Annotated in this window: 53 protein-coding genes and 1 tRNA gene (1 of these 54 running past the window's edge); 33 read left to right on the top strand and 21 right to left on the bottom strand. The window is 56.6% G+C overall.

Features of this window, described 5'->3' with window-relative positions:
• From RDV48_22145 to queD, 6 genes are all read left to right on the top strand, one after another.
• A protein-coding gene (locus RDV48_22145) for a hypothetical protein (GenBank protein ID MDQ7825517.1) crosses the window boundary here: on the top strand, positions 1–270 show its 3' portion. It extends 225 nt beyond the left edge of the window; the window shows 270 of its 495 coding nt (coding positions 226–495); its start codon lies beyond the left edge, outside the window; its stop codon occupies positions 268–270.
• Between the two features lies 1 nt (position 271).
• Positions 272–721, top strand: a complete 450-nt coding sequence (locus tag RDV48_22140) for an FHA domain-containing protein (protein MDQ7825516.1) — start codon at positions 272–274, stop codon at positions 719–721.
• 3 nt (positions 722–724) lie between these two features.
• On the top strand, positions 725–2,038 hold the full coding sequence (locus RDV48_22135; protein ID MDQ7825515.1) for an FtsW/RodA/SpoVE family cell cycle protein: 1,314 nt from the start codon (positions 725–727) through the stop codon (positions 2,036–2,038).
• Complete coding sequence (locus RDV48_22130; GenBank protein MDQ7825514.1) at positions 2,035–3,444, top strand: penicillin-binding protein 2; 1,410 nt, start codon at positions 2,035–2,037, stop codon at positions 3,442–3,444. The genes RDV48_22135 and RDV48_22130 overlap by 4 nt, the downstream gene beginning before the upstream one ends.
• Before the next feature lie 111 nt (positions 3,445–3,555).
• Positions 3,556–5,736 (top strand): Stk1 family PASTA domain-containing Ser/Thr kinase, encoded by a 2,181-nt coding sequence (gene pknB, locus RDV48_22125; GenBank protein MDQ7825513.1) that lies wholly within the window; start codon positions 3,556–3,558, stop codon positions 5,734–5,736.
• A 15-nt stretch (positions 5,737–5,751) separates the two neighbouring features.
• Complete coding sequence (gene queD / locus RDV48_22120; protein ID MDQ7825512.1) at positions 5,752–6,159, top strand: 6-carboxytetrahydropterin synthase QueD; 408 nt, start codon at positions 5,752–5,754, stop codon at positions 6,157–6,159.
• On the opposite strand, the gene RDV48_22115 is transcribed toward queD, so the two are convergent.
• On the bottom strand, positions 6,152–6,769 hold the full coding sequence (locus RDV48_22115) for a hypothetical protein (protein MDQ7825511.1): 618 nt from the start codon (positions 6,767–6,769) through the stop codon (positions 6,152–6,154). The two genes, queD and RDV48_22115, sit on opposite strands and share 8 nt — an antisense overlap.
• Before the next feature lie 263 nt (positions 6,770–7,032).
• Here RDV48_22115 and RDV48_22110 point away from each other — a divergent pair, with 263 nt between their 5' ends.
• Positions 7,033–7,998 (top strand): PASTA domain-containing protein, encoded by a 966-nt coding sequence (locus tag RDV48_22110; GenBank protein MDQ7825510.1) that lies wholly within the window; start codon positions 7,033–7,035, stop codon positions 7,996–7,998.
• Positions 7,998–8,678 carry a ribulose-phosphate 3-epimerase gene (gene rpe, locus RDV48_22105; GenBank protein ID MDQ7825509.1) on the top strand — a complete coding sequence of 227 codons (681 nt, stop codon included), beginning with the start codon at positions 7,998–8,000 and terminating at the stop codon, positions 8,676–8,678. The genes RDV48_22110 and rpe overlap by 1 nt, the downstream gene beginning before the upstream one ends.
• Here rpe and RDV48_22100 read toward each other — a convergent pair.
• The gene (locus RDV48_22100; GenBank protein MDQ7825508.1) at positions 8,659–9,945 is read right to left on the bottom strand and encodes a tetratricopeptide repeat protein; all 1,287 of its coding nucleotides are present in this window, start codon (positions 9,943–9,945) and stop codon (positions 8,659–8,661) included. The two genes, rpe and RDV48_22100, sit on opposite strands and share 20 nt — an antisense overlap.
• Positions 9,946–10,101: 156 nt before the next feature.
• On the opposite strand from RDV48_22100, the gene RDV48_22095 reads away from it, so the two are divergent.
• The 3 genes from RDV48_22095 to RDV48_22085 all read left to right on the top strand — a co-directional run bounded on the left by RDV48_22095 (position 10,102) and on the right by RDV48_22085 (position 15,408).
• On the top strand, positions 10,102–11,145 hold the full coding sequence (locus RDV48_22095) for a hypothetical protein (GenBank protein ID MDQ7825507.1): 1,044 nt from the start codon (positions 10,102–10,104) through the stop codon (positions 11,143–11,145).
• A 3-nt stretch (positions 11,146–11,148) separates the two neighbouring features.
• On the top strand, positions 11,149–13,890 hold the full coding sequence (locus RDV48_22090) for a hypothetical protein (GenBank protein ID MDQ7825506.1): 2,742 nt from the start codon (positions 11,149–11,151) through the stop codon (positions 13,888–13,890).
• 78 nt (positions 13,891–13,968) lie between these two features.
• Entirely contained in the window at positions 13,969–15,408 is a 1,440-nt protein-coding gene (locus tag RDV48_22085; GenBank protein MDQ7825505.1) for a zinc ribbon domain-containing protein, read from the top strand.
• 25 nt (positions 15,409–15,433) lie between these two features.
• On the opposite strand, the gene RDV48_22080 is transcribed toward RDV48_22085, so the two are convergent.
• Positions 15,434–15,919, bottom strand: coding sequence for a zinc ribbon domain-containing protein (locus tag RDV48_22080; protein MDQ7825504.1), 486 nt, complete (start codon positions 15,917–15,919; stop codon positions 15,434–15,436).
• Positions 15,920–16,096: 177 nt separating this feature from the next.
• Here RDV48_22080 and RDV48_22075 point away from each other — a divergent pair, with 177 nt between their 5' ends.
• The 4 genes from RDV48_22075 to serC all read left to right on the top strand — a co-directional run bounded on the left by RDV48_22075 (position 16,097) and on the right by serC (position 20,612).
• Positions 16,097–17,038, top strand: coding sequence for a hypothetical protein (locus RDV48_22075; GenBank protein ID MDQ7825503.1), 942 nt, complete (start codon positions 16,097–16,099; stop codon positions 17,036–17,038).
• A 287-nt stretch (positions 17,039–17,325) separates the two neighbouring features.
• Positions 17,326–19,221 (top strand): clostripain-related cysteine peptidase, encoded by a 1,896-nt coding sequence (locus RDV48_22070; protein MDQ7825502.1) that lies wholly within the window; start codon positions 17,326–17,328, stop codon positions 19,219–19,221.
• 51 nt (positions 19,222–19,272) lie between these two features.
• A complete protein-coding gene (locus tag RDV48_22065; protein MDQ7825501.1) occupies positions 19,273–19,410 on the top strand; it encodes a hypothetical protein in 138 nt (45 codons plus the stop codon).
• Between the two features lie 104 nt (positions 19,411–19,514).
• The gene (serC, locus tag RDV48_22060) at positions 19,515–20,612 is read left to right on the top strand and encodes a 3-phosphoserine/phosphohydroxythreonine transaminase (GenBank protein MDQ7825500.1); all 1,098 of its coding nucleotides are present in this window, start codon (positions 19,515–19,517) and stop codon (positions 20,610–20,612) included.
• A 188-nt stretch (positions 20,613–20,800) separates the two neighbouring features.
• Here the strand turns inward: serC and RDV48_22055 are convergent, their stop codons facing one another.
• Positions 20,801–20,968 carry a hypothetical protein gene (locus RDV48_22055; GenBank protein MDQ7825499.1) on the bottom strand — a complete coding sequence of 56 codons (168 nt, stop codon included), beginning with the start codon at positions 20,966–20,968 and terminating at the stop codon, positions 20,801–20,803.
• A 531-nt stretch (positions 20,969–21,499) separates the two neighbouring features.
• Between RDV48_22055 and RDV48_22050 the strand changes: the two genes are divergently transcribed.
• The 4 genes from RDV48_22050 to RDV48_22035 all read left to right on the top strand — a co-directional run bounded on the left by RDV48_22050 (position 21,500) and on the right by RDV48_22035 (position 28,325).
• Positions 21,500–23,962, top strand: coding sequence for an HNH endonuclease signature motif containing protein (locus RDV48_22050; GenBank protein ID MDQ7825498.1), 2,463 nt, complete (start codon positions 21,500–21,502; stop codon positions 23,960–23,962).
• Positions 23,963–24,107: 145 nt separating this feature from the next.
• On the top strand, positions 24,108–24,500 hold the full coding sequence (locus RDV48_22045; protein ID MDQ7825497.1) for a nuclear transport factor 2 family protein: 393 nt from the start codon (positions 24,108–24,110) through the stop codon (positions 24,498–24,500).
• A 175-nt stretch (positions 24,501–24,675) separates the two neighbouring features.
• Positions 24,676–25,512 (top strand): FAD binding domain-containing protein, encoded by an 837-nt coding sequence (locus RDV48_22040; protein ID MDQ7825496.1) that lies wholly within the window; start codon positions 24,676–24,678, stop codon positions 25,510–25,512.
• Positions 25,512–28,325 carry a molybdopterin-dependent oxidoreductase gene (locus RDV48_22035; protein ID MDQ7825495.1) on the top strand — a complete coding sequence of 938 codons (2,814 nt, stop codon included), beginning with the start codon at positions 25,512–25,514 and terminating at the stop codon, positions 28,323–28,325. The genes RDV48_22040 and RDV48_22035 overlap by 1 nt, the downstream gene beginning before the upstream one ends.
• A 75-nt stretch (positions 28,326–28,400) precedes the next feature.
• Here RDV48_22035 and RDV48_22030 read toward each other — a convergent pair whose 3' ends face one another.
• A complete protein-coding gene (locus RDV48_22030) occupies positions 28,401–29,297 on the bottom strand; it encodes a hypothetical protein (GenBank protein ID MDQ7825494.1) in 897 nt (298 codons plus the stop codon).
• Between the two features lie 188 nt (positions 29,298–29,485).
• Here RDV48_22030 and RDV48_22025 point away from each other — a divergent pair, with 188 nt between their 5' ends.
• A complete protein-coding gene (locus tag RDV48_22025) occupies positions 29,486–29,884 on the top strand; it encodes a hypothetical protein (GenBank protein MDQ7825493.1) in 399 nt (132 codons plus the stop codon).
• Positions 29,881–30,105 carry a hypothetical protein gene (locus RDV48_22020; protein MDQ7825492.1) on the top strand — a complete coding sequence of 75 codons (225 nt, stop codon included), beginning with the start codon at positions 29,881–29,883 and terminating at the stop codon, positions 30,103–30,105. The genes RDV48_22025 and RDV48_22020 overlap by 4 nt, the downstream gene beginning before the upstream one ends.
• Here RDV48_22020 and RDV48_22015 read toward each other — a convergent pair.
• The 7 genes from RDV48_22015 to RDV48_21985 all read right to left on the bottom strand — a co-directional run bounded on the left by RDV48_22015 (position 30,062) and on the right by RDV48_21985 (position 36,982).
• On the bottom strand, positions 30,062–30,244 hold the full coding sequence (locus tag RDV48_22015) for a hypothetical protein (GenBank protein MDQ7825491.1): 183 nt from the start codon (positions 30,242–30,244) through the stop codon (positions 30,062–30,064). The two genes, RDV48_22020 and RDV48_22015, sit on opposite strands and share 44 nt — an antisense overlap.
• 100 nt (positions 30,245–30,344) lie before the next feature.
• Positions 30,345–31,043, bottom strand: a complete 699-nt coding sequence (bshB1, locus tag RDV48_22010; protein MDQ7825490.1) for a bacillithiol biosynthesis deacetylase BshB1 — start codon at positions 31,041–31,043, stop codon at positions 30,345–30,347.
• Positions 31,033–32,157: an N-acetyl-alpha-D-glucosaminyl L-malate synthase BshA gene (gene bshA, locus RDV48_22005; protein ID MDQ7825489.1), complete on the bottom strand. Its 1,125-nt coding sequence runs from the start codon at positions 32,155–32,157 to the stop codon at positions 31,033–31,035. Before bshA ends, bshB1 begins: the two co-directional genes overlap by 11 nt.
• A gap of 1 nt (position 32,158) precedes the next feature.
• Positions 32,159–33,781: a bacillithiol biosynthesis cysteine-adding enzyme BshC gene (gene bshC / locus RDV48_22000; GenBank protein MDQ7825488.1), complete on the bottom strand. Its 1,623-nt coding sequence runs from the start codon at positions 33,779–33,781 to the stop codon at positions 32,159–32,161.
• 5 nt (positions 33,782–33,786) lie between these two features.
• Positions 33,787–34,794 (bottom strand): hypothetical protein, encoded by a 1,008-nt coding sequence (locus RDV48_21995; GenBank protein MDQ7825487.1) that lies wholly within the window; start codon positions 34,792–34,794, stop codon positions 33,787–33,789.
• 65 nt (positions 34,795–34,859) lie between these two features.
• Positions 34,860–35,711, bottom strand: coding sequence for a 3-hydroxyacyl-CoA dehydrogenase NAD-binding domain-containing protein (locus RDV48_21990; protein MDQ7825486.1), 852 nt, complete (start codon positions 35,709–35,711; stop codon positions 34,860–34,862).
• Positions 35,712–35,728: 17 nt separating this feature from the next.
• The gene (locus tag RDV48_21985) at positions 35,729–36,982 is read right to left on the bottom strand and encodes an acetyl-CoA C-acetyltransferase (protein MDQ7825485.1); all 1,254 of its coding nucleotides are present in this window, start codon (positions 36,980–36,982) and stop codon (positions 35,729–35,731) included.
• 166 nt (positions 36,983–37,148) lie between these two features.
• Here RDV48_21985 and RDV48_21980 point away from each other — a divergent pair, with 166 nt between their 5' ends.
• Both RDV48_21980 and RDV48_21975 read left to right on the top strand, forming a co-directional pair.
• Positions 37,149–37,817: a hypothetical protein gene (locus RDV48_21980; GenBank protein MDQ7825484.1), complete on the top strand. Its 669-nt coding sequence runs from the start codon at positions 37,149–37,151 to the stop codon at positions 37,815–37,817.
• Between the two features lie 76 nt (positions 37,818–37,893).
• Positions 37,894–39,084 (top strand): acetyl-CoA C-acetyltransferase, encoded by a 1,191-nt coding sequence (locus RDV48_21975; protein ID MDQ7825483.1) that lies wholly within the window; start codon positions 37,894–37,896, stop codon positions 39,082–39,084.
• Positions 39,085–39,103: 19 nt separating this feature from the next.
• Here the strand turns inward: RDV48_21975 and RDV48_21970 are convergent, their stop codons facing one another.
• Positions 39,104–39,778 (bottom strand): hypothetical protein, encoded by a 675-nt coding sequence (locus RDV48_21970; protein MDQ7825482.1) that lies wholly within the window; start codon positions 39,776–39,778, stop codon positions 39,104–39,106.
• A gap of 152 nt (positions 39,779–39,930) precedes the next feature.
• Here RDV48_21970 and RDV48_21965 point away from each other — a divergent pair, with 152 nt between their 5' ends.
• Together RDV48_21965 and RDV48_21960 are read left to right on the top strand one after the other, a co-directional pair.
• Entirely contained in the window at positions 39,931–40,482 is a 552-nt protein-coding gene (locus tag RDV48_21965; GenBank protein ID MDQ7825481.1) for a YcxB family protein, read from the top strand.
• 91 nt (positions 40,483–40,573) lie between these two features.
• Positions 40,574–41,560, top strand: a complete 987-nt coding sequence (locus tag RDV48_21960) for a GNAT family N-acetyltransferase (protein ID MDQ7825480.1) — start codon at positions 40,574–40,576, stop codon at positions 41,558–41,560.
• Between the two features lie 78 nt (positions 41,561–41,638).
• Here RDV48_21960 and RDV48_21955 read toward each other — a convergent pair.
• A tRNA-Gln gene (locus tag RDV48_21955) sits at positions 41,639–41,709 on the bottom strand.
• A gap of 35 nt (positions 41,710–41,744) precedes the next feature.
• Positions 41,745–42,443 carry a 7-cyano-7-deazaguanine synthase QueC gene (gene queC, locus RDV48_21950; protein MDQ7825479.1) on the bottom strand — a complete coding sequence of 233 codons (699 nt, stop codon included), beginning with the start codon at positions 42,441–42,443 and terminating at the stop codon, positions 41,745–41,747.
• An 82-nt stretch (positions 42,444–42,525) separates the two neighbouring features.
• Here queC and RDV48_21945 point away from each other — a divergent pair, with 82 nt between their 5' ends.
• Positions 42,526–42,753, top strand: coding sequence for a hypothetical protein (locus RDV48_21945; GenBank protein MDQ7825478.1), 228 nt, complete (start codon positions 42,526–42,528; stop codon positions 42,751–42,753).
• Positions 42,754–42,828: 75 nt separating this feature from the next.
• Here the strand turns inward: RDV48_21945 and RDV48_21940 are convergent, their stop codons facing one another.
• Both RDV48_21940 and RDV48_21935 read right to left on the bottom strand, forming a co-directional pair.
• The gene (locus RDV48_21940) at positions 42,829–43,878 is read right to left on the bottom strand and encodes a PP2C family protein-serine/threonine phosphatase (GenBank protein ID MDQ7825477.1); all 1,050 of its coding nucleotides are present in this window, start codon (positions 43,876–43,878) and stop codon (positions 42,829–42,831) included.
• Entirely contained in the window at positions 43,875–44,303 is a 429-nt protein-coding gene (locus RDV48_21935) for a response regulator (GenBank protein MDQ7825476.1), read from the bottom strand. The genes RDV48_21940 and RDV48_21935 overlap by 4 nt, the downstream gene beginning before the upstream one ends.
• A gap of 228 nt (positions 44,304–44,531) precedes the next feature.
• Between RDV48_21935 and RDV48_21930 the strand changes: the two genes are divergently transcribed.
• Positions 44,532–47,021: a hypothetical protein gene (locus RDV48_21930; GenBank protein ID MDQ7825475.1), complete on the top strand. Its 2,490-nt coding sequence runs from the start codon at positions 44,532–44,534 to the stop codon at positions 47,019–47,021.
• A 21-nt stretch (positions 47,022–47,042) separates the two neighbouring features.
• The gene (locus tag RDV48_21925) at positions 47,043–49,196 is read left to right on the top strand and encodes a glycosyltransferase (GenBank protein ID MDQ7825474.1); all 2,154 of its coding nucleotides are present in this window, start codon (positions 47,043–47,045) and stop codon (positions 49,194–49,196) included.
• Here the strand turns inward: RDV48_21925 and RDV48_21920 are convergent.
• From RDV48_21920 to RDV48_21910, 3 genes are all read right to left on the bottom strand, one after another.
• Positions 49,184–49,951 (bottom strand): hypothetical protein, encoded by a 768-nt coding sequence (locus tag RDV48_21920; protein MDQ7825473.1) that lies wholly within the window; start codon positions 49,949–49,951, stop codon positions 49,184–49,186. The genes RDV48_21925 and RDV48_21920 overlap by 13 nt on opposite strands.
• Positions 49,952–50,025: 74 nt before the next feature.
• Entirely contained in the window at positions 50,026–50,181 is a 156-nt protein-coding gene (locus RDV48_21915; protein MDQ7825472.1) for a hypothetical protein, read from the bottom strand.
• The gene (locus tag RDV48_21910; protein ID MDQ7825471.1) at positions 50,150–50,344 is read right to left on the bottom strand and encodes a hypothetical protein; all 195 of its coding nucleotides are present in this window, start codon (positions 50,342–50,344) and stop codon (positions 50,150–50,152) included. Before RDV48_21910 ends, RDV48_21915 begins: the two co-directional genes overlap by 32 nt.
• Positions 50,345–50,579: 235 nt before the next feature.
• On the opposite strand from RDV48_21910, the gene RDV48_21905 reads away from it, so the two are divergent.
• The 3 genes from RDV48_21905 to RDV48_21895 all read left to right on the top strand — a co-directional run bounded on the left by RDV48_21905 (position 50,580) and on the right by RDV48_21895 (position 53,862).
• On the top strand, positions 50,580–51,707 hold the full coding sequence (locus RDV48_21905; protein MDQ7825470.1) for a HEAT repeat domain-containing protein: 1,128 nt from the start codon (positions 50,580–50,582) through the stop codon (positions 51,705–51,707).
• A 181-nt stretch (positions 51,708–51,888) separates the two neighbouring features.
• Positions 51,889–52,194: an RNA-binding protein gene (locus tag RDV48_21900; protein ID MDQ7825469.1), complete on the top strand. Its 306-nt coding sequence runs from the start codon at positions 51,889–51,891 to the stop codon at positions 52,192–52,194.
• 135 nt (positions 52,195–52,329) lie between these two features.
• Entirely contained in the window at positions 52,330–53,862 is a 1,533-nt protein-coding gene (locus tag RDV48_21895; protein MDQ7825468.1) for a B12-binding domain-containing radical SAM protein, read from the top strand.
• An 18-nt stretch (positions 53,863–53,880) separates the two neighbouring features.
• Here RDV48_21895 and RDV48_21890 read toward each other — a convergent pair whose 3' ends face one another.
• Positions 53,881–55,212 (bottom strand): hypothetical protein, encoded by a 1,332-nt coding sequence (locus RDV48_21890; GenBank protein ID MDQ7825467.1) that lies wholly within the window; start codon positions 55,210–55,212, stop codon positions 53,881–53,883.
• Between the two features lie 407 nt (positions 55,213–55,619).
• Here RDV48_21890 and RDV48_21885 point away from each other — a divergent pair, with 407 nt between their 5' ends.
• Together RDV48_21885 and RDV48_21880 are read left to right on the top strand one after the other, a co-directional pair.
• A complete protein-coding gene (locus RDV48_21885; protein MDQ7825466.1) occupies positions 55,620–55,952 on the top strand; it encodes a nucleotidyltransferase domain-containing protein in 333 nt (110 codons plus the stop codon).
• 122 nt (positions 55,953–56,074) lie between these two features.
• On the top strand, positions 56,075–56,681 hold a 607-nt coding region (locus tag RDV48_21880; GenBank protein MDQ7825465.1), incomplete at its 3' end, for a hypothetical protein.

The following is a 56,681-nucleotide window of genomic DNA, read 5'->3' as shown; positions in this document are numbered from 1 at the left end:
CTCTCCCCCGAGGCCCAGAAAGAAGCGGCAGCCAAGATCGGCAGCACCGTGCAGGATATCCAGAAGATGGCAGCAAAAGACTTTTTCAGCGTCGTGATGGAGAAATCAGACGAGTCCAGGAAGATCCCGCATAAAATCGACCCGGATCGGATAGTCGTCGAGCAGGAGAGCATAAAGGGCAACACCGCAAGGATAAGACTGAAAGGCCAGGCCGGTGAATTCAATTTCGTCAAGGAGGCCGGAGCCTGGAAAATAGAGCTGGGACCCTGACATGCCCGTTGATAACGCGCTTTTCATCGCTAAATTCGCCTTCCTGGGCCTTCTGTATCTTTTCCTGCTCCAGGTACTGCTGGTGATCCATTCCGATCTCCGCGAAATGAGGAAGGCGAAGAGAAACATCCCCTCATCCAGCACGCCCCATCTGGAAATCCTCTCGGGAAGGGACATGCTGGATGAGCACCATGACGCCCCTCTTGTTCCCCTAAGCTCATCGCTTTCCCTGGGAAGGGATCCCTCGAACGACATCCCTGTCTCTGATGCCATGGTCTCCTCCTTTCACTGCAGGATATCCAGGGAAGAGCAGGGCTACCGCATCCAGGACCTGGGGAGCACCAACGGCACGTGGGTGAATGACACCAGAATTGAGAGCCCCCTCTCCCTCAGGAAGGGTGATACAATCCGTCTTGGCGCCGTCACCTTCAGGTTTGCAGGCGAGGGATAAGCGATGGCGGGAAAAAGGCTGGCCATAAGAAAAACCGAACGCATCCTCCTCATTTTTCTCTTTTTTATCTATCTTGCCGGGATGGTCATCGTGCACTACTCAAGGCATGAGCGCTTTGACAGTGCGGTGCTGCTGATGTGCCTTCCCCTTGTCCTTTCCATGGCAGCGGTGCATATAGTGCTCTCGCTCACGGGAAGCCGGGCCGACGAGCTGGTTTTCCCTCTCGTGTGCTTTCTCTGCATGACAGGCCATATCGAGATTTACCGGCTTGAGCCGTCGATGGCGTTAAAACAGGCCATCTTCCTGGTCATCGGTTTTCTCCTTTTTATAGGCTGGTACACAAAAGGGCTTGACTACCGCGCCTGGGAGGATTACAAGTACCTGGTCCTTCTTGCCGGCATCGCCATCCAGCTCGCCGTCATGGTGCTGGGCATCGAGATAAACGGCGCCAAGCTCTGGTTCACCTTCGGCGACTTCAACTTCCAGCCCGTGGAAGTCGTGAAGATCCTTGCCGTCATCTTTCTGGCTTCATACCTCAAGCAGAAGAAGGAGTTCATAATCAGCGCGCCGAGGAGGTGGTTCGACATGCTCTCCTTCAAATATCTCGTTCCCCTCCTTTTGATCTGGGGATGCTGCGAGCTTATCCTGGTGGTACAGAAAGACCTGGGCATGGCCCTTCTTCTTTTCGGAACCTTCATGTGCATCTTTTACGTGGCCACCCAGCGGACAGGCATGATTTTCATCGGGTTTCTGCTGTTCTTTGCCGGTTCCTGGGTCGTCATGCACCGCTTCCCCCATGTGCACGTAAGGTTCAGCGCCTGGCTTGATCCATGGCAGGACCCGGCAGGAAGCGGCTACCAGACGATCCAGGCCCTCTTTGCGCTGGCGAGCGGAGGCTTCACGGGAACAGGCCTTGGCATGGGAACCCCCGGCCTCATCCCCGCCGTTCACACCGACTACGTCTTTGCCGCCATAGGTGAGGAGCTGGGATTTCTGGGGGCCCTGGCAGTCATCGTGGCATACCTGCTCCTCGTGGAGCGCATATTCAGGATATCTATGGCGGCCTTTGATGAGTTCGGTATCCTTCTCTGTACGGGCCTCGGCTCCCTCCTTGCCTGCCAGATCCTCATCATCGTGGGAGGCTCCACGAAATTCATTCCCATGACGGGGATTACCCTCCCCTTCATCTCCTATGGAGGAAGCTCGGTCCTCGCCAATTTTTTCCTTATCGCCCTGGTGTTCCAGGTCTCCCACCTGGCCTCAAAAAAGCGCAGGCGGATGATGCTGTCGGAAGAAGGCCAGGGGGGCACTCCATGAAGAAAAGAATAGAAAAGCTTGCCTTCATTTTCTCCCTTTTCTTTGCCACTCTTGCCGTGTACCTCTCCTTTCTGCAGGTCATTGATACAGAGAGATACCGGCACAACAGGAAAAACCCGAGGATGCTCCCGCGGCTTGAGTACAGGGGGCGTATCCTTGACCGCAGGGGTGAGACCCTTGCGAAAACCGTCACCAGCGGAGGGCGCTCAGCGAGAGACTACCCCCAGGGGAGCCTCTTTTCGCCCCTCATCGGCTATGCCCACCACCGCCTCGGCACCGAGGGAATTGAAAAGTCCGCAGACTTCACCCTTGCGGGGAAAAGGCTCCCCCAGACCATCTATGAGGCCTTTGCCTTCATTAACGGCAGAAAGCTTGCAGGCCAGGACATCTATCTCACCCTTGACAGCCGCATGCAGAAATCGGCAAGGGCGGCACTGGAAGGTCACAGGGGAGCAGTGGTGATCCTCAATCCCGCCACGGGAGAGCTGTACGCCCTCGTGAGCCTCCCTTCCTATGACCCCGCCAGGATAGAAATCCTCTGGGAGCGCCTCAAGAAGGATCCCGGCGCGCCGCTTGTGAACAGGGCAATTGACGGGCAGTACCCGCCGGGGTCAACCTTCAAGGTATTCACCCTCGTCTCTGCCCTGGAGCTTGGCTATGTCACCCCCGATGACACCTACGAATGCACCGGAACCTATGAGCTCGGCTCTTACAAGATTCATGAGGCTGAAGGGGGAAGCCATGGAAAGGTGAATCTCGAGAATGCCCTTGTGCATTCCTGCAATATAGCCTTCGCTCAGATGGGCCTCAAGCTAGACGCCTACAACTTCTGTGAGTGCGCGAAAAACTTCAGGCTTCTTGAACCGTTTAGCATCGGCGGCGACATCCCCGTGAAGCCCGCCCATTTCCCTGATCCCTCGTCCCTCTCCGAGGGGGGTCTTGCCCAGAGTGCCTTCGGCCAGGGGGAAATCACCCTTTCGCCTCTCCACCTGGCCATTATTGTCTCCGCAGTGGCCCATGAGGGAAAAATAATGAAGCCCTACCTCATCAAGGGGATCAAATCACGGAACGAGGAAAATATCTACACGGCTCACCCCCAGGTGTGGTGCGCCCCCATCTCGAAGGAGACCGCCGACAGGGTGAAGGCAATGATGGTGCAGGCAGTCTCCCGCGGCACGGGAACCCGTGCCCAGGTTCCCGGCGTCACCGTGGCAGGGAAGACGGGCACCGCTGAAAATCCTCATGGGGAGACCCACGCGTGGTTTGTCGGCTTCGCCCCCGCAGAGGCACCGAAACTCCTTGTGGCGGCCATAGTGGAAAATGGTGGCTACGGGGGCAGGGTAGCAGCGCCCATCGTGGGAAGAATCCTCGAGGAATGCCTCCCGCTCCTCGGTGAAAAGCCATAGCCTCCTGCCTCCCACACCACCCCCGGGACCTCCCGGGGAAGAAAAAAGGAATAGACCCACCCAGGGAGAAAATATTCATCTTTCAGATCCATTACGGCAAAGGCATTGACTATGGTCGGAAAAATTCTGAAAGAGCGCTACAAGATACTTGAGAAAATAGGATCAGGCGGGATGGCCGATGTGTACAAGGCCGAGGATCAGCGCCTTGGCCGCATAGTCGCCCTCAAGATATTAAAGGCCGACTATGCCTCAGACAGGGAGTTCATCCACAGATTCTACCGCGAGGCCTGCTCTGCCGCGAAGCTTTCCCACCCCAACATCGTCAATGTTTTTGATATCGAGGATGATGAGGGGTACCGCTTCATCGTGATGGAATATGTGGAGGGGCAGGACCTGAAGTCCTGGATGAAAAAGCTGAAAAAGCCCCTCAACGAGGAATCTCTTGTGCCCATCGTGCTTGATATCCTCAAGGCCCTCTCATTTGCCCACGAGAAGGGCATCATTCACCGCGATCTCAAGCCTCACAACATCCTTATCACCAGGGGCAGCACTGTGAAGGTGGCCGATTTCGGCATTGCAAGGGCACTGTTTTCCGACACCATCACGCAGACAGGGAGCATGCTGGGCTCGGTCCACTATTTTTCACCGGAGCAGGCCCAGGGAAAGCCTATCTCGGCACCCTCGGACCTTTACTCACTGGGGGTGCTGATGTTTGAGGCATCAACGGGCAGGCTCCCCTTCGACGCCGACAACCCTGTTTCAGTGGCCCTCAAGCATGTGCAGGAGGCGCCCCCCCTTCCCTCGTCACTCAATCCCTCCATTGCTCCCCGCCTGGAAAGAATCATCATGAAGGCCCTTCAGAAGGACCCGCACCTCCGCTACCAGAATGCGGCGGAGATGGCAGAAGACCTGGAAAGGCAGGCAGCACCTGCGGCATCTGCAACGAAGGCACCTCACCCGCCCCCGCCGCCTCCCCCGCCGCCGCCGCCTGAGCCGACGCTTCTCATGCCGCCTTCAAAGACACGGCAGGAGCTCGAGGAAGTATCCCATCACCTGCGGAGCAGACGAGAGGACCTCGGAACGGACGAGCTCGGAGAGCCGAAAGATACGGCCTGGCAGGCCACCTTCAGGACTATGCGCGTGCTTATCTTTGTGCTGATAGCGCTGTCCCTTGTCACCTGGGCAGTGGTAATCGGATCAAAGCACCTCCAGGAGATAGAGACACCTGACATCGTGGGAAAGCTCTACAACGAGGCACAGGCGATTGTGGAAGCCAGGGGCCTTACCCTTATGATCCAGAGCGAGGAGTTCAGCGAGAAACCCGAGAGGACTATCCTGGACCAGAAGCCCAGGCCAGGTGAGAAAATCAGGCCCGGCAGGACTATTTACGTCCAGGTGAGCAAAGGCTCCCCCACGGCGGAAATGCCCGATCTCGTGGGAGTGTCCCTGGACCGCTCAAAGCAGATCCTCCGCGACAGAGGCCTCACCAATATAAAAATCATTCAGGAATTCAGCGACAAGGTCGCCGAGAATGTCATTATCGCCCAGGAGCCGGCGCCTCAGAACATAGTCTCGCCGTCGAGCAAGGTGATCCTTACGGTGAGCCGGGGGCCTGAAAAGGAAAAAGTGCCTGATCTCACGGGAAAAACCAAGGAGGAGGCGCAGAAAATCCTCTCAAAGATCCAGGTGAAGCTCGTGGTGGATTCCCTTGAGCCCAACGCCCAGATTCCGGCGCAATGCATCATCCGCCAGGATCCCTCGCCGGGAACCCTGCTGGTGAAGGACTCCACGGTGAAAGTGGTTGTCAGCAAAGGCATGGAGGGGCTCACCTCGCCGAACCTCGTGGGCAAGACAATCCAGGAAGCCCAGGAGATAGCGGAGCCTCTGGGGATAAGCCTCAAAATAGAAGGTGACGAAAAGGGCCTTTCAGCGCAGATCACCTCCCAGGAGCCCCCTGCCGGTGAGCCCATAGAGAACAAGATAATCACCGTGAGGGCCGAAAGCCTTACCCTGGCCCCTGACTGCATCGGGAAAAAGCTTTCCGATGCGAGGGCGCTTCTTGGGGAAAAGGGCTTCCAGGTGGGGGAAGTCATCTCCAGGGAGACATCGGAGGCGCCGCCCGACACGGTGATTGAGCAGGATCCCCAGGCAGGTCTTGAAGTCTCCCAGGGCACCAAGGTGAAGCTCGTGGTGGCAAAGGCTCTCACCGCACCTCAGAGCACTCCTCCTCTCACGGCTACGCCGGCGCCCTCTCCCGAGGGAGCCCCGGCACCATCGCCTACCGTAAAGTAAGGGAGCACCATGCCGATGAGCACTCACGGTACTTATACCCTTGGAATCCGCGGGCATTTTGACGCGGCCCACTTCCTGAGAGGCTATGAAGGGAAATGCGCACAGCTCCACGGCCACCGCTGGGAAGTAGAGGTGCAGATTGAAGGCTCCTCCCTTGATACATGCGGGATGCTCATGGACTTCGGCGCAGTAAAATTCTCTCTTGAGACGCTCCTTGAAGGCATTGACCACGGGCTCCTCAACGACAGGGAGCCCTTTTCGACCCTCAATCCCACTGCAGAGAATATTGCCCGGGAGCTCTACAAGGCCTTGAAAGAAAAAATCCCCGAAGGGATTTCTCTTGTCCATGTGAAAGTCTGGGAGTCGCCCCAGGCCTGGGCGGCCTATAGCGAGGCTCCCCTGCAGAACGGCGCCCTTACATGAGGCTCCTCACATGCCTTATAAGATCGTCCTGCGAGGGATACTTGGGAATAAGCCCCCCCGGCGTCTGAAATGCCTGTATGCCTGGATCCTTGGCAAGGCCCGTCCTCTGGGTCATCATATTGACAAAACCACGCCAGTTCTCGGTAGCAGAGAAAGCCATCTGTGGAATGAGCCCCTTGAAAGCCACATTCTTGTCGCTTACGAAATAGACGGCATTTCCATATATCCAGACCACTATCTGTGCGTTTTCCACCCTCCCTATGGCAAGGCTCTTGATGCCCTTCCAGGGAATCACGGCCGAGGTGCCCTCGCTGGTGGTCCCCGTAAGGTTCCCATCGTCCTGGGTCCCCGCCACTATCTGGAAGGATCGGCCTGAAGGTGCCGCGGCGGGAGCAGGCTTCGGTGGATGCTGTGCTGCAGGCGGAGGCGCAGGTGCCGCTGCTTCCTGCGGAGCGGCGCTTTTTGCGCCCTCGGCTTCCTGCAGATTTTCTTCCGGTTCAGCCCTTGCAGACTCCTCGGCCTTCGGCGCCACCTTGGCCTTCTGTACGGCGGCGCCGGCATCGGCAAACAACTTCTGAAGCTCTGAATCATCAAAACCATATTTTGCCATGGTCAAAACCCCCTTCTGCTGCCATTCTTTTTCTATATTGGCTATCCAGGGTTTTTTTCCTCTGAGATCCCCTTGAGCAGTGCCGCAGATCTTTCATCCGGGAAGGCTCCCCGGAGGGTGGAATGGGTGAGGCGGCAAGAAGGAAAAGCGGCAAGTTTATTGAAACTGTATTAAACCTTCCGAGGCCTTTGGCAGAGGGAGTGAAAAGGGCCATGCGGGGCGGAAAGCCCCGGTGTATCCGGAGAGAACGAGGAGCAGCACCGTTGCAGGACAACATCGTATCATACGCAAAGACGCTCATCATTTCGGCAATCACCGTATTTACCCTCGCTTTCGCCGGGTTCCTTGGATGGACAGTCTACCAGTCATTTTTCAAGATTCCCGACGAGATCACCGTTCCCAATATCGAGGGCAAGAATGTGACGGAAGCAAACACGCTGCTCAGGAAATTCAACCTTATCCTGAAAATCGATGAGGAGCAGTATAAGGAAAACATTCCAAGAGACCAGATCATAAGGCAGAACCCGCCTCCAGGACGCTCCGTGCGCAAAGGGCGCGAAGTGAAAGCCATCGTGAGCATGGGGCCGGAAATGATCTCTGTGCCCGACCTTACGGCCATGAGCCTGAGGGAGGCCACCATCGAGCTCACCAACAAGAGGCTCCTGCTGGGCAAGGTGAAGACCTCGAAGGAGAAAAAGGACGAGCCCGAGCAGGTCCTGGACCAGAACCCCGCTCCCGGAGAAAAAGTACGCAAGGGGGCCTCGGTCCAGATCACCATCAACAAGGGTGTGGCATCGAGGATCTCCACGCCCAACTGGGAGGGCAAGCAGCTTGACCAGGTAAGGGAAGCCGTCACCAAGAGCGAGCTGGTGATGGGGAGGGTGCGCTGGGTCTATCATGACTACATCCCCAAGGGAGAGATCATCAGGCAGACCCCCCAGCCCGGCCAGCTCACCGGCGCCGAGACACCCGTCAGCTTTGACGTGAGCGCCGGCCAGAAGGTCTCAGAAGTCTCGATCAAGCAGGAAAAGGTCACCTATGTCACGCCTGAAACCGGAAACCAGAGGGTTGAGGTGAAATTCGTCCTCAAGGATCAGCGGGGCCTCAATGAATATTACACGGCCGATCACCTATCAGGCGACAAGATCGAGGTGCTGGTCACTACATGGGGCGAAGCAGAGCTCATGATATATGTGGACGGCAAACTCCAGAAAAAAGAGATTCTGTAATGAAGGTACGGTTTTCCGCTTCCATACTGGGTGCCGATTTCAGCCGTCTCGCCGGCGAGGTGCACTCATGCCTTGAGGCCGGCATCGATTCCCTTCATTTTGATATCATGGACGGCCACTTTGTGCCCAACCTCACCTTTGGCCCCCTGGTGCTGCGGGCGCTGCGCCCCCTCACGGACATCCCCTTTTCCGCCCACCTCATGGTGGAGAACCCCGATTTTTACGTGCAGGAATGCGTGGAGGCCGGAGCCTCGACGGTGATTGTCCATGCCGAGGCCACTCCCCATCTCCACAGGAGCCTTCAGCTCATCAGGCACAAGGGCGCCCGCGCCGGTGTCGCCATCAATCCCTCCACACCTCTCGCGTTCCTCCCCTATGTGGCGGACGTCACCGATGAGCTTCTGATAATGACGGTAAACCCCGGCTTTGCAGCGCAGAGCCTCATCAAGAGCGTTATCCCCAAGATAGGGGAAGCATCGAGGCTTGCAAGGGCACTGGGAAAAACGATAAGCATCAGCGTAGACGGCGGCGTGAACGGTGAGACCATCGGGGATATCACACGGGAAGGCGCCGACAGCCTGGTGATGGCATCGGCATTCTTTGGCGTCCAAAACCGCAGGGCCCTCATCGAGGAACTGAGAGGCCTCGTCGCCCCGGTCTCTAATCCTGGCCGGCCCTGAAATCCTTCACTACTTTGAACTGCTGGGAGTAATGCTTGTATTTCTTGGAATTCCCTTCAGCATAGTGGGCTCTGCTCATGTCGCGGAGCAGCGATGAGAGGGAGCGCCTGTCAATGAGGGTGCTGCCGTTTCCCTCCTTCTCCTTGAAGAAGGGGAGCTTTTTCCCGTCGGACTTCCTCCTTGTATAGATTCCCCTCACGGCCTTGTCCACAAGCACATCCTTGAAGGGCGGCGTCTTGTAGCTCCTCACAAACTCGGGGAGGAAAAAGATGCGGTCGTCGGTTTTACCGAAGATGCTGTAGATCTGGAACTTCACCCTGAGGCACTGTTTTTCCTGGCCAAGCTGTGAATAGAGATAGAGGGCCTTGTCGAAATACTTGATGGCTTTGTTGTGGGCGCCGCAGTCCTTGAAGACACAGGCGCGGTAATAGTAATACTTCGCCAGGGCTTGCGTATAATCAATGTCCATTTTCATGTGGAGGGCATTCTGGTAATGATGGAGCGAGTGGGGGATCCTCTTTTCCTGGTGGAGGAGCGCTCCCAGCTTGTACAGTATATCGCTCACCTTGACCCTGTCCTTGCCCTTCTGGTAGCCCTCCAGGGCCTTCTGGTAATAGAGCTTTGAGAGAAGGGCCTCCTTCCTGGTCTCGTAGATATTGGCAAGCTCCAGGTTGACATGGGCCTCAAGGGTCTGGAACTGCTCCCCCTCGTCAACTTCAAGGGCCTGGAGGCAATATGAAAGCGACGAGTCAAGATCGCCCCGGTCGTAATAAATATAAGCGATGTTGAAGAGCGAGGCGGCATAATTGTAATTATGGCCAAGACGCTTGTATATCTCGCTTGCCGTCAGGAATTTTTCCAGAGCCTCATCGATGGCGCCCTGCTTCTCAAAGACAATCCCCATCTCCATGAGGACCTCCGCCTCGATATCCTCGCGGTGCATGTCCTTGGCAAGGGTGATGAGCTCCTCGTAAAGGGAGAAAGTTTTCTCTATGTCACCGCGCTCCTCGGCGAACTTGGCCTTTTTCTTGAAAAGCTGGTAGATGAAAAAGGGCTCGCGGTAAAAGCGGGAGAACTCCTCGGCAATCTTGACGAGCTCCTCGGCCTTGTCATGATTTTTCTCGGCAACATGAAGATCGAGGTGGATAAAGATGAGCTCGGAGAGCTGCTCAGGCGCGCTCGTGCCGAACTGTTCAAGAACCTTCAGGCGCTCCTGCTCGTTATCAAGCGAGTTGGCAAGCCTCGCGAATATCTTTTCCGCCTCCATGAACCCTCCGCCGCTTCCTTCCGGAGATGGTGTTCCCTTTGAAAGAGAAACTATCATTACTATTATAACAGATTTTTGGAAAAAATTACACTTCTCCGCGAAACTCCTTGGGACACTTTTTTCTTGGAGCTTTCCAGGGAGAGAGGGAGGACTTTTATGGGCTCAGGGGTATGGCATGGCATTGACATGAAAAGGATTTGCCCCACGATGCCTGGAAGTCTCCATTCAGAATTCACCATCATTTCCAAGGGGGAGTGCTTCTTGCGGGTTCGGGTCCTCGGTGACTTTGACACCACTCTGCTCAGCGGCAAGGAGTATGATCTCGAGCCGCTCCCTGACTGTTTCGATGATTCGGGGAGAGTGCCCGTGCTTCAGGTCACCCGTGAGCAGAAATCGGCGGACAGGACACCGGTATTCGTCGTGACAGCACGTGACCTCAAGGCACCGGGACTCAGGAGGCTCTTCGGCTTCTCGGACTCCCGCCGCCAGACGGCTGTCGTCTCCACCTACCACCTGCACGGTGATAAGAAGGAGCTTATCCATGACCGCCTTGAGAAAGTGATGGCCCATGAGGGCGGGCACCTCAGGGGCCTCCGTCATTGCACCACTCCTGGCTGCCTGATGTATCCCGCGCAAAGCATGGAAGATCTTGATGGCCGATCCACTGCCCTTTGCCCCCGCTGCTTGACCCCACGCCCGAAATATCTGCGCGGGGCACTTTTTTTGCTCATGGTGAGCGCGCTCCTTATCATGGCCCTTGACTCCCTTGGCGCAGCGCTCAGGCAGAAGAACATTCCCTTTTCCTGGCAGCCCATGAACGGTAAGGCGGCAATCTTCTTCAAAGATCAGGCCCTTGTCTCTCTCAATGACATCCCCGGGGCTCCTGCTCGAGTCCGCGCGCAGTCCTTCACCAAATCCCTGAACGCCGTTTTCCAGCAGCTCGATCCCGCGCCATTTGCGGTGAGCTCCCCTTCTCCCGGGCGGGCTGCTCTCCTCGCCGGCACCATGCCTCTCATTGAATTTACTGCGGAAGACGCCGGGGGAGGGGATCCCCTGGTGTTCGCCGAGAAAGTGCTCGGCAAGATAGAGCCGGTGATGCGGGGGAAGGGAAATGCCGCTGAGGGCTGCCCGTCTTGCCACGTGCACCGCCTCGCCGAAGTGGAGAGGTGGAGCCGCGAGTGCGGTAAAGGGAGGAGATAGCCGATGCACTGGCTTCTGGTGAAAATTGCAAATTTCCAGGCTGCCCTCAACAGGGCTCTCGAAAAGCTGCCCTTCTGGCCCGACATGGTGCGCATCGCAAAGCTCATATGCGCGCCGGTGGTGAAGCTGTCATCGGCGGTACTGACTGCAGTGCCCTCGCTGCGCAAGCTTGAATGGCTTCTCGAAATTGAGATGCTCCAGCGGCGCCACCCCGTCATGCTCGCCATCTCACTGATCTGTGTGTTCTGGCGCGGGCTTTGTATCACAAGCCTCGGCCACATAGGCACGGATCCCATAATCTATCCGCTCATCGGGGCTGTGTCGGGATTCAATCCATTTCTGGGGATGCTCTGCGGAGTGGCGTACGGCCTAGGTGATCTCATTCAGAAATTCCTCAAGCCTGACATGTACGGCGCGAAAGGGTGGGGAGATCTGAATTACTGGGGCGCCATGGTGGGATACACCGTGTCCTATTCGTCCTTGGTAATCATGGGCGTCCTGCCCGGCATGCTCGCGAGGGTCTTCGGCCTGGGCGTGCAGAAAATCCTTAAAAAACTCATCTTCGACAAGGCGGCAGCCTCTGCTGACGGCGCCGAGCCCCAGGCCGGCGTCACTTACCCTCTGGCAGAGCTCATCGCAAGGATGGCAGGCGCCTATGCGGGCGGTTACGTGGTGATGGACATGATCGCGCCCGTGACGGAGCTCCCCGCCTTTTACCTGAGACCTCATCCAGATGTCTCATGCCATGATCTGGAGGTCAAAACGCACCTTCAGGGCAGGGCAGACATCGGCGCCAAGGGATCGGCTCTCGGTACCATTTTCGGGATCACGCCGCCAGGCGTGCAGCCTCCTGGTGATCAGCCTCCTGGCGATCAGCCTCCCGGCACTGAGCCTCCCGATGAGACGGAAAAGCTTGAAAAAATCAAGAAAATGCAGGATGAGATTGACTATCACAGGAAGGAAGCCGACTACTGGCGCAACAAGCTCAACGAAGCCACCGATCCTAAAGTCCGCGAGGAATTGACGAGGCGCATCCTGGGCCACGAAGATGCCGCTTCACGCTTCAATGATGAGATTACCGCCATCAAGGGCGACGGCATCGTCCATCACACCACCACGGCAATGGATAACCTGAACAGGCAGATCTCGGACCAGCAGAGCAAAGAGATGCAGCAGGACCTCAAGAATAAGGCGGCGGAGAGGGAGCAGGGCTGGAAAAACAAGGACAAGCTTGACTCCCTCATCAGCGATCTGAATACCATAAGGGATGAAAAGCAGAGGGACCGCATGATAGAGGCAGTCAAGAACGCTGCCGCGGCAGATGATAAGGGCATCCCTCAAGGAGATATGGACAAGATTTCAAAATTCGTAAAGCGCCAGATCGACGCCGACGAGGCGCCTCGCAAACTGGCTTCCGAGATTAACAGGATCACGAGAGATGCCATCAGCGAGGGCGCGCGGGAAACTTTAGCCACCGCAACCTTTGGTGTCTCTGAAAAGGTGGCGGGGGCCTGGATAAATGATCAAGGCGCAACCGGAATGGCTAAAGGAGCCGTTGAAGGGGTGGTCGATGTAATCACTTTCGGGGGATATTCGGGCTTTGAAAAGGGAGGCGTGACGGGCGCCGTCAAGGCAATCGCCACCAACGTGCTCCCGATTGACGAAGCGGTGGTCATCAAGGATTTCGCCAAGGGCTGTATCACGGGAAAAGGCGATGTCACCTGGGACCAGGCTGCCGGGGCTTTTGGCTCGGGTATCATCAAGGTCCTGACACTCGGGAAAATACGCGAGGGAATCAGGGAGAAACTGGGACCCACCGAGCCGGGTCTGGGTGAACCCCCTGGCGGCGGCTCGCCGCCGAAAAAGCCTACCTTCGGAGAAACCCGGAAAAAAGCTTACGAAGAAAAGAAATTTGAGGAAAGAGAACAGCGCGAGAGGGCTAAAAAATACAAGGAGCAGCAGGAAGCGGAGCAGAAGGCCCGGGAAGAAGCCCAGGAGAGAGCCGAGCGGAAAGCTCAGGAGAAGGCCGAGCGGAAAGCTCAGGAGAAGGCCGAGCGGGAAGCACGGGAGAAGGCCGAGAGGGAAGCACAGAAAAAGGCCGAGAGGGAGGCACAGGAGAGGGCTGAGCGGGAAGCACAGGAGAAGGCTGAGCGGGAGGCGCGGGATAAAGCTGAGCATGAGAAGCAGGAGACTGGTCAATCAAAGAAGCCTGGCAAATCCGCGCAGGAAGCCTGTGACGATATTTTTTCCGGTAAAGACGAGACCCCCGTTAGCAAGAATGACATTGTCACACAACCTGAGGCGCAGATAAAGTCTTACAAGGAAACTCACGACTATTATGAGAAAAATCCGACAGAAAAAAGTGAAAATTACCATATCAGCATGAGCAATGAGAAAACTCAGGCTATTCAGAGTGGAAAAGGGTGCCAGGCAGGTGAGTCCGGTGCCGTGTACTCAACCAATAAAGGCCAGGGAGCTGCAGGATATACCTATGAAGGAGGGACGAATGTCGCCAGGATTCACGCGTCAAATGTAGTAGAATGCGAGATAAAGGGAAACACCTTTGTTGATAAGAGCGGTAAGCCGATTATTCCGGAAACTCTTAAAGGAAAAGTTGTTGCCACCCCTGGTTCAGGCGCAGAAAAGTGCCTGACTTATGTCAATGAGTCTGGTGCAGTTCAATCCACCATTCCATCTCATGTTTTTGAAGTCTGGAAAGATGGAGCTTGGCAAAAACCGGGCTAAGGCGATCTGCAATGTTCCATAAACAGACCTACAGGCAGCGGATTCAAGCAAAAATCAGAGAGAAAGGGCTGAATACCTATGGAAATAAAAGAAAAAGAGCTTACGCAGCGCTTTTCTTCAATGCTCTCACCTGAGCTCCAGTCAACCGTTGAGAGCCTCTCTGAGGGAAAAGGCCATCAGGCTTCGCTTGAAGAACGGGAAAAGCTGAGAGCCATGGGTATCGTTGACGGGAGCGGCATCCTGGTCCCCCCGTGGAAGAAAGCTCTAGCCGCAGTAAAGCACTCCCCCGTTGAAATCCTTATAATAAGAGGAGTTCTCGATAAATTTTCCGTGTCCCGCTATTACCTGTCCTCGACCGGAGGAGAGCACCTTTTTATCTCTGCTCTTGCCGATACAAAAGAAAACCAGCAGATCGCCTTCCCTTTTTCCTGGGAAGAGCTTGTGGAATTCCTTGACACGGCACTCAATTTCTATGGACCTTCAAAGTCCCTTGAACTGAACATTGAGCTCGATTACGACGAATTTTCAGCCCTGATAGGATTTGTCGATGCATTGAAAGCGCAGAGCATCAGGGCCATGGTGGAGCGGAGGGATTTTACGCCCAAAAGCGCCACAGTGGAAGAAGTTTTTGACATGGTGGGAAAAGGGACCGATTCAAAAGACAACCGCTGGCTTGTCCCGCTCTTGGAGAACATTACGCCCATGCCTCTCGTCAGCGATACCCACCGGCTCAATGCAGCCATGAGCAGAATGGGAGATCTCGGGATTTTTGCCTCTGACCATGGAAACTTTACCCCTTCCGAGAAAGCAAGACCCCTCATCGGCTCTCTCCTCGCGCCCGTCTCATGCTGCGCAGTGTCCTTTACCGGGAGAACACATGAGGCGACGCAGCATATCGATTATCTGTCCGCAATCCGCACCACCTCTCTCTTCTTGCTCCTCAGGTTTCAAAAGCTTGACAGTGAGTGCCCGAAAGTTCTTATCGATTGCGATTACGCCATTTCTTTCATGAATGAGCTGAATCGCCATTATAAGCTTTATCAAGGTCATTTCGACGACTTCACCGCAAAGGCCGCTCTTGCAAAGGCCGCTCCCGCGGAGCCTTCGTGCCTTAAATGCAAGGCCGGAATTCCCGAGGGATCGAAATTCTGCCCCAAGTGCGGGGCCCCTGCCGAAAAGAAAGCGCCGCCGCCGGAGGACATCGCGAAAAAGTGCGCCCAGTGCACTACGGTTCTTGCTCCCGACATGCTGTTCTGCCCATCCTGCGGCACTCCCAGGGAAGCGGGTCCCCCGCCTGCTCCGCCGCCGGTAGTCCCCGCAGATCTGACCTGCAGCCGATGCGGCGCCGTCGCAGGCCCGGGGAAAAAATTCTGCACAAAATGTGGCGCCCCTGTAGCCGGAGGGGCACAGAGCAGCACACCGCCACTCAGGAAAGAAAAGAAATGCGCCAAGTGCGGAAGCACCATCGAGAAAGGGAAGAAATTCTGCACGAAGTGCGGCACTCCCGCGGGGAGCTGACAGAGATGCCCCCCATGGTGGGCATTCACTGGAACAATGAGATGATGAGCATCACCGCCATGACAAGAAGGCCGACGAAAATTGGGAAGGCCTGAAGCAGCGCCAGAATGAACCCTATCCACCCAAGGACTCTCTGAGAGGGGATCTTCCGGGCCCTGTTTCCATACCACAGAGCCGAGCCGATAAACATGAAATCAATACATATCGCAAGGACTCCCATGGGACTCATAATTTTATCTGCCACGAAGGGAGCGCACAGAGCAGGGAACATCATAGCCAGCAGGGAGAGGAGCAGAGAGCGCAGCCCCATGCCTTGCTCATCCTTCCGGGCTGCGAGCGCCTGGGACCGGGCAGTCGGCTGAAAAGATGCCGCCGGTTCCGGCGGTGCCGCTTGCCAGGGCTGCGGAGCCTCAACGGGAGAAGTGTCCGCATTATCAAGAGAGGCGCCGCACTCACCGCAGAACCCGTCATCATCTTTCATTGAGGCGCCGCATTGGCCGCAGAATCCCATGGATATTCACCTCACACTCCAGATTTATTCTCCAGGAATAGGGTAAAGAATATAATCCTTCTTCTTTACTGAATATTAAAAGAAAATTCCTCCATGGGGTCCCATGGAGGAATTTTCTCCTCCCCCCCGAACATGCATGGCATTGCGGAGAGACGGTTCATTGAAGGAGGTTTTTCAATGAATACAGTTTCTCTATTGTTTTTTGACAGGAAAAGCTCGGTGACGCTCGAGAAGTTCTCGGACACCGTCGAGGGCGAGGGGCCCGGCATCGTCTCCTACATCCACTCTGCCGAGGCCGGAACGACAGAGGACACGGAAGTTGCAATACCATCCGATGTGTCATCTCTCTTTTCCCGCGTTGCCTCTGAGGATGGCGCCCTGCCCCCTGAGCCCCCCGTGGTGAATGAAACCCTCGCCGACATGAAGAGCATCTCGTACCGCCTCGGGTGGCTCGACGGCCATGAGGATCTCAGGAAGAAGTTCGTGGACAGCTATAAGATGCGCTTCAGGAACAGGGAAGAAGAGTTAGAGAGAAAGATCCTGAAGCTTGCCACCCTCCTCAACAGGAAAAACAGCCAGATAGCCGATCTTGTCGAGGAGAAGAAGGCCCGCGAAGAAAGCGAAAAAAAGCTTGCAAGCCAGAACATGCAGCTCTGGCAGACCGCGGAAGAGCTCCGCCATGCCCGCGCTGATCTTGTGCAGACAGTCTCAGAGAACACCACACGCCTTCAAAGCGTCCTCGCGGGTATCCGCGAGGAGCAGGATACCCTTATGAGCGCCCTCAAGAAGACGGAGCGAAGAAAAGGCCAGCTCGAGAGGCTCCTTCCCATTATTGCCAGCCGCTATGGGAAGGTTCTCAGCGAAAAGACCGCGCAGATCGCTCAGCTGAAAGGCGAGCGCGCCGAGCTATCCGAAAGCATCAGGAAGATCAGCAGGGAGAACCGCGCCATCGAAGAGGCCTTCAGGACACTCCACGGCGAGCAGAAAGCCATTCTGAATTCTCTGATGGCGAGCAGAAAGAGGGAGGCAATGCTTTCCAGGGAGCTCGCCGCCACGAGGGATGCCCTCTGCGAGGCAGGCCTCCTCATCCCGAAGAAAAAATGGTGGCATTTCTGGTAATATAATTCCGGCATACCTCTTGTAAGAGGCCAGGGGGCATTCTCCTCTTCAGCCAGCATTCATATTTGTTTAAACGGGCGGCAGAGCCCGGACAGATTTACGCTGGCAGGGAGAATGGTCCCTGGTTTTCTCCATGGTTTTTCCAAATATTAACATTTTTTTAATCGATATTCACTGCGGGATCATGTAGAATGAATATGTGCCGGTACGGCACACGCTTTACTATGATTTTCCGGAGCCCGGAACCAGGAAGCCTCAATAAGAGAGAAAACCGCGAGGGAGGAAGCATGAACATCGATAGAATCTCGGCACCACAGAATCAAGGCATACCTCAGCCACCAGAAAAGCCCCCGCAGCAGGAAAGCACTGCCCCGCCGCCCCAGGACCAGGTGTCCCTTGGCAAAGGACCGGAGGCCCCTCCCAAAAAAGAGCTTACCATGCTCTTCTATATGCACGGGCAGTATAAGGATCTCCACAAAACCACCACGTCGGCCTTTTTCCCGATAGAACAGGCAGGCTCCAACGAGAACGTGAACGTCGTGGCGCAGCTCGGAAGGGCTCCCCAGGAGGGAGAGCCTCATCACCTTGACGGCGACTGGAGCGGTGTGCGACGCTACTACGTGACAAAGCATCCCCATGACGACATCAACATGACGCTCCCCCAGTGGCTCGAGGTGAAGGAGAAAATCCCCGACAACCCCGTGGTTCATTATGTTCTCGGCGACATCTACGCCGGCATGGGAGACAAGCAGCAGGCCAAGGCCGAGTATGACAAGGCCAAGGAGCTTGGCATGCTCGCGTACATGGAAAAGAATGACTCTCCTGAATCCAAGAAGATAAGGGAAGAGCTTGACGCCGCCACCAAGCCTTATGAGGACGCTTACCAGGACAAGCAGGTCTTCGGCTCCGCGCCGCTTGAGACCCTCGCCGAAGCCACGAAAATGGGCGATCCCCAGACGCTCAAGGACTTTATCTCCTGGGGAATGAAAAATTACCCCGCAGAACATTACGTGGTAGTCGTCACGGGCCACGGCGGCGCATGGATCGGGGCCCTCGAGATGAATCCCGCCGCCATGAACAAGGCCATCCAGGAAGGCACCGCCGAAGCATCAAAAGCCATGGGCGCGGAGCAGAAAGTGGACGCCCTCCTTTTCAACTCCTGCTATATGGGAAACCTGGAGGCAGCCTATGAGATGAAGGGAGCCGCCGACATCAATATCGCCTCGGAAAACTACTCCCGCGGCAACATGCTCCACGACTGGGATGATCATATCACGCGCGTCCAGGACGAGATAAAGAGCAAGGGGCAGTTCGACGCCAGGGAGTTCGCCAGGGACTTTGTAGAGTATTACCGCAGCGAAGGGAAAGAGGTCAAGGAGAACACCCCGGAGTTTATCCGCTGGAAAGAGTCCTACCTGACCCTCACGGCCATCGACAACAAGAAGCTCGACAACGTCGTGGGTGCCTGGAAAGGCTTCGTCGATGCCTGCAGGAAAAGCAAGGTGCCCGACCATGTCCTTTTCAGCGAGCTTGCCAAGAGCCAGGGCTTCAACTCTTCGGCCTTCAATCCCGCCCAGACTATCTTCGCCTTCTACGACATGATCAAGGACATCGGCGACTCAATGAGGCTCATCGGCAAGAACCCCGCCATCCCGCAGACAGTGAAGGAAGAGGCTGCAAAGGTCTCGCAGGCCGTGAAGGATGCCGTCATTGCAGAGCAGCATGAAGGGAAGGACATGGACAATGCCACGGGGCTCACCATTTGGGCCCCCTCAAATGCCGTCGATATCGCCTATATGGCCGACCGGTACGAGAAGGAGAACGTGCCCACCTTCGCAGCTGACACAGGGTACCTCGCCATGCTCAAGGATGCGGCGAAAAAAGTGGACAAGAAGGTCCTGAAAAGCTTCATGGCTGACACGACTCTTATCAGGAACATCAAGACCGTGCTGGCCGATCCGAAGAGCGGCCTCTCCGACAAGGAAAAGAAGACCCTCGATGAGGCGCGGGAAAAGATTTTCGCCCATGCCATGAAGCTCAAGGACCAGCTCGACCTCACCACGCCAAGGATACAGCCTCTGTGGCTCAACCTGCTCAAGGGCGACATCGATTACAGCCTCTATGGAAAGATCGGAAGGGAGCTTGCCGATGAAGCGGTGCAGAAAGGCACTATGAAAGACTGAAAAGCTTCCTCAAAGTATTGCAGGGGGCCCCGGAAGGGGTTCCCTCTCTTTATGGCAGAAGCAGAAGACCGCAGAAGGGAAATAAAAAGAGTCATAGAAGCATACAAGGAAAGAAATCAGGCTACACCAAGAGCTGACGTTACCATTGCACCGTGCCTCAGCAAGGGAAAAACACCTCCATTCGCGTAGGTAAAACTCTGCATCATAGGCACCTGCCGAAGGCACATGGGGCTTCATATTCTGAATTCTTTGCGCAAATCGCATATATATTATAAAACAGAGGAGGAAAGAACATGTCAAAACGGGTGTACAACTTTAACCCGGGACCGGCCACGCTCCCTTACCCGGTGCTGGAGAAAGCCGCGAAAAGCGTGCTGGAGTTTGAGGACCAGGGGATGTCCATCCTGGAGATGAGCCACCGCAGCAAGCAGTACGAGAAGGTCAACTCCCAGGCCGAGGCTGATATAAAGGCGCTCATGGGCCTCAGCGAAGACTACAGGGTTCTGTTCATGGGCGGCGGCGCAAGCCTCCAGTTCGCCATGATACCCTTGAACCTGCTCCGCGAGGGCATGGTGGCCGATTACATCAACACCGGTGAATGGTCCACCAGGGCCATCAAGGAAGCCCAGAAAATAGGGAAGGTCAACGTGGCGGCCTCTTCGGAGGACAGGAAGTTCACCTACATTCCCAAAACCTTCAACTTCACCAAGGGAGCCACCTATGTCCACATGACGACCAACAACACCATTTACGGCACCCAGTGGCACACCATCCCTGAAGTGGGCGACACGCCCCTCTTCGCCGACATGTCATCAGACATTCTCTCGCAGACGATGGATTTCAACAAGTTCTCCCTCATCTATGCGGGAGCTCAGAAAAATCTCGGCCCCGCAGGTGTCACCATCATCATCCTCAAGAAGAGCCTGCTGGAGAAGTGCTCCGAGAAGATTCCTCTCCTTCTCAGCTACAAGACCCATGAGAAGAACAACTCCCTCTACAACACGCCGCCCGTCTTCAGCGTGTACGTCGTGGGCCTTGTCCTGGAATGGATCAAGGAGCAGGGAGGCCTCAAGAAGATAGAGGAGATCAACAGGAAGAAACAGGAGCTCCTCTACCACACCCTCGACGAGATGAGCGACTTCTACAAGCCCAACGTGGACAAGGACAGCCGCTCCTGGATGAACGTGACCTTCCGCCTCCCCTCGGAGGAGCTCGAGGTAAAGTTTGCCGATGAGGCGAAAAAGACAGGCCTTCACGGCCTCAAGGGCCACCGCTCGGCAGGCGGCATGAGGGCTTCCCTCTACAACGCCCTTCCCCTCGAAGGCGTGGAGAAGCTCACGGAGTTCATGAAGACCTTTGCCAAGACCAACGCCGTGGCCTCCCACAGCTAGGAGAAGATTGCAGAATCTCCTGAGAAATAATAAATCCCCGGGTTCCGCCTGATTGAGAACCCGGGGATTTCATTACTCACCGCTCACCGCTCACCGCTCACCGCGCCCCCTGTCATCAAACCACTGTCTGAGAAGGTTTTTGATTCAAATATATAATCAAATGCTCCTGATTTTGTCAGTACCTCCTTTTACTTGGCCAGGGGGAAATCTTTCTCATATTCCCCCGTAATGAAAAGCACCTTGACAGTCTTCTTTGCATCCTGTGCATTACCGGGAAATTTCATTAAGACCGGGCAGAAGAGAGAGATAAAGAACAGAAATGCGAGAATCCTTATTACATCAAGGGCATGTTTCATATCGTATTCCTCCCTCGCACCATGATTAAGATTACATGGACCGATTTCCAAGATGAATGGCGAGTTTCAGGCAGGAACTCCGGCCGCACTGATATGATAAAAAATGCACCAGGTAGAGCGATTGTGCTCTGGTATCATCTTCCAGGAGATTTTTTTCGATGAGGCATCTTCAACTCCTTACGCGGCGCACCGCCGCTCGAGTCTTTCGCAAGAGGCGGCATCCTTCCGCACAGGATCTGTTTCCCAGGTGTTCTCCTGCAGGTCATACCTGCAAAGCCATATTACAGAAAGAGAAAATTTTTTCCTGAATCGGAAACCCCGCAGCGTTGCTCAAGAGGCAATTTAACGGCCGGGAGAGCCTCTCAATACCACCGTGGTGATTGTCTCTTGCCATCAGGGTCATTTTTGACCTCTTGACCCCTTTCAGGCCCTCTGGATGGCATCCTGCGACGTCCTTTTATCGTTACAGTGAATGGGTTTTTGAGGGGTGACCTGTTTGATCATTTATTTTCGCTATGATACAATATAGATATGGATACGCATGAGACCCACACAATCTCCAATCTTTTCCTCCCTGACGAAGAGGAGCTTCTTCACCTCGGTGATCCTATGTCGTCTCAGGATTACGAGGATATGCTGCTCCTCCCGGATCCTTACGAGATCCCAGGGAAAACTGCCTGCAGGCCCGAGCACCTCGTCAAGATCAAAAGAGGTGGCCTCATCCCCGAAGCGGAAAAACTCACGGAGGATCTCTCATTCGGCTCCATCGACAGGGACGAGCGGGCAGAGCGCATCGATTTTCTGCTCTGCGAGGCAGTCCGCGGCCGCCTGGCACTTGATTTCGTGCTCGGCGGTATTCTCGTTACTCTTAAAACGAAAGGAGTTGATAAACTGGGATACCGCTCCATGGGGACCTTCGCCACGGAGCATCTTTCGTTCTCGGGGCGCACCGCATCAGAGCTGATGCACAATTTCGAGCTTCTCAGGAGCCTGCCTCTCACGCGGGAGGCTTATCTTGAGGGCAGGATTGCAAAGAGCGCCCTGCGCCATCTCTCGAGGGTCATCACGCCTGAGAACGAGTCCTGGTGGCTCTCCATTGCCAGGGATCGCTCCCTGTGCGGCCTTGAGCGGGAAGTGAAAAGGGCCCTCGCAGAAGGGAAGGTCCGTCCGGCGGCCCCTTCCGCCGATGCTTCCGAAGCCGGTGACGAGGGCACGATGCTATATTTCAGCGTGGCGCCCTCCCTTGCCCTCACCTGGGACTTCGCCCTCTCCCTCTTCCGGGACAGGGAGCACTATGACGGGCCCCTTTCAGGCTTCGTCGAGGCCCTCCTTGCCAACTTCCTGGCTTCCGGGGAGGCTGCTCCGGAGCTTCCGGCCCTTGATGCCGAAGGGAGCCGCCCCGTATTCTCCCGGGTACCTCTCCTGCTGAGGCGGAGGGGAAACCGCCGCCTCAGCAGTCCCGATGAAGCCGGCGGAGCGGGCGGCGGGGATCAGACCGGCGCCTCTCCCTGGGAGCTTCCCTGGAGCATCCATTTCCCGTCGTGGCTGGAGGAGGCCCGGCCGGGAAGAGACGCCGGGATCTCCGCCAGGGTGGCTGCGAATCGCCTCATCAGGGCCGCCTCAATCCGCCAGAGGCTCGACGTGGCCGCGGGAATGCTTCTCCGGGCGATGGATGCACGGCAGCTCCAGCGCCTTCTCGGCTATGAATTCATCGAGGACTACGCTGTGGAGCGCTGCGGCTTCTCGATGGCCCAGACCCGCCAGCTCATCAGGCTCGCCGAGGGCTTCCGCCGCCACTCCATCACTGAGAATGCCTTCAAAAAGAGCTTCATCACCGGGGAGCAGGCACGGCTCATTCTTCCCGTAGTGGACTCCAGGAATGAAAAGCAGTGGATTGCCTATGCGGCGAGCGTGCCCACGGTGGACCTCAGGGAAGAGGCGGGGCGCATCGCCAGGATCCTTGAATATGACTGCCTTGCCTCACACAATTATATGATTCTTCCCGGCTTCCGCTATGTCACCGACGAGAGATTCCACGACCTGCCGGAAGAGGTGCAGGACATCATAAGGAGCGGGTCCTGGTACACAGGTCCTTCTCTCAATCCTTCATGGCCACTCATGTCAGACGATGAGGAGCTCGTCGCTTCCCGGGACAGGCGTTTTGAGAAGCCCTGGAAGTATTTCAGCGATGTCGAGGAGATGCTCGCCTCCGAGGCCTCCATGAAAATTGAAAAAGATTCCAGGCTGTGTGCGGGCCTCGGAGACCAGGCAGGGAGCGATCATCGGTATGCGGGGGCATGCAATGGGGAGAAGCAGGCACCCCATGGGCAGGGATGCCAGAATCTCCAGTGTTCCTGTCATCAGTCACTGGAGAAAGCCATGGTAGCCTGCACCATCCCCCGGGGGGAGAGTCCCGAGGAGGTCTTTCTCAGGGACATCCTCTCGAGAGAGAGCCCGGCCACGGCATGGGGCCCCTCCCTGGCAGTGAAGGGCGCCATGACGATCAAGTTCTTCCTCCCCCGGGAGCTCCAGGGGGTCTGGGATCTGGCGGCCCACGCCTTTCTCGCTCGCCTTGCCCGGGTGGAAGGCGCCGAAAGCACCGAAACCGCCCAAAGCCCCATCGGCCCCGAAGAAAGATTCCTTGCCGCGCTCCTCGCCGACTATCTCACCAACGAGGGAACCCTGAAAAAAGCTGCCCATCATCACAAGATTCTCAAGCGGGACCGCTTTCAATGCCAGACCCCGGGATGCCGGTGCAGGCGGGGCCTCAACGTGCATCATATCAGAAGGCGCTCCCAGGGCGGCACCGATGACCCCTGGAACCTGATCGTGCTCTGCGAGGCCTGCCACCTCCACCTCCTCCACGGCCTCAGGACCCTTTCCATCGAAGGCATGGCGCCCTTTGACCTCACCTTCATCTTCGGCTCCACCTCGGAAGGCACCCCTTTTCTGGTCTATGAAAAAGGCATGAAGATCCCGGGAAAACATCTCTGATGAGCGCCCGTGGCCAAGAGGCCGGGAGAATAGCCCCTGGTCTCACGATTGTCGCCATTTTGTAAATATCGGAGTCCGCCCCCATTTTCAAAACGCATCTTTTCCTGTATAATAGAAAATGACCCTAGGAAAAGAGGTGAAGAGAATGCCCCTGAAACAGAAGGAGACCGGCCATGCGAAAACGGCGGAGGAAGTCTTCTCATCGCTCAACGCAAAGGATATCGAGGATATAGTCTCTCTTTTCTCCGAAGAGGCCTCCCTGGACTTTCCAGGCTCCAACGTGCTGGGGGGGTTCTACCTCGGGAGGAAGAAGATAAAGCGCTTTTTCCAGAGGTTCTTCACCCTTGTTCCCGATATAAAATTCAAGATACTCACCACCATTACCTCAGGCTCCACGGTGGTCGTTGAGTGGGTCTCGAGCGGCATCACGAAAAAGGGGCTCCCTTACGACAACAAGGGGGTGTCCTTTTTTGAGCTTCAGAACGGCTCTATCAAAGAGATGAGGAACTACTTCGATACTGAAAAGCTCAGGAACTGAGAATCCGGAACCTTTCACTCCCCCGGAGCACCCCTGAAAAGAGGTGCTTTTCATTTTGGGGCGGAAAAAAGGTATCTAGAGAGCCTTCACCTAATTTATTACCCTGGCAGCCTTGCACGCCGCGGCCTCCCGCAGAAAAGAGCTGCCAGGTACCTGAAAAAGAGAGGAGAACGTCATGGTAAAGAGTTTTTTTGCTCCATCGCAGGTGGAGGAAGCCGTCACCCTCAAGCGTGACAAGGCAAAATCCTTCTTCCTTGCCGGCGGCACCCTTCTGAACGCCGGGAAGAGAACGGGGGAGGTGAATTTCATAAGCCTTCACAAGCTCGCCCTGCATCATATTGAGAAGCGCGAAGGGGCTCTCCACATCGGTGCGATGGCCACCCTTCAGGGGATCGCCGACTCGCCGCTCCCGGCAGAAAACGGCCTGGGAGCCCTCAGCGAGTCGTGCAGGGCCCTCACGAAAAATATCAGGAACATGGCCACGCTGGGCGGCGCCATCGCCTCAAACTATACGCGCTCCGACATCATTCCCGTGCTGCTTGCCGCCGGCGCCCGCCTGGCGGTCGAAGGCACCGATAAAAAATCGCTCTCCCTTGAGGAATATATCCCCCTGAGAGCCTCGGGGAACCAGGCGCTCATAAGAGAGGTGATCATCCCCATCCCCGGGTCATGCGCGACCCTCAGGGCGGCACGTTTTGCAAGGACTTCCCTCGACCTTCCCCTTGTGAAGGTCGCGGCCCTCATAACTCTCGAGAACGGCCATTGCAAAACGGCAAGAATCGCGGCGGGAGGCCTTGCTCCCCAGGCGGCCCGCCTGCCTGAGCTGGAAAAATTCATTGAAGGGAAAAGCTGCGGAGCCCTTGCTCCCGGGGACTCTGAGGCACTGGAAGCCCTCACCGTGAAGACACTCTCGCCAAAAGATGACATGAGGGCGACTGGGGCCTTCAAAAAAGCCCTTATCAAAGCACTGCTTGAAGACATTCTTTACGAATCAGGGAAGGAGGCCCGCTGATGGAAATCACCTTTACCTTGAACGGCACAAAACGGACATTCACCACGGCCCCCGGCGAAAAGGTCGCCGACCTCTTGAGGCGCCACGGCTTCCTCTCCATAAGGACGGACTGCGACGGCCAGGGGACATGCGGCGCCTGCGCCGTCATCCTGAACGGGAAAAAGGTCTGCTCATGCCTCCTCCTCCCCGGCCAGGTCGAAGGGGGGGAAATCCTGACTCTCGAGGGCCTCGCAAAGGGCAGGGAGCTTCACCCCATCCAGAAGGCGTTTCTGGATGCCGGCGCCATACAGTGCGGGCATTGCAGTCCCGGAATGATGCTCTCCGTGTATGAGCTCCTCTCCCATAACGACAATCCTGATGAAGAAGCCATCAAGGACGCCCTTTCGGGGAACCTCTGCCGCTGTACAGGGTACGCCCAGTTCTTCGATGCGATAAAGCGGGTAAAAAACCAATCCGTTGATACACCTTCCTTCAGGGACGATCTCCGCGTCATAGGCAAGTCCCATCACAAGGTGGACGGCCCCCGCCTTGCAAAGGCCGCGCCCTCCTATGTGGAAGACTTTGTCACCGATGATGCCCTTGTGGTGAAGGTCCTCAGGAGCCCTCATGCCCATGCCCGCATAAAAAACATTGACACCTCGGCGGCAGAAGCCCTTCCCGGCGTGCACCTCGTGGTGACCCACAAAAACGGCCCAAAAGTATGGTACAACACGGCAGGACAGGGATACCCCGAGCCATCGCCCTATGACACAAGGCTTGTTGACGAGAAGGTCCGCTACGTGGGAGACAGGGCGGCTCTCATCGCCGCCGAGAGCGAAGCCATTGCCGACGAAGCCATGAAGCTCATCAAGGTTGACTACGAGGTGCTCCCGGCAGTCTTTACCCCCTGGGAGGCCATGAAGGACGGTGCCCCCCTGGTCCACGACAGGGATACGTCTCTTGATCCTCTCCACATCGGCCAGGACCCGAAGAAAAACCTGGCGGCTTATAACGCCGGCGGCATCGGCGACGTGGGAAAGGGATTCCGGGAGGCCGACGTCATCATCGAGCGCGAATACCAGACCTCCCGCGTGCAGTGCACCCCTCTTGAGACCCACCGGTGCTTCGCTTACATAGAAAACGAGCGCCTTGTCATAAGGGCTTCGACGCAGGTGCCGTGGCATCTGCGCCGCATCTGTGCGAAAGTGCTGGGCATCAAGGAGAACCAGATCCATGTCCGCAAGGAGCGCGTGGGCGGCGGCTACGGTGCCAAGCAGGACATCGTCCTCGAGGACATTGTGGCCTGGGTCACATGGCAGACGGGAAAGCCGTCATACATCAAGATGACAAGGGAAGAGGAGTTCGTCACGTCACGGACCCGCCATCCCATGTATTTCAAGATAAAGGCGGGGGCGAAAAAAGACGGCACCCTCACGGCGCTCGACATGACAGAAGTGGCCGACACGGGGGCTTACGGCGTCCACTGCCTCACAGTGCCCATGAACGCCTGCTCCAAGTCGCTTCCCCTGATGAAATGCGATAACATGCACTTTGACGTGAAAGCTTACTATACCAACAACCCCATCGCCGGGGCCTACCAGGGATACGGCGCGCCCCAGGGGAGCTTCGCCCTCCAGATGGCCCTGGCGGAGCTGGCCGACGCCCTTGGAGTGGACCAGGTGGAGTTCCTGAAGAAGAACATGGTGGGAAAAGGCTTCTGCCTTGAAATTCTCAAGTCCCTTGGCGAGGGGCAGGAGGGTATCCCCCAGGTGATAAGCTCCTGCGGCCTCAAGGAGTGCCTCGAGCGGGGCGCCGAGCTGATAGACTGGGGCAGGAAGGTCGAGCAGAGCAAACCCTGGCTCAGGACAGGGAAAGGCACCGTCATCATCCAGCAGGGCTCGGGCCTTCCCGGCATCGACTCCGCCAATGCGACGGTAAAGATGATGGGCGACGGCACCTTCATGATCCTGATGGGCGGCACCGACCTGGGCACAGGCCTCGATACGCTTGCCACCAAGATCTGCGCCGAGACCCTCTGCCTGGACGTGAGCGATTTCTCGCTCCTCGCAGCCGATACCGACACCACGCCTTTTGACGTGGGCGCCTATGCCTCATCGGGGACCTATTTCTCGGGGATGGCTGTCTATAAGGCGGCGCTTGCAATGAAAGAAAAAATCCTTGATGCCGTGGCGCGGCATCTTAACTGTGACAGGGCACCTCTTGGCCTCGCCTACCCGGGAAAAGTGACCGGAGGCCCCAAGGAGATCCCCTTTGCCCAGGTGGCCCATTTTACCCAGGGCGGCTCAGGCGAGGGGCAGCTCATCGCTTCTGCCTCCTTTACCAGCGATGAGGCTCCTATCCCCTACGGCGCCCACTTTGCCCAGGTGACGGTGGACATGCGCACGGGAAAAGTCCATGTTGACCGGTACTTCGCCATCCAGGAATGCGGCACGCCTATCAACCCCGAGCTGGCCCTGGGCCAGGTGTACGGGGGGACCCTTAAATCGATAGGCCACTCGCTCTATGAGGAGATGATCATGGATGAGAAGGGGAAGTGCCTCAACCCGGACTTCCTGGATTACAAGCTGCCGATGATCAGAGACCTGCCCGGCGAGTTCAAGGCGGAGCTCATCCAGGTGGACGACCATCTCGGTCCTTACGGCGGCAAATCCACCTCCGAGATAAGCACTAACGGCGCCGCAGTGGCCCTTGCCGTGGCCATCCATAATGCCGCCGGGGTCTGGATAAGGGACTGGCCCTTCACTGCCGAAAAGATATTCAAGGCCCTCAGGGAGAAGGAATCTCCCGCCGCCAGGGAGGGCGCACGGGCGTAAAGGCCCCCCCCTTTCAAGGTAAAATAAAAGAGAGCCTTGCGGCTCTCTTTTTATTTCCCGGATTTCAGCAGAATGCTAGTCCTGGGCAGGGAGCTTTTTCTTCCCCAGGTAGTGAAGGTATGACTTCGTCGCCTTTGACCAGGTACTCGCTATCCAGGAATATTTTGCGTCATAGACCTCGAGGGCCTGGCAGAGGCCTTCAGAGGTGACATACTTCACGTTCACCTTTTTTGCCTTGGCGGGATCGAGCCCCGAGGGGTAAAAGAGGGTATTTCCTGTAAGAACCACCGTTTTGCAGGTATGCCTGTCCATCTCGATGATGAGGTTGGGGCCGTTCACTGACGGCTTCCCCGCAATGATACGGGCACCGTTGGAGGCCGGGTAGGTATAGACATCGGCAAGCTGCTTTGCCGAGCAGGAGCACTTGGCGCCGCACTTGCAGTTCTCGCAGCAGGTGCACTTTCCATTATTTCCAATAACGCATTTTCCCTTGCAGCCGCACCCGCATGAGCATGAGCCCTCGACGCCGCACATGCAGTTGCCCTTGCAGCCGCACCCGGCCTTGCATTTCCCCTGGCAGTCACCGCCGCATTTGCACTGGGCCGTAGCCGCACCTGACTTGCCCTTCCCCTGGCAGTCGCCGCCGCATTTGCAGTCCCCGCCCGTTGTGCATTTTTCCTTGCAGGGATCCTTGCAGGAGCCCGTGCACTCGCTGCCGCAGGTACAGCCGCCTTTCACGTCCTTGCTGCAACTGCAGCCCTTTCCCTCTTTGCAGGTGCCCTTGCAGGTGTCATTAGCCTTAGTGGCCTTCGCCCCGCAGGGAGTCTGGCAGTCACTGTCGCACTGGTCATCGGCTGCACTTATGCATGTGCATGCTTTTGAGCCTCCGGGACCGGCAAAGATCCCTGAGACGGAAAAGAGCACAAGCGAAACGGCAAGAAGCGAGAGAAGCAACAGATATCCCTTTTTCATATCCTACCTCCGTCCATGAAGATTTTCTTTTCTAAGTATCTTCTCCCAGGCAGCAAAAAAAACCTCCTGGCTCCCCCGCCGCCGCCGGAAGAGTCTTCCGCCATCAGGGAACGCATCAGGAGGGGCTGAAGGAGGAAGGGGAGAAAAAATTGAATGATGAGAGATATCTTTATCGGGAGGGAACGGGAATGGAAGAGAAAAAGGGCATGAAACCGTGGGTCAAGATTCTTCTGATTGTCCTGGGTGTGCTGATCCTGGGCTGCGGCGGCGTCTTTGTGATCGCCTACAAGTGGTTCGGAGGCTTCATGAAGGGTTTCACTGATGAGGGCACAAAGAAGGAGATCACCAGGGCCATCTGTGCCATCGACATTCCCGAAGGCTTCTCCATCAAGGGCGCCTTTGACATTGCAGGTTACAAGGTCTCAATCATAGACCACGGCGGCTCCGGGCAGGAGACCATGCTGATGAGGATCCCTGAAACGACGTGCTCCGACGCGCAACTGAAGAAATCCTTTGACGACGAGAAGTTCACCGATTCCCTCCTCAAGCAGGGGGGGGGGGCCAGAGGCTCCAGATTGAAAAGGTGAAAACGAGGGAGAAGGCAAAGATTAACGGAAAAGACTTCCCCTATGCCCTCTGCGACTTCAAGGACAAGGGGGAGCCCAAGGAGGGCATCGTGGGGCTTTTTACCGACCCTGCCTCCGGCAAGGCCGTGCTCGTCATGGGCTTTAATGCCCCGGGAAAATACGACAACAAGGTGACCCTTACGCTCCTCGGGGGAGCGCCTCAAGAGCCAGAGAAGGAATGACAGGCTTCTCCCGATCCTCGGGGGAAGCCCAGGAGATGATATACCCGTAAGGCGTCCTGGTGACAAGAAGTGGGCTGAGGGCCCGTTCAATAAGCTCCTCAGCGTCATCGTCGGTTTTTTCTTTATACAGATCTTTCATTGGTCCCCCACCTTTTTCTTCTCTGTATCTCTGTCTGTATATAATGATACCGAAAAAAACTGCGATAATCTGTATGATTTGACACATGGCGGGAGGGCGCTTACATCGACGGCACCGTGAGGGTGAGGGGATCGTCCACTTCGACAGCCTCCCTGGTATAGAATGCCTCGGCATACTTTTTCCCTATGAGGCCACCGCAGAAAGCGGCAAAAGTGGTGACCCTCTCATAAATTCCATGAGGCGGCGTTCCCTCAGGGGCGGGAAACTGGGAACGGTGGCACCTGAGAGCGGCCAGCTTGGTCTGGAACTCCCCCGTGATGTCAATGACAAGGCGGGGCTCAACAAATTCCTTGTGGCGCAGTGCATAAAGTATCTTGTGAGGCCTGGCGGGCTCGCCGGGAAGTGGATAATTCCTGAGACCTGAAAAGAAGCAGGCATCATAGACAAGCCTGCTTGCCTGCACGTGATCGGGATGGCGCCCTTCGAAATAGGGAGCAATCACGAGGCGGGGCCTGAGGCGCCTTATGACTGCAATAAGTCTGTTGCGCTCTTCAATGGTGGGCATGATCTCGGTATCGGTGATGGCGAGGTTCTCGCGGTGGTGCACCCCCATGACGCGCCGTGCCTCTTCAGACTCATCTGCCCGCACTTCAGGCGTTCCGCGCGTCCCACGCTCACCGCGGGTAAGGTCCACTATGGCCACCTGATAGCCTTTCTTCACCATCTTCACAAGGGTGCCGCCGCATATGATCTCGGCATCGTCAGGATGGGCGGCAATAGCCACTACGTCATAAGCCATTGATGACACTCCTGTAAAAATTCTCATAGTGAGGGATTATGATCCTCTCATCAAAATGTGAGAGGGCCCGTTCACGGGCTTTCTCCCTGAAGGCCTCCATCTTTGCACTGTCACCAAGCAGGCTGAGGCATGACCTGGCCATGGACTCCACGTCTCCCACGGGATGGAGATAACCGCAAAGGCCATGCTCCACGACCTCCACAAGTCCCCCCGCCGTCGATCCTACGACAGGCACTCCGCAGCTGAGGGCCTCAAGGGCCGCAAGGCCGAAGCTTTCGTTCTCGCTGGGAAAAAGCATCAGATCGGCCGTGGCGATAAGCTCTTCCACGTTGTCCTGCTTCCCGAGGAAGAGGACGCGGTCCCTGATGCCCATATCGCCCACCATCCGGTGAATGGCGGGGCGCTCTTCTCCGTCGCCCACCAGCAGGAGCTTTGCATCCACCTCGGCGGCCACGCGGGCGAAAACCTGCACCACGTCTGCCAGACGCTTCACGGGCCTGAAATTCGAGATATGAATAAGGACCTTCCCTGCAGAGCCGCAGAGAAGCTGCCTGATCTCGCGGGACATCCCCGGTGAAAACCTCCCTGTGTCGATGAAATTATGGATCACCTCGATGGGCTTCCTGATGCCGAAAACCTCTTCCGTGGTCTTCTTGAGGTACGAAGACACCGATGTGATGCCGTCGCTCTCCTCTATGGAGAATTTCGTGATGGGATAATAGGAGGGGTGGCTCCCCACGAGGGTAATGTCGGTGCCGTGGAGAGTCGTGATAAGAGCCGGGCTCCTTTTCCCCATCACGCAGCGGGCAAGAAAGGCTGACGTGGTATGGGGAATGGCATAGTGGAGATGGAGCACGTCAAGGGAGTATTCCATGCAGATCTCGATGATGCGGGAGGCAAGGGAGAGCACATAGGGAGGCGAGGGGAAGGGAGGGTAGTTCTGCGTGTCCACCTCGTGGAAAAAGACGTTCTTGGTGAAGGACTTGAGCCTGAAAGGAAGGGCATAGCTTATGATATGGATCTCATGGCCGCGGAGCGCAAGCCCCCTCGCAAGCTCGCCGGCCACGGCGCCGCTTCCCCCGTAAGTAGGAAAACAGACTATACCGATTTTCATGTCAAAGCTCCATTATCTGGTGATTCCAGGGGGGCAGAACGGCAGGCTCCCGAAAGAGCCTGTCGATGAACCCGCTGCCGTACCTCGCCACAAACTGCACCACATTGAGGGACCGCTCCTGCAGAAATCCTCCCGGGAACATGGAAGCCCTGGTCTTTTCCATATGATCCTGGAGGACCCCATCTTTCCTGGTGACAGCGTCCCTTACCTTTCCCGCAAGGGCCTCCCCCAGGCCCTTCACCTTCCCGGAAAAATGCCTGAAGGCCGGCCTCAGGTTCTCATCGGCAGCGACGGCCTCGCCTTCAAGGCGCCTGATGACGGCCTCGAGCTCCCCGAGTCCCTCCTCCATCTTCCCTCTCAGATCCCCGGGAAAATGAGGGGCCAGGGCCTCAGCAAGGCTTTCTCCCCTTGTGGGAAAGAGCCCCCCGGCCCTGAGGCCGTACTTGTCGATAACTCTCCTTATGCCCCCTTCAACAAGGGTGAGGCTCATCCTTGGAAAGACGAGGGGCTTCGTGATGCCGAACATATCATAGAGGGAGAGAACCTGTGCCCAGTAAGCCACCTCCCCGGGCCCTCCCACATAGGCAACGGTGGGAAAGAGCAGGTCCTCCATGAGCGGCCGCAGCGCCACGCCGGGAGAAAACGAGTCGGGGCTCCTGGCGAGCGTGGCTTCGAGCTCTGCAGGTGACCGCTCACCCTGCCGCTCAAGCGTGAATTGTCCGTCAATGCTTCGTATGGCCTCGCGCCCTGGAGTGTGGTGAAAGAGGTTCACTTTCCCTGCGGCCGAACCTATCTGGGCATGATAGCCAAGGCTGCGGAGCCGCTCACCTGCCCCGGTGATGAGCCGGGACGATTGGGGCGCCGTGGCGAGCTCCCTGGCGAAAAGAGGAGCGGCAAGCTCCTTCAGGCGCCGGTCCGAAGGGGATACCAGGACGAGTCCGTAGCCGCCGAGAAGAGAGAGAAGCCATTCCCCGAAGGCATCGACATAAGGCTTGCCGGGAGAGAAGCACCGGGAGAGCTCCTCAAGGAGCGCTCCCTTAAAGGCGGTCTCAGGCAGGAACGCATCGAGCTCCTCGAGAGGCTTGCGGATCTGCCCGTCAAGCACATGGAGGGAAAGGGGGAGCTTCCCACCCTGCGGGGAAGGCTCATAGGCTATCTGCTGCACCTCCCTTCCCCTTACTGCCCTGAAAGAAGCTGTCTCGCTGAAATCATGGTCATCTGATTCTATCCAGAAAAGGGCTATTGAGGGGGCGGAAAAAGTCTCTGAGAGAGACGAAGCGAGGCGGAGGGCCGTCACGGCCTTGTAGATGGTGTAGAGGGGGCCGCCGAAAAGGCCCAGTTGCTGCCCCGTCAGCACCGCGAAGCAGCGTGAGTCGCCCAGGGCCGCTATCTTTTCACGCGTCGGGGCCCCGGCGCCCCAGCGGGTGTTCTGCGCCAGCAGGATCTCGCAGAGCTCGGGGCGCCGGTAATCTTTTTCTGCCACTTCCCGAATGACGGCTTGAAATGAAGACTCTTCGCGGGGATCGCCCCTGAAGAAAGGGGAAAGCCTCTCGTAGTGCTCCACATAGTCGCAGAAAAGCCTGTTATCGCCCACAACGGCATTGAATGGCACCGTGCTTTCCATTGCCATTATCCTTCCACTGCCCTGACCCCTCCCCCGGCGGGGGAAAAGTCCAGGATGGCCGCACCTGCCTCCTCGAGGGCCTTCATCACGCGGGCACGCCTGGAGGGCGGCGCCAGCGTCACCATGCATCCGCCTCCTCCTGCACCGCAGATCTTCGAGGCCATGGCGCCCTCTCGGGCGGCAGCCTCAACCATGGCATCTATTTTCTTATTAGAAACTCCTTCGGCCAGATGCTTCCTGTTGTCCCACTCCTCGGCAAGTGCGGATGCGAGGGCATCCATATCCTCGTTGATGAGGCTCTCCCTCATTTTCACTGCAGTCCTGCCGATATGCTTCATTTTTTCCCTGGTTCCGCCGGCATTATCGATATAGCCCTTCATCATGTCCCAGTTGGTGGCCCCGGAAAAGTGCGAGATGCCGGTAAAGGAGAGCACAAGGCTTTCCTTGAGGGCTTCAAGAAAAGGAGCCGAGAGGGAGAGGCCCTCGCGCCTTATTGCTCGCTCGTTGAAATGGATTGCGGAGAAGCCTCCATAAAAGGCGGCGTAATAGTCCTGCTTCCCCGTAGGGATGCCGAGGCTCTGGGCCTCCACGTTGGCGCACCAGTCAATAAGGACCGCCGGGTCAAGGCGCTCCCTGGCCGCCCCCTGGAGGGCCCACATGAGGGCGACAAGAAGGCTCGAAGAGGCTCCCAGGCCCGAGCCCTTGGGGGCCATGTTTTTAATGCTGATATGGAGGCCTTCACGGGGTGCACAGAACTTTACGGCTCTCATCACCAGCTCCAGGACCCCTGAGGGAGCAAGCTCCTCAAGGCTCTCCGCCCTGGCTTCCTCCCCAAGGTCAAGGGATTTAATGATAATCTCCCTTCCGCCCACTGTCTCGACCTGGGCCATGCTCACCATGTCGATGGCCATATTCACTGTCATGCCGCCGCCCTCGAAGATATAGAGGGGAAATATGTCAAGGGTACCCCCGGCAAGATCAATCCTTGCAGGGGCGGTGACTGTCACTTTCATGGTTCCTCCATAGCGCTTCCGGATATTCTTCTCTTATTCTGAGCCACGTTATTCCAGCCCTTTTGCTAAGTATACTCGTAGAAGCCTCTCCCCGACTTTTTCCCCAGGAACCCCGCCTTGACCATCTTTACCAGCAGAGGGCAGGGCCGGTACTTTGAGTCACCAAAGCCCTTGTAGAGGGTCTCCATTGCGGCGAGGACCACGTCAAGCCCCACATAGTCGGCGAGGGAAAGAGGCCCCATGGGGTGGTTCATTCCCAGTTTCATCACCATGTCGATTCCTTCTTTCGTGGCCACACCTTCCATAAGGGTGTAAATGGCCTCGTTGATCATGGTGATGATGAGCCTGCTTGAGACAAAGCCGGGATAATCCTCGACGACGACAGGAGTCTTGTCCAGCTTCTCACAGAGCGAGACTATTCTATCCGTTGTCTCCTTAGACGTGGCAGCGCCGTTGATGACCTCGACAAGCTGCATCTGGGGGACAGGGCTCATGAAGTGCATCCCGATGAACCGGGGAGCTCTTCCTGACGAGGCTGCAAGCTCCGTGATGGAGATGGATGTCGTATTCGAGGCAAGGAGTGCATCAGGCTTGAGGCAGGTGTCCAGAGCCTTGAAGACCTCCCTCTTGATGGACTTGTCCTCCGTGACTGCCTCTATGGCCAGATCGGCCCAATGGCCCTCTTTCAGGGCAACCGAGGTGCGTATTCTCCCGAGGGCCTCGTCGGCAGCCACCTGGTCAAGCTTCCCCTTCTCCACGAATTTACCGAGGCTCTTCTTTATGGTTCTCATGCCCTTCTCGAGGAATTCTTCCTTGATGTCCACCATTACCACGTCGAAGCCTTTCATGGCAAAGACCTGGGAGATGCCGCTCCCCATGATCCCCGCCCCTGCGACAGTCACTTTCCTGATTTCCATAGTGCCCTCCTTTCAGCTTAAAGCATCTCCACGAGGACCGCCACGCCGTTTCCCCCGCCGAGGCAGAGAGAGGCGATCCCGTATCTGCCGCCGCGGGCTCTCAGCCCGTGGAGCAGCGTTACCAGTATGCGTGCTCCCGAGGCGCCGATGGGATGCCCCAGGGCTACGGCGCCGCCGTTTATGTTCACTTTCCCTTGATCGATGGCAAGCTCCCTGATGCAGGCGAGGGCCTGTACGGAAAAAGCCTCGTTAATCTCAAAAAGATCTATCTCGCCAAGGGAGGGACCGCCGTTTTTCGCAAGGACCCCCCTGATGGCCGGGATCGGCGTGAGCATTACCCACTCAGGGGCAAGCCCCGAGGTGAAGTAGTTCACTATGCGGGCAATGGGCTTCATCCCGCGGGATGCTGCAGCATCGCCTGCCATGACAAGGAGGGCCGCCGCCCCGTCGTTCACCCCGGGGGAATTTCCCGCGGTCACCGTGCCCTCCTTGAGAAATGCGGGCCTGAGGGAGGCCAGCTTTTCGACAGTCGTGTCGGCCCTCGGCGACTCGTCAACAGAAAAGGCGCTCACTTCGCCCTTCTTGCCCACGAGGGGGACAGCGACAATCTCGTCATTGAACTTTCCTCTATTGATGGCCTCCACAGCTTTCTGATGGCTCCTGAAGGCATATTCATCCTGATCGCCCCGCGAGACATTGAAATGATGGGCCACGATCTCGCCCGTGAAGCCCATGTGAAAGTCGTGATAGGGATCCCAGAGGCCATCAGCTATCATGGAATCGATGATCTGGTCGTGTCCCATCCGTATGCCGCTCCGTGCCTTGGTGATCAGATAGGGCGTCCTGCTCATTGACTCCATGCCGCCTGCCACCACCGCTTCCGCATCGCCGCCTGAGACTGCCTGGGCGGCAAGGACCACCGACTTGAGGCCCGAGGCACAGACCTTGTTGAGAGTCATCGCACCAACTTTCACCGGTAATCCCGCCTTGATGGCGGCCTGCCGCGCGGGGTTCTGCCCCAGGCCGGCGCTTACCACGTTGCCCATGATTACCTCATCGACCTCTTCCGGAGCCAGTCCTGCCCGGCCTACGGCCTCCTTGATGCAGAGAGCGCCCAGCTCGGCAGGGTGGACCTCCCTGAGGGTCCCGGAAAACTTTCCGATGGCCGTTCTTACGGCACTCACTATCACTGCCTCATGGGCAGGCTTCCTCTCTGTCTTCTTCACCTGAGGCTCCAGGTCGGGAATGGAAAAAACGCTCAGATCTGTCATAGGGTGCTCCTTTCTGGGTTCTCGAGGGTACTTCACTCTCCCCTTCCCTTTTCCCTCCCTCGGCACTTCCCGGCAGCGAAAAAGCCGCCCCTCCCGAGAAGGACATTCTCCCCGCGGGGAGAACTCATGGGGAAAGACCAGCAGACTGGCGGCAGGAGCGTGCGCTGTGGCCAAGGCTACCCTGAAAGAATTAAGAACATCGCTTGAGTCACTCGTAAAATTCTCGCAGGAATCACTCTCTCTTGCAGAAGTAGTTGACGAAGTGAGACTCCTCAGCTTTCTTTTGGAAAAAAATGGAAAAATGGCCTCCGCTGCAATGATGAGGGAGCTCACCGCCAATCTCCGGTGTGCTCTGCTGATGCTCGAGAGGCTCGAGGATTTCCTCATAAGCGCCGAAGGCTCGGAAAAAGCGGTATCGGAGAGCTTCAAGGCCCTTGTCTATGCCACCGTGGAGCAGGTTGCGCTGAGGCTGGGGATCTCGGCCTCCTCGGCAAGCTCCTTCACCTTTTTCACCAACGTGGTATCCTTCATCCTTCACAGGGTCTCGGAATATTCCTATGTGAAAGCGGCAAAGAATATCGAGGCTTCACATTTCAGGAAGGCGAAAACCCACCTTTCAAAGGATCTCTGGGAGCTCGCTGTCAGGAACAGCGCCCTTGAAGGCATCTCCATTCATGAAGGAAAACAATACAAGGCGATGATTGCACAGGTCTCAGATGCCATTGACCAGGCCCGCTCCCAGGAAGCCTATATTCAGCTCTATGCCTTTCTCTCCTATATTTATCTCCTCAAGGTGCTAGATCTCATTGATACCTCTTCTCCGGCTTCAGCATGAAAAGGCCGGGACTCACCCTCCCCTGCCGTGAGGTATCCGTCGTATGAATACATAACCGATTGAAAGGAGCATTCTCATGGAAAACGTGGTAATCGCCGGTGCAGCGAGGACTCCCATAGGAGCATTCCAGGGAGGTCTCTCGGAGGTGCCTGCCGTTGAGCTCGCAAGGACAGTAATCGCCGAATCCCTCCGAAGGGCAGGGGTAAAGCCTGAACAGGTCGATGAGGTGATTATGGGATGCATCCTCCAGGCAGGGCAGGGACAGAACCCCGCCCGCCAGGCCTCGCTGATGGCAGGAATCCCTCAGGAGGTGCCCGCCTGGACCCTCAACATGGTCTGTGGATCGGGGCTGCGCTCCGTGGTTGACGCAGCCCGTATCATATCCCTCGGGGAAGCCGACATAATCGTGGCTGGCGGCATGGAGTCCATGTCACAGTCGCCTTATCTGCTCACCAAGGCACGGAACGGCTACAGGATGGGCCACGGTGACCTCTTTGACACCATGATCCATGACGGCCTTTCATGCGCCATCGGCAAAGTGCACATGGGCATCACGGCCGAGAACATCGCGGAAAAATACGGAATCACCAGGGTGGAGCAGGATACCTTGGCCTATGAGAGCCAGATGAAGGCCGCCCGGGCCATCGAGCGGGGGCGCTTTGAAGAAGAGATCGTGCCGGTGAGCATCGCCCAGAAAAAGGGCGATCCCCTCGTGATCAGCAAGGATGAGCATCCCAGGCCTTCAACAACCGTCGAGAGCCTCGCAAAGCTCAAGCCTGCCTTCAAGAAAGACGGCACCGTCACGGCGGGAAACTCATCAGGCGTCAATGACGGCGCCGCCGCCGTCGTGCTCCTCTCGGAGCGGAAGGCCCTGGAGCTCGGCATCACTCCCCTGGCGACAATAAAAGGCTATGCCTATGCCGGCGTTGACCCTGCCCTGATGGGAACAGGACCCATCGACGCCGTAAAGAAGCTCCTCGCGAAGACAGGAAAAACCCTTGAGCAGATCGATCTGATAGAGGCAAACGAAGCATTCGCCGTGCAGTCCATTGCCGTGGCGCGCGAGCTGGGCCTTGACAAAAAGCCCCTCTCTGACCGCGTCAACGTCAACGGGGGCGCTATTGCCCTGGGGCATCCCATCGGCGCTTCAGGGTGCCGCATCCTGGTGACACTCATCTACGAGATGATGCGCCGCAGCGCCCACACCGGCATTGCCACCCTTTGCATCGGCGGAGGCATGGGGATCAGCATGCTCGTGGAGAGATAGCTCCTCAGGGAACATCCTGCTACTCAATGAGGCCCTGGACAGCGTCATACTGGGGGTAGTTCGCTTTCCCGCTCACCCTGACATGGGCCGTGCTGTTGCACCACATGGTATAGACATCAGGAACGGCGGTATAAATATAACAGTATGTCATGGTGCCCGAGGCAGGGCATGTGGGAAGGGTCTTCAGATAGTCGGGGGTGATCTTTGAGATGGTTTTGGGATAACGCCCCTCATTATCGGTGCTGTACATCTCCATCGCCGTGCCCAGGTTCTTGAGGTTGCTTTTGCAGGCCGTGAGGGTCCCGCCGCTGTACCGGTTCGGCATGTTCTCCACCATGTAGATATAGGCGAAGACGAGAAACACGCTGAAGCCGATGACGGCGAGATAGGTTGAAGCCGTTGAGGCATGGGGCTCTTCACTGAGTGACTGCGTGGCAGGGCCGGGACCGGGGGACTGTCCTGCCGGCAAAGGCGGCGACGTCTCAACAAGGACGGCAAATGCGAGGACGCAGAGTATGCTCACCACGAAGAGCATCGCATGGGCGAAAAAGGGAAGAATTGCGGCGAGAAGAAAAGAGACAACAAAAAGGGCGCGGCTCTGCTTCCATGAAAAGTGGATGCGCTTTTCATAGGGAGCCTTGTCGTGAGCATGAGGAGCCCCGGCGGGCTCCGAGCCGCCGCATGGATCTGCCATGGAAGGTTTCCTCCCTGAGAGAGTTTCCCCGCTTGAAAGTCCCTCCATTACTTAGGGAACAGAGAGGGTTTTTCCTCCCTCGTAAGAAGTACCATAGGTGGTGCCCGGGGAACAGGTGCCGGGGGAACGGGAGGGGAGCAAAGAGAGAAAAAATGGATGAGCCCCGTGTAGTTATTGATCTCACGAGAGATGACTTTGTCGCCCTCAACAGGTTTCTTTTCACCAGGCAGGAAAAGCCCCTGGGGAACAGGGGCCTTCTTATAGGGGTAGGCTTTCTCCTGATTGTGATCCTGGCCTTTCTCATCTCGCCGGGATCTGACCTGCGGCTCACTACCGACACCATAATAATAAGCGGCGGGCTCTTTGCCCTGCTGGCCGCATTCTTTCTCGTACCCCGCTTTATCAACCAGATCGGCCTCCTTATCCACCTTTACACCCTCAGGCGGACTCCTGAAGAGAATCTCGAAATCAAGGGCACGCGGCAGTACAAGGTCATGCCCGACTGCCTCTTCGGCACTTCCGACTACGGTGATGCAATGATGAAATGGGAGGACATCGATCTTTTTGAGGTCGATGATCGCTATATTTACCTCCTGGCCTCCAGAGGGGGGGCTCATATCATCCCCCTCCGGTACTTTACCGGAGAAGCACAGCAGCAGGCTTTCATCAGCGCCTGCATGAAAGCCCTGAAGAGAACGGCCTGACTCACCGTTTACATTTTCCTTACAGCTGTTCAGGCTTATGATGATAATGTCAGTTATGCTCTTCTGCATGAAAAGGAGCGTGGAGCATCCTATGGAAGATCTTGGCTTCTCAGTAGCCCTTGCAGGCTACGAGGATATCGGGGCGATCAGGAGGCTTGCCATTGACCATGCCCCCCTGCGGCGATTCTCCAGGAGAAGGCTCTCTGACGGGGAGATGAAGGATATCCGCGCCAGGGATCTCGAAGGGATCGAAGAGCTCCTTAAAAAAGAGAACGCCAGGATATACCGCGCCGCTGACAGAGCGGGAAAACTGGCAGGCTTTATCATCGTGATGCTTGCCTGTGAGCATCAGATGACCGGCGAGTTCCAGGCCGAGATAAACGACCTTTTCGTCATTCCGGAATTCCGGCGCCAAGGTGTGGGCGCGCTTCTCCTCCACAAGGCCGAGCAGTTCACCCGCTCAAAGGGCCTGAAATATGTCTCCGTCGAGGCCATCTCTGAGAACATCCCCGCGGTCTCATTCTTCCAGAAGCATGGATTTGTCGAGGAAATCAAGATCCTGATGATGGACTCCGTCACGCCGCGGGAAGGCTCCTTCGGGGACTATTCCGTGAGGCTCGCCAAGACTTTCGATTTCCCCAGGATAAGGGATCTCGCCCTTGAAACCGTCCTGTTCTCCATCCCGCCCGAGAGGGATATTGACGATGAGATGATAAGAGAGCTCTATATGCTCCGTATGGTGGACAATGTGCAGTCTCGCCTTTCCTGGAACACCTTCTACCTGGTGGCTGAGACGCCATCCGGCGGCTTCGCGGGATTCATTCTCGCCGAGCGCGAGGATGACTTCTTCTGCAACGTGCCCCAGGTGAAAGTGATGAACATTGCCGTCAAAGAAGAATACAGGGGGAAAAAGGTGGCCCAGGCCCTCTTCAATCAACTGCTCATCCATGTGAAGGAAGAGCAGATCCCTTATATGACCGGTGTCATCGCCACCGCCAACAGGCGCTCGTGGCTCTTCTTCGAGAGAATCTGGAAAGCCCTGGAAGAGCGGAAGGTCCTCGCGAAAAAGCTGCCCTGAAAAGAAAGAATAACCGAAAGAGGAGCTGTTCAAGCTGCTGGAGGGCGTGCAGGGGAAATGACCGCCGGAAAATAAAAACTGAGGCGCCTGGATTCGAACCAGGGATAGCGGATCCAAAGTCCGCTGCCTTACCGCTTGGCGACGCCTCATCCTGGAGCAATTATAGAGAATTCCCCTGCCTCTGTCAATATCCTTTTTCTACGTACCTGACAGGGTCACTCAGGCCCGCTCCGGCGAAGCCATTGAGGCGCAGCTGGCAGCTGTCGCAGAAACCGCAGGCCCTCCCTTCCGGGTCGGGGTCATAACAGCTGTGGGTGATGGAATAATCGACACCAAGTGCAATGCCGGTCTGTATGATTTCCTTCTTTGTCATATTCACAAGGGGCGTCCTGATGCGGAATCGCATGGCACCGGTCACGGCAGCTTTCGTCGAGAGGTTGGCCATCCTCTCGAAGGCCTCGATATACTCGGGCCTGCAGTCGGGATAGCCGCTGTAGTCGATGGAGTTTACCCCTATGAAGATATCCTCGGCGCCTATCACCTCGGCCCAGCCAAGGGCAAAGGAGAGAAAGATGGTGTTCCTCGCAGGCACGTAAGTATCAGGGATCGATGAGGTCATTGTCCCGGCATCCCTGTGCTTGGGCACCGGGATGTCGGAGGTGAGGGCTGAGCCGCCGATATCGCGCATATTCACCGTGATGATGAGGTGATGGCGGACCTGGAAATGCAGGGCCACCGCCTTGGCGCGCTCAAGCTCGACGCGGAGGCGTTGCCCATAGTCAAAGCTTATATGGTAAAGCTCAAAGCCCTCGTTTTTTGCTATGGCGGCGCAGGTCGTCGAGTCAAGCCCGCCGCTTGAGAGTATTACTGCCTTTTTCATCAGATTCCCCTTTCTCCCCTCCAGGAGAGGATTTCATACTCCTCCATTGAATCTTCTGAAGCATCACTTAAAAGAGGGAGGCGCCGTGAGACTCCTGGGGATTGCGCTTTCATGTGCAGGCTTTCTCCTCCTCGCCATGTCACTTCTTGCCGATTCCCTCGGAATCGGCGCTGCACCCCTTTTCTTCGGGTGGAAGCAGGTTGCCGGCGTGATATGCGGCACCATCATCTTTCTTCTGGGCTTTATCCTGTCACTTCCCGGCAAGGAAGAACAGGACAGCGATCCGCCCCCCCCTCCTTCCAACGCCCCCTAGGCATGCTCACCGCTTCTACTTATGGGTGGAAGCAGGTTGCCGGCGTGATATGCGGCACCAAGCCCCCTGAAGAGGCTAGCGCTTCTTCATGAGAATGAGCGTCACGTCGTCGCGCTGCGGGATGCTCCCGCTGAGGCCCTTCATCTGGGAGAGGAGGAGCGCCAGGATCTCCTCGGCAGGCTTTTCACGGTGCTCCAGGAGAAGCTTCGAGACTTTATCCCTGTTATAAAGCCCCTCTTTCTCAGGATCCGTCACTTCCCAGAGACCGTCGCTGAAAAAGAGGATCAGGTCCCCCGGGGACATTTTCTGCACTTTCTGCTGATAGGCGGCATGAGGATTGATACCCACGACCATGCCCGGTGTCGTGAGAGAGAGGCTCTCATTCCTTCCCTTCTGGAGGTAGAAGGGCGGGTCGTGCCCCGCGTTGCAGAACCACAGTGATGACTTTACAGGCACGTAGCAGGCGGAAAAAAGCGTCGCGAAGCTCCCGTTCACCCTGAAGTCCTCAACGCTCCCCTCGTTGATGCGCTCGACAATCTTGCGGGGCGAAAGGTTCTGGAGTGCCCCGTTTCTCCACAGCACGCGCAGCGATGTCATGAGGAGCGCGGCAGGCACACCCTTCCCCATCACGTCGCCTATCACGAAGAAAAGCTGTTTCTTGTTATTCAGGTAAAAGTCAAAGTAATCGCCGCCCACCTTCCTGGACATGAGAAAAGTGGCAGCAATCTCGAGGTCGTCCACCTCAGGCATGGAGCGCGGCAGGAGGTTGGCCTGGATCTCCCCCGCAATTTCCATCTCCTGCTGGAAGCTCAGCTGTTTTTTCCACAGCTCCTCTGCTTTGTCGGAAAAGAGTTTTACCGCCCTGCGCGCCACCTGGATATCGTCATGCTCTTTCGCTTCGCCCTTGACAGGTACTTCGTCGGGCTTCTCGGTGCCTGATCTGATATTCTCAAGCTGAAGCTCAAGGAGCTTCATATGCTCAAGCTCCTCTTCGCCAAGGCTCTCGAAGAGAGAGGCAAGCGAGGGATTTCTCAGCTGCTTGGAGGTGGTGGAGAAATGCTGGTGGGCCTCCTCCTCACGCTTGATGGTCTGCTCAAGAATATCGATATCCCTTTTGGAGATCATTCCGCTCCCTCCGGAGGCACGGCACTCTTTTCCATGGATCCCATCAGCAGGCGCTCGATTTCCTCTATGCGGATCGGTTTGGCGATATAGGCATCCATCCCTGCGTCAAGGCAGTTCTGCTTCTCACATGACTCGCTCGAGGCGCTCATGGCGGCAATGAGAACGCGGCGCCTTCCATCCCTCGCTTCGATGGCCCTTATCTCCCTGGCTGTTTCAAAGCCGTCCTTCTCAGGCATGTGAAGATCCATGATGACAACGCTTACCGGGTTGCCGCAGTAAGCCTCGATGCCCTCCTTCCCATCGGCTGCAATCAGCACCTTGTATCCATGCTTTTCCAGGATACGCTGTGCGAGCATCTGGCTGACTTTGTTGTCTTCGCAGACAAGTACGGTGATCCCCTTCAGGGAGCCTCTTTCTTTACCCATGGCATGCCCCTTTCTGCAGTTACCCATGAATTCCTTGCAGTTCCTCTTTTTCCTCCCAAGGCTCACAAGGCATTTGAACTGTTCCTGAGACCGTCAGCGTTCCACGTGAAACATGCCTTCGCTGCCTCGTGCCTGCCGGAGTTCGCTCCAAGTCCCTTTCTGCCCTTTATGAAGGAACCTCGCCCCCCCGATGAGAATTCCCTTGTACATCTTCCTGCAGGACGTGTCATGGCAGAAAAAAAGTATTCAAAACAGGGCGCTCTCTATAAGGCTCAGCAGGCCCAGACGAAAGAGCCGAGCATTCCCGAGACCCAGAATCTGGCCCGGATGCGCAGGAGCACCCAGTACCTTGCGCTCCACCAGACCATAGCCTCGTCACTTACCCCTTTTTCACGCTTCTTCGAGGACAATCAGCAGGAAGAGGGAAGCCCGGAAGCTGGGAAGGACCGGATACCCGAAGCATTCCCCCTCGGCACGCTCGCCGTGGACTACAGCTCCTTTATCAAGATCAAGGAGCTTATCGGCACCCTCACCAGCGAGCCTTTAAGGAAAATATTCGTAGACCACTATAATCGATTCTGCTCATATTTCATCCAGAACATGCCGGTGCACCCTCCTTCGGAGAGGGCATCAGGCGACAGCCAGGTGCCCTTCTCATCAAGAGACGCCCATGGCTTTCATTCCCTGAGCTCTCCCGGCGGGTCACCCCTGCTGCCCGGAGAGGGGCCCGGTACGAGTCAGCCCGCCATGGCGTGGGAAGATCCCCTCAAAGAGGTCTTTCTCTCGCTCTTTTTCAGAATTGCCCCGCCCTGGATTGAAAAGGCAGTCTCTCAGCGACAGGCCTGCGATGCCGCCGAACCATCAGAGGGAAAGACCGTCTTCAGCATCCTTGGAACACCTCCCCTCCACCCCTGGAGCGGCCCCCCGCCGGTCCTGCTCCTCTCTGATTATGATGAAGTCGATGAGCAGAAGGTTGACGACAGCCACTACCGTTTTCGCCTCCAGCCTAGAAAGGAGGGACAGGCCTCCCTCGACGTGCTCTATGACAAGGGAAAAAATTACTTTCATGTGAAAGGAGAGGGCTTTACCCGAACGCTCAGCGACGGCAGGTTCCTCAATCCCCAGGTGCTCGTTGACGAGAAGACAGGGAAAGAGACCAGGGTTTACTGGTCAAGTGATTCTTCAGGGGCGACCACCATGGAGATCCTTGTCCATGACCGCAATGGGCAGACTGCCGCAAAAACCATTGAGAGAACCAGCAGGGCGATGAAAGAGGTGGAAGAGTTCCTTTACGAGGGCGCCACGCTCAGAGAGCTGTCGGTGGAGCTCCACCGCTCCGGGGACATGGACCTGAAGAGGCGCTTTCTCTATTCCTATTCTGAGCAGGGCTCTCTTGAAAAGCTTTCGGAACTGAGCACCGTCGCCCTTCATCACCTCTCTTCGGCAAAAATCCTCGGCCTCCAGGGGCTCAGGGAGCACACCATCCTGGAGCGATACGAAGGGGCTGCAAAGGTCCTTATCGAATCAAAGGCTGAATGGGCCCCTCTCAGTCAGGGGTTTGCCCTGCTGAGAAGAAACAGCAGCTTGAAAATACCCGGCCACGCGGTGATGCATATCAAGGAGATGGAGGGCAGGGAATACCATCTTTCCTCCCAGATCCTGACATCCTCCGGCATGCCGCTTTTCAGGAGCCTCTCGAGCAGGGACCCCCATGTCCTCACCCAGGCCATCCATGACCCCGAGGCCCGCATACAGTGGGAGCAGAGGACTTTTTTCGAAAGCGACAACACGATAACGGGCATCCACAGCAATCTGAGGGCGCCCCTGGATGAATCGCCCTCGTCTCCCCTGGTGCAGAAAGTCACCCACATGCTTCCCGGCATCATTCTTTATGGTTATGACAGTGTCCAGAACGAATTCGGTGAATCAAAGCATGTGATCTACCACTTTGAGAAGCTTGTGGACTACCGGTGGATAAAGCCCAGTGACGTAAAAAAGCTTGAAAACGGCGAGGTGGCCGTTACCTTCACCTATCAGCACCCTCCCGGCTGCGTCATCGAGGAAACCCGGAACTATTCCCCTGCACAGGGCTTCCTGTTCGAGACGGGATACAGCCAGAAAAAGACTTACGCGGAAGAGCACCTCGTGGAAGAGAAGAGCTTGAAAAGAAGCTTTGAAAAACATGAGGAGACGGCCGAGATAGTCCGCAGGAAGATGGAGAGCGAATACAGGGAGACCACGGCCGTCAAGGAGCTCGCAACGGACCGCTTTATCCGCTCAAGAAAGAAATCGGAAAAGATTCCTTCCGACTTTTTCTCCGAGCCGAACCGGTGGCTCGATTTCTTTACGGAAGGGCGCCAGGAGCTCCGCTGCTTTGTAAACACCTATATCCATGAGCGCCTTGCCCACGGCACGACTCCGCCGGACAGGGTCATCATGGTCCGCGAGGAGACCTATGAGTGCGAAAAGCCCGGCGAGCCGAAAAGAGACATACTTAATTTTCTCGCTTTTCTTGACGAAGAGCAGAATACCCACTACAGGATAAGGGCCACGAGCGTCCGCGCCGATATCGAGCGCACCCTTGTCTGGGAGGACGGAGAGCTCACCCAGCAGTTTGAATCCTCCCACAAGGAAGGGAAAAAAGCGGCAGAACCGGCCTTGGGAAAACTCTCCCGCAAGGGAGGCAAGGCCTCACCAGCTCTCACCAGGGAGCGATAAAGGGCAGGATCCGAGCAGGTGATGAAAGAAGGGGAAAAGAGAATCTACATTTCGGCCAACAGCCCGGGAGAAATTTCCGGATGGCTGATGCCTGTCGTGAAAACTATCAAGAAGCTCCTCCCTGAGTACAAGGTGTCGGTAATTGTGCTGCCGTGCACATTCGCCTCGGGAAGGGAAAAGCAGGTCATCAGCAGCATTCCCGAAGTGGACGAGGTGATCCCTGAAAGCCGCTTTATCTCTCTCTTCTTTGACAGAAGCGACAAGACCCACAAGGAGCTCCTCTACCTGGGCGGCGACATTACCTACACCGCGTGGCTTGCCAGGCGCTGGCGCATCTCTGCCTGGGCCTATCTCTGGGGAAACAGGAGCAATGACCGCTGGTACCGCGGCTATTTCGTCAGAACGGAAAACGACAGGGCCGTGCTCGAGGGGCGCGGAATCAAGGCTACCAAGATATTCATCGTAGGCGACCTTCTCAAGGATCACGTAATGGAGGCCTGCGCGGGATGCGAGATCCCTCCTTCCCCCCGTCATCCTGAAACAATCTGCTTCATGCCGGGGAGCCGGCTCAGGGAGGTCCGCTCACTGATGCCCTTCTATCTTGAAATCGCGGCGTTACTGCAGAAGGCCCATGGCGGCCTGAAATTCAAGGCCCTCATCTCTCCTTTCATTGACTGGGATGAGCTGATGAACCTCGGGACCATTGAGCCTCTCAGGGAGCTCGGCGGGCTGAAAGGAACGATTGACGGGGAAAAGAAGCTCTTCTTTCACGATGACGCAACAGCCATTACCCTTGTGCACGAGAACCATCTCCAGGAGATGGCCCGTTCTGACTTCGTAGTGACAATACCCGGCACCAAGACGGGGGAAGCCGGGTGCCTGGGGAAGCCCATGCTGGTCCTCCTTCCCCTCAACAAGCCTGAAGATCTTCCTTACAAGGGGATTGTGGGCCTCCTTGATGCCATCCCCCTCCTTGGCCCGAAGATCAAGGCCTTCGCCCTGAGGAGGATGGCGGAGCAATTCACCGGATGGGTCTCCCTTCCCAACATGCTCGCCTGCCGTGAAGTGGTGCCTGAATATATCGGGGTCATGAAGGCGTCACAGGTGGCGGAAAAAATCGGGGAGCTCTTCAGGGATGAGGAGAGGATAAAAAAGATGAGGAGCGACCTTGAGAGCCTTTATGACCCCTTCGAAGGCACGACAAAGAGAATGATCGGCACCTTTGCGAGGGCGGTGAAGGCGGGCTACGACAGCGAAAAGCCCTATTACAGCATCATCATCTGCACAAAGAACAGGAGGGACATCCTGAAGGCGGCGATTGCAACGCTTGACAGCCAGGACTATCCCCCGAGGGGCTACGAGGTGCTTATCATAGACGACGGCTCTGACGACGGGACCAGAGAAATGGTGGCAGCCCTCTCTACAAAATGCAGGCTCAGGTATTACCCCCGATCCTGGAGCGGGAGGGCCGGGGCCCGGAATTTCGGCATCAGCGAAGCGGCGGGAGAAGTGGTGATCTTTGTCGATGACGACATCCTGGCGCCCCCCTGGTTCATCTCGGAGCATGCCGGCTATCACCGGCGCTATCCCAGGACCATCGTGAGAGGCCCCATCATCAATATCGAGACCCATTCCTTTCCCCGCGACGGGAAGGCAAAGCTCCGGGACTTCTCCCAGGCCTTTTTCTGCACCTGCAACGTATCGGTGGGGCGCCAGGAACTCATCGAGGCAGGGGGATTTGATGAAACTTTCAAGGAATACGGCTTTGAGGACAACGAGGCCGGATGGCGCCTCAGGGAGAGAGGCCTCACGGTACGGTTCAACATGGAGGCCCTGGTTTACCACTACAAACCCAGGAAAAACGAGGAGGATTTCCCTTCAATAGAGAGGACGGCCCGGGAGCTTGCCCGGTCAGCCTTCATTTACTTCAGGAAACACCCCCATCTCCAGGTCCGGCTCGCCACTGGCATTCACCCCCTCTCCTTCGTCACCGGGTGGTGGACCTGCAACAGGTTCCTGAGGGAGTGCCGCGAGAGGGAATGGAAAAGGCGCGTGAAAAACGGCAGCGGAGACCTTACGGACCTGGAGCGGAAGCTCTCGCAATGCTATTACGGTGAGACCCTGAGGGAGGAGATGAAAAAGATCCGCGGGAAACAGGGTCCTCAGGCGATCTGAATGGCCAGGGCGGCCTCCAGCTCCTCACAGATCCCCTCGGGGAGTCCCGGGAGGCGCTCGCGGGAGAAGACCTCGTACTGCTGGAGGGCCTCATTATCCTTGAGTTCGTCACAGAGAGCCGCAACCTGCTCGAGATCTTCCGTCGGCGACAGCTCACAGGCATTGTGATAATAGAGAGCCGCATTGGCGGCGAGCTTTCCGGGTGGGAAGGCCGTGCCGTGGGCCGTCTTTTTAAAAAGATGGGCAAGTGCGAGGCGGGCGGCCTGCAGAAAGGCGATTGCAGCCTTTTCCTCAAGCCTGAACTCCTCGAGGAATCCCTGGTCCTGCATCATGACGAGGCATGTGCCATAGCCTGCCCAGTACGCGGGGATATGCTGGTTCAGATGGAGGAGGAACTGGAACTGCTCGGTGCTCCAGTAAGGGTGATCGAGGTCGCGGTAGAAGATGACGGCGCAGCGGTAAAGATCCTTCTCCATCATTTCAGGTTCTTCCATATGCTCAATGGAGGACTTCAGGCTCTCCCGCAGGCTCCTCCACGATGAAATCTTGAGCATGGCTCCCAGGAGCGCGGCCTCCCTCGGGAGCTTGCCTGCCAGGTCTTCCTCCATGGCGGCAAGGGCCCGCTCCACTTTCTCAAGAAGGTCGCCCTGTATTCTCAGGAACTCCTTCCTGTTGAGGGGAATAAACGCGAAACCGAAATAATCGTCAAGGCTCGCCGGGGCCCTTCCTGCCTGCTCCTTCTCCTGTGCTCCCATGGACTGCCATCCCTCCGTTCATCGCTCCCACAGGCATGCATGAAGATATTTGCCAGGCGGTCCTTTTCCCCTTTTTATGATACCTTCCTTGAGCGGAGCCTCCTTGAGGAGAGCTCCATGAGGTGCTGGCGGACATGAAGCGACGTCTTCATGATATCGTCAAAGTCCGTCCTGCTGAGGACAAGAAGCTCGCCTTCCTCAGTGCCCTCCCTGGCGCTCCACCACCTCATTCCGGCCATAGTTCCTCACCATCATCACCGACACAAGCACATTGAGCTCCCCGGCAGAGAGCATTCCCATCACCGGGATTGATGAGAGGAGGGCATGCATATCCTCCTTGAAGGGGGGCACCCGGATGAACTCCTGCGCCCAGGGGCTCGCCGCAAAGTCCATGGCGGGCCGATTCCATGGGATGCACCTCGATGCCCTCGCGCACCTTTGGATGGTAGAGGCCCGGTGCGCACCGCATTGCGAGAAGGTGGAAAAAATCCATGGCTCCTCCCGGACTGCTTGAGGCCCTTCGTTTTCTTGACGGGGCGGGATTTCTCCTCTCTTGCAGGAGGAACGCCGGGAAGAAAGAAATTTACCGGATTCCTGCTATGCTTATCACGATGAAAGGGGTGAGCCTATGAAGATCCGCCATGGAGCCCTCGTCTTCGCCATGATCCTCTCATTTTTCATGCCTTGCCGCGCAGGGGCCGAAGATGCGCTGGAAAAAAAATGCTGGGATCTGCTCAAGGCTGCCCAGCATGCCTCTGACGCCGATGCGCGGCGGGGCGTCATAGGGTATGTCTGGACCATCAACTCGGAAAAAATCATCCCGCTCTTGAGCGAAGCGCTTGATGACAGAAGCCAGTGGGTCGTCTCGGGAGCCCTGGCGGCAATGGGCAAGTCAAAAGCCCGCGGCATCGAGGCCCTCATCGCCAAGGCCCTCTCCAAAAACTCCCCCGAGGTCCAGGGTGATGCCCTCCAGGTCATCGGCGAATCGGGGCGCCTCTCTGACCTCCTCACCGTAAAGAAATACTACGGAGAAAAGGAGGGGCTTCTCAAGCTTTATGCCGCCGCGGCGATGGCCATGCTGGGCGACCGGTCGGGGCTCTCCTTCATCCGCTCCTCGGCGAAGAGCACTGATCTCCCCCTGCGGCGGGAAGCGGTCTTTTTCATGGGGAGAATCGCCGATAAGGAGTCACTTCCTCTTATCCTCAAGTCCCTCAAGAGCGATGACCAGGAAACGGCGCGCCGGGCCCTCCTGGCCCTTGGCTATTTCCCTCCTTTCGTCGAGGTGACGGCTCCTTTGCTTTCAGCCCTCACGAGCAGCGATCCTGACACTCGGGGTGCTGCCGTGATGAGCCTGGGAAGGCTCAACAAGCCTGAGACCTATGAGAGGCTCTCAAGCCTGCTGGAGGACCGTGACTGGAAGGTCCGCTACGACCTTGCCGACATTCTTCCCTCGTGGGGCGAGAAGGGCCTGGGCCTCCTGAGGCTTGCCATGGATGACAGCCATTACATGGTAAAGCTGAGAGCCGCAGGGGCCCTTGTCAAGAAAGGGAGCCTTGATGCGAAAGAGGCCATCCTGGTGAGCATGGCCGACCCTGACGAGATAGCGAGAAAATTCGCGGCAAGGGTGATGGGGGACGTGGGAACGGCTGATGATATCAAGGCGCTCTCCCCTCTCCTTGATGATGAGAGCGCACTCGTGCGCACCGATGCAGCAATAGCCATAATCCGCATCATGGAGCGGAAGACGAAAAGGTAAAAAACATTCCTCTCCACTTGACGGGGTGTGTTATAATAGGAGTGCAGTTATTCAATAAGAAAAATTTCGTTCCTCCTAAGGCTCCTTTTTTCACGGCCTGCGGTTGCAAGTTTTTTTTGAATGACCGCCGGTGCGACACCGTATATTGTACTTCCAGGAGACTGGAGAAAGGAGCCAGACAATGGCAAAAAAACTGTACGTGGGAAACCTCCCCTATGACATCGAGGAGACCGCCCTCAGAGAGCTTTTCAGCGCTCACGGGACTGTCGAATCGGTGAGCATCATCACCGACCGCGACACGGGGCGCTCCAAGGGCTTCGGCTTCGTCGAGATGAGCAACGACGAGGAAAAGACAGCGGCAATCGCCGCCCTAGACGGCAAGGAGCTCAGCGGCAGATCGCTGAAAGTCAACGAAGCGAGGGAAAGAAGCGACTCAAGGCCCCCCAGGAGAGACATGGGAGGCGGGGGAGGAAGAAGAAGGTTCTAACCTCCAGGCTCACAAAGCCCTGAACAAGTATTATGCGGCCACCCCTTGGCGGAACCGCGAAAGCCGGTTTCTGCTCAACGGGGTGGCCGTATTTTATCCACTCGCCCCATCAAAGAGCTTCAGGAGGTTCCTTAAATGACAGCGGATCCAAAGGTTCTACTGGTCTATCCCCAGTATCCCGTCACGTTCTGGAGCTTTACCCATGTCCTCAAGTTCATCTCCAAGAAAGCGGCCTTCCCTCCCCTGGGCCTGCTGACCGTTGCCGCCCTGCTACCGCCCTCGTGGGAAAAGAAGCTTGTGGATATGAACGTCACCCCCCTTAATGACAGTGATATCGCATGGGCCGACTACGTGTTCATCGGGGCGATGATCGTCCAGAAAGACTCTGTGCGGCCAATCATCGCGCGCTGCAGGGAGCTCGGCAAAAAGGTAGTCGCCGGAGGCCCTCTTTTCACGACAGGCCATGATCAGTTTGAAGGAGTCGATCATTTTGTGCTGGGCGAGGCTGAAATCACCCTGCCCCGCTTCCTTGAGGACCTCGAAAAGGGAGAGGCCGCTCCTCTCTATGCCTCCCAGGAGCGTCCCGACATCAATAAGACTCCCGTTCCCCAGTGGGACCTCATCAGGATGAAAGACTATGCCTTCATGGCGGTGCAGTATTCACGGGGCTGCCCCTTCAACTGCGAATTCTGCGACATCACCCTCATGAACGGCCGGGTGCCGAGAACAAAGGCTCCCCTCCAGACCATGACGGAGCTTGACGCCCTCTATGAGAGGGGATGGCGCGGCCAGGTCTTCATCGTTGATGACAACTTCATCGGGAAGAAGAAGGAAGTGAGGGTCCTACTCTCGGAGCTGAAGAAATGGATGCAGGAGAGAAAAAACCCCTTCACCTTCCTGGCCGAGGCCTCGATTGACCTTGCCGATGATGACGAGCTGATGAAAACGATGGCGGAGGCCAACTTCCAGAGAGTCTTCGTGGGCCTCGAGACTCCTGTCGAGGAGAGCCTCCATGAGTGCTGCAAGTTCCAGAACAAGGGCCGCGACCTTGTCTCCATCGTGAAGAAGATCCAGAACCACGGCATGGAGGTCCTGGGAGGCTTTATCGTGGGCTTTGACAATGATCCCCCCTCAGTCTTCGAGAGGCAGATCAGCTTCATACAGAAAAGCGGCGTCGTCACGGCCATGGTGGGCATCCTGACGGCCCTTCCCGGCACCATACTGCACAGCCGCCTTCTGAAGGAGAACCGCCTGCTCAAGGGAAGCTCGGGAGACAATGTGGACGGCACGTTAAACTTCATCCCCCAGATGAGTAAAGGGAGCCTTATCGAAGGGTACCTCAAAATCCTCAGGACCATCTATTCCCCCAAGGAATACTACGAGAGGATCCTTACCTTTCTCAAGGAGTACCGGCCGGCACAGCTGCCCAGAGTCCAGTGGGTTGAGCTGAAGGCTCTGGTGAAATCCTTCTGGTATATCGGGGTAGTGGGAAACTCCCGGAAATACTACTGGAAGCTCATCGCGTGGTCACTGCTTCGCCGCCCGAAGCTTTTCCCCAAGGCTGTGACCCTGGCGATCTGCGGCTTCCACCTGCAGAAGATTGCCGATGACCTCTTAAGCCGCGTATCTCTGCGAAAGTCCTGCGAGGACCTGCCCCTCAATTCATGATGACTTTCTGCCTCCCGGCTACGAGGGATTGCCTCCCTGATGTTCCTCTTGAGAGCCCTGCAGTTCCCCCGCGAGGCGATGGATTTCCCTGTAGAGGTACTCGCAGGTGGCGAGAGTAAGGGAGTTGCATACCGAATAAGTCTTGTCTTTCTGCCTGATTGAGAGGAATGCCTCCCCTTCGCCGGTGGATTCTGCGCTCATATCCATTATGGAGTCGAGAGGAAGCTCAATGAGGGCTGCCCCTGAGATATTTACGATGAGCCACTCCTTCTTGACCGCGATGGCCATGGGCTTTCCTTTCCCCTTGATAACGGAGCGGACCGATCCTGCCACAAGCAGAATGCCCAGCAGTGAAAAGCCTATAAAATAAGGGTCGGACAGGACCTGCACCGAGCCGTACCCCACCGCGAAGACAAGGCCCATAATAATGAACGCGGCAAAGAGCAGGCAGAGAGCCGTCCAGGCCTTTACCGCGCCTATTACCGGGATAAGGCGCCTGCCGGGGGTGATATGGAACACAGTGGCTCCCTTTTCCCGGGACAAGGTGACCCTATCAATGACAGGTGCCACCCGGGAGGAATAGCGTTCCTTGTAGAGGGGCTTACGGTAAAACGGGGTATCGGCATCGAAGCGGCCGGCGGGAAGCGTTTCTTCCTCTTTTTCATGGCCTGCCATGACTTCAGGGAGGCTTTCACCGGCAGCGGAATACATCCTGGCGGCCCTCTCAGAGACCGTAGCGCCCTCGGTATCCTCCGAAGCAGCCTTCCACGCGGGGCTCTCCAAACCGGCCTCTCCCGCAGTGCTCCCAGAAGCAGCACCCCCCGCGGTCAGGTCCGTGGCCGTAACCCCCAGGAACTTGATAAGCTCGGCAAGGAGAGCATCCATCTCCGAGAAGTCGCTTCCCGATGCCACGGGTACCGAATTCCCGTTCTTCAGCCCCAGGAAAATCTCCTTGGCCCAGAAGACGCCGGAGCCGTATTTGCCTCTCACCGTATGCTCTGCTGACCTTACCATCAGCTCCCTGATATCTTCCAGGCGGCAGAGGGTGAAAGCATTTACCCCCGCAATGTGCATTTCCACGGTGCCTCTCTCCCTGGAAAATACCGCCGACGGGGTGAGCAACATCGGCAGAAACATTGAGCCCGTGCATATCAGTACCAGATAGTTCATGGCATCCCAGACACGCTGCATCTCTGCCGCGGATGCCGCCTGGCGGTAGGAGACCAGCAGGCTGATCATCGCCAGAAGAGACAGCCCCATGAGGACGTAAGTTATCGGGTACACAGGGTTTTTCCTGAAAGATGCCTGAGAAATGACAAGCCTGTCGGCGGTGACCTGCAAGCGGCCCATTGTCCCGGGGCCTCCTTTCCTTTTCATGGATATTACGCGGTGCCATTCCCTTAATTCCTGCCTGAAAACAAGCATATGAGAGTTTTCAAGGAAAAGCCTCAAGGAGCTTGACACTAGAGTTTCCAGCTCTTACTGATTGAGACGGCAAGTGAGAAAATTGGTGAAAATCATCTGGGAAGCTAGATAGTGTTCAGGAGAGAGGTAAGCCCGGAACTCAGAAGAAGAGTCCTCTATTCAAGCCAGTGAGTGCCGTCCATTCTGTCGGCAGGATATTCAGTGTCTCTTGTATTCTTTTCTCGTCAAGTTTGGCCATGTAAACCTCCTTTTTTCTTAGCAGTAATTAGGAAATTACATGGCCGGCTTGATTTACCTTTGAACCTTTCAGCTTTTTCTCCTTAACCGATTGTATATGGAGCTCCATAACTCTTGAATCACTGCGATCACAACGGGAGCAGATACTGGATATAGCCAGGCGCCACGGAGCGTTCAGTGTGAAGGTCTTTGGCTCTACTGCCAGAGATGAGCGCTGCGAGGGAAGTGAAGTTGATTTCCTGGTGGAGCTGGATCCCGGCAGGAGCCTTATGGATCTGGGAGGCCTCCTTATGGATCCTCAGATATTTCGCAGAATTCTTCTCTGCTCAAAATATGTTCCGCCCGGCGGCAGACCGGATCTGAACCCCCTGGAAACGGGCCTGGCCCTTCGCTGGCCGGCCCTTAATGGCCTTCAGGGTCATTTTTGACCTCTCCGCCTCCTTCAGGCCCTCTGCATGGCATCCAGTGATGGCCTTTTATCATTGCTTTGAGTGGGTTTTTGAAGGGTGACCTGTTTGATATTTCTTATTTGATATGATACAATGTAGTTATGGATACACATGAGACCCAAATAATCTGTGATCTGTTTTTTCCCGATGAAGATGAGCTTCTTCACCTCAGTGATCCCCTGTCTTCCCAGGACTATGAGGACATGCTCCTTCTCCCTGAGCCTTATGAGCTTCCCGGGGAAGCCCTCTGGAAAGCTGAACGCCTGGCAAAGATCACCAGGGAGGGCCTCATCCCCGAAGCCGAAAAGCTCAGCGGGGACATCACCTTCGGCTCAATCGACAGGGATGAGCGGGCTTCCCGGATCGATTTCACCCTCTGTGAGGCAGTCCGCGGCCGCCTGGCGCTGGACCTTGTGCTCGGCGGCCTTCTCGTTATTCTTAAATCGAAAGGGGTTGATCAGTTAGGATACCGCTCCATGGGATCGTTCGCCACGGAGCATCTCTCTTTCTCGGGGCGCACATCGTCGGAGCTGATGCACAATTATGAGCTGCTCTGCAAGCTGCCCCTCACCCGTGAGGCCTATCTCCAGGGCAGGATTGCCAAGAGCGCCCTGAGATCTCTCTCGAGGGTCGCGACGCCTGAGAATGAGTCATGGTGGCTCGCCATTGCAGAGGTGCGCTCCCTTTGCGGCCTTGAGCGTGAGGTGA

The organism is Candidatus Eremiobacterota bacterium (assembly GCA_031082125.1).
In the GTDB taxonomy this organism is placed as follows: domain Bacteria; phylum Vulcanimicrobiota; class CADAWZ01; order CADAWZ01; family Ess09-12; genus Ess09-12.
The sequence above is the reverse complement of the archived record's forward strand: the minus strand, read 5'-3'. Positions and strand labels throughout refer to the sequence as shown.

Excerpts from the sequence above, each read along its gene's own strand:
- RDV48_21935 (MDQ7825476.1), bottom strand. The coding sequence starts at position 44,303 with ATGGGTAAAGAAAGAGGCTCCCTGAAGGGGATCACCGTACTTGTCTGC.
- RDV48_21975 (MDQ7825483.1), top strand. The coding sequence starts at position 37,894 with ATGGAAAACGTGGTAATCGCCGGTGCAGCGAGGACTCCCATAGGAGCA.
- RDV48_21990 (MDQ7825486.1), bottom strand. The coding sequence starts at position 35,711 with ATGGAAATCAGGAAAGTGACTGTCGCAGGGGCGGGGATCATGGGGAGC.
- RDV48_22075 (MDQ7825503.1), top strand. The coding sequence starts at position 16,097 with ATGAATACAGTTTCTCTATTGTTTTTTGACAGGAAAAGCTCGGTGACG.
- RDV48_22035 (MDQ7825495.1), top strand. The coding sequence starts at position 25,512 with ATGGAAATCACCTTTACCTTGAACGGCACAAAACGGACATTCACCACG.
- RDV48_21970 (MDQ7825482.1), bottom strand. The coding sequence starts at position 39,778 with ATGGCAGATCCATGCGGCGGCTCGGAGCCCGCCGGGGCTCCTCATGCT.
- RDV48_22135 (MDQ7825515.1), top strand. The coding sequence starts at position 725 with ATGGCGGGAAAAAGGCTGGCCATAAGAAAAACCGAACGCATCCTCCTC.
- RDV48_21920 (MDQ7825473.1), bottom strand. The coding sequence starts at position 49,951 with ATGGGAGCACAGGAGAAGGAGCAGGCAGGAAGGGCCCCGGCGAGCCTT.
- bshA (MDQ7825489.1), bottom strand. The coding sequence starts at position 32,157 with ATGAAAATCGGTATAGTCTGTTTTCCTACTTACGGGGGAAGCGGCGCC.
- RDV48_22040 (MDQ7825496.1), top strand. The coding sequence starts at position 24,676 with ATGGTAAAGAGTTTTTTTGCTCCATCGCAGGTGGAGGAAGCCGTCACC.
- RDV48_21995 (MDQ7825487.1), bottom strand. The coding sequence starts at position 34,794 with ATGAAAGTGACAGTCACCGCCCCTGCAAGGATTGATCTTGCCGGGGGT.
- RDV48_22055 (MDQ7825499.1), bottom strand. The coding sequence starts at position 20,968 with ATGAAACATGCCCTTGATGTAATAAGGATTCTCGCATTTCTGTTCTTT.
- RDV48_22090 (MDQ7825506.1), top strand. The coding sequence starts at position 11,149 with ATGCACTGGCTTCTGGTGAAAATTGCAAATTTCCAGGCTGCCCTCAAC.
- RDV48_21900 (MDQ7825469.1), top strand. The coding sequence starts at position 51,889 with ATGGCAAAAAAACTGTACGTGGGAAACCTCCCCTATGACATCGAGGAG.
- RDV48_21965 (MDQ7825481.1), top strand. The coding sequence starts at position 39,931 with ATGGATGAGCCCCGTGTAGTTATTGATCTCACGAGAGATGACTTTGTC.
- RDV48_21905 (MDQ7825470.1), top strand. The coding sequence starts at position 50,580 with ATGAAGATCCGCCATGGAGCCCTCGTCTTCGCCATGATCCTCTCATTT.
- RDV48_21895 (MDQ7825468.1), top strand. The coding sequence starts at position 52,330 with ATGACAGCGGATCCAAAGGTTCTACTGGTCTATCCCCAGTATCCCGTC.
- RDV48_21910 (MDQ7825471.1), bottom strand. The coding sequence starts at position 50,344 with ATGGACTTTGCGGCGAGCCCCTGGGCGCAGGAGTTCATCCGGGTGCCC.
- RDV48_22070 (MDQ7825502.1), top strand. The coding sequence starts at position 17,326 with ATGAACATCGATAGAATCTCGGCACCACAGAATCAAGGCATACCTCAG.
- RDV48_22100 (MDQ7825508.1), bottom strand. The coding sequence starts at position 9,945 with ATGGAGGCGGAAAAGATATTCGCGAGGCTTGCCAACTCGCTTGATAAC.
- pknB (MDQ7825513.1), top strand. The coding sequence starts at position 3,556 with ATGGTCGGAAAAATTCTGAAAGAGCGCTACAAGATACTTGAGAAAATA.
- RDV48_21915 (MDQ7825472.1), bottom strand. The coding sequence starts at position 50,181 with ATGAGGTGGTGGAGCGCCAGGGAGGGCACTGAGGAAGGCGAGCTTCTT.
- serC (MDQ7825500.1), top strand. The coding sequence starts at position 19,515 with ATGTCAAAACGGGTGTACAACTTTAACCCGGGACCGGCCACGCTCCCT.
- RDV48_22130 (MDQ7825514.1), top strand. The coding sequence starts at position 2,035 with ATGAAGAAAAGAATAGAAAAGCTTGCCTTCATTTTCTCCCTTTTCTTT.
- bshB1 (MDQ7825490.1), bottom strand. The coding sequence starts at position 31,043 with ATGGCTTATGACGTAGTGGCTATTGCCGCCCATCCTGACGATGCCGAG.
- RDV48_22045 (MDQ7825497.1), top strand. The coding sequence starts at position 24,108 with ATGCCCCTGAAACAGAAGGAGACCGGCCATGCGAAAACGGCGGAGGAA.
- RDV48_21930 (MDQ7825475.1), top strand. The coding sequence starts at position 44,532 with ATGGCAGAAAAAAAGTATTCAAAACAGGGCGCTCTCTATAAGGCTCAG.
- RDV48_22140 (MDQ7825516.1), top strand. The coding sequence starts at position 272 with ATGCCCGTTGATAACGCGCTTTTCATCGCTAAATTCGCCTTCCTGGGC.
- RDV48_22095 (MDQ7825507.1), top strand. The coding sequence starts at position 10,102 with ATGGGCTCAGGGGTATGGCATGGCATTGACATGAAAAGGATTTGCCCC.
- RDV48_21925 (MDQ7825474.1), top strand. The coding sequence starts at position 47,043 with ATGAAAGAAGGGGAAAAGAGAATCTACATTTCGGCCAACAGCCCGGGA.
- RDV48_22080 (MDQ7825504.1), bottom strand. The coding sequence starts at position 15,919 with ATGGGATTCTGCGGCCAATGCGGCGCCTCAATGAAAGATGATGACGGG.
- rpe (MDQ7825509.1), top strand. The coding sequence starts at position 7,998 with ATGAAGGTACGGTTTTCCGCTTCCATACTGGGTGCCGATTTCAGCCGT.
- RDV48_21960 (MDQ7825480.1), top strand. The coding sequence starts at position 40,574 with ATGGAAGATCTTGGCTTCTCAGTAGCCCTTGCAGGCTACGAGGATATC.
- RDV48_22030 (MDQ7825494.1), bottom strand. The coding sequence starts at position 29,297 with ATGAAAAAGGGATATCTGTTGCTTCTCTCGCTTCTTGCCGTTTCGCTT.
- RDV48_22015 (MDQ7825491.1), bottom strand. The coding sequence starts at position 30,244 with ATGAAAGATCTGTATAAAGAAAAAACCGACGATGACGCTGAGGAGCTT.
- RDV48_21940 (MDQ7825477.1), bottom strand. The coding sequence starts at position 43,878 with ATGATCTCCAAAAGGGATATCGATATTCTTGAGCAGACCATCAAGCGT.
- RDV48_21985 (MDQ7825485.1), bottom strand. The coding sequence starts at position 36,982 with ATGACAGATCTGAGCGTTTTTTCCATTCCCGACCTGGAGCCTCAGGTG.
- queD (MDQ7825512.1), top strand. The coding sequence starts at position 5,752 with ATGAGCACTCACGGTACTTATACCCTTGGAATCCGCGGGCATTTTGAC.
- RDV48_22025 (MDQ7825493.1), top strand. The coding sequence starts at position 29,486 with ATGGAAGAGAAAAAGGGCATGAAACCGTGGGTCAAGATTCTTCTGATT.
- bshC (MDQ7825488.1), bottom strand. The coding sequence starts at position 33,781 with ATGGAAAGCACGGTGCCATTCAATGCCGTTGTGGGCGATAACAGGCTT.
- RDV48_22050 (MDQ7825498.1), top strand. The coding sequence starts at position 21,500 with ATGGATACGCATGAGACCCACACAATCTCCAATCTTTTCCTCCCTGAC.
- RDV48_22115 (MDQ7825511.1), bottom strand. The coding sequence starts at position 6,769 with ATGGCAAAATATGGTTTTGATGATTCAGAGCTTCAGAAGTTGTTTGCC.
- RDV48_22065 (MDQ7825501.1), top strand. The coding sequence starts at position 19,273 with ATGGCAGAAGCAGAAGACCGCAGAAGGGAAATAAAAAGAGTCATAGAA.
- RDV48_21890 (MDQ7825467.1), bottom strand. The coding sequence starts at position 55,212 with ATGGGCCGCTTGCAGGTCACCGCCGACAGGCTTGTCATTTCTCAGGCA.
- RDV48_22085 (MDQ7825505.1), top strand. The coding sequence starts at position 13,969 with ATGGAAATAAAAGAAAAAGAGCTTACGCAGCGCTTTTCTTCAATGCTC.